A 56,050-nucleotide genomic window follows, 5' to 3' on the forward strand; every position below is an offset into this window, starting at 1 on the left:
CTGGTGGAAGTGCATGACGAACATGAAATGGAGCGTGCGCTCAAACTGTCCTCCCCGCTGCTCGGCGTCAATAATCGCAACCTGCATACCTTCGAAGTAGACCTCGGCACAAGCGAGCGACTGGCATCCATGGTGCCCGCAGGCAAACTGCTGGTCGGTGAAAGTGGCATCGGCAACCATGACGATTGCCTGCGACTCAAAAAATCCGGCATTACTACCTTTCTGGTCGGCGAAAGCCTGATGCGCAAAGAGGATGTTGTAGCGGCGACAAGAACACTGCTGACCGGCAGCGCTGACTGACGCGTAGGAAACTCCCGGCTCAGAGGGGCGGTTATGCGCTCCTCTGATGCAGCCTGCGGAGAGTGTCCAACTTGATCTGGATACTGTTAATTAGATGTCGACGCCTTGGAAAACTCTGGATGAGTCTATTGGCGGTGTTTAATTTAAAGATAAGCAGGACTCATGAACGATACCTGCTCATCGCAGCCACTTCCGCTTGAGGGCGGCTGAGCGTGTCGTCATCAAGGGTGATAAGCCCCATCGCGCCTCCAATCAAAGTGCTGTTCCGCACCGTCTATCCGGGTCGATTGCTCAGCTGTGGTCGAACTCTTGTTGAACTCCGGCCAGACTCGACCCACTCCGAAATGGCCCCTTTTCAGCTTTTCCGGAGGGGGGTAAAAAGACACCACGATATGCGATTTGCGCCTCAGGGCAGCCATCGGATACGGGCTTTTTATCGGCGCCAACCGATACATTGCGATCCACCCCAAACCCCGCCTCGGCGGGGTTTTTTATTGGGCGAAATACAAGGAGACCCGTGCAAATGTTGAAAGACTACCGATGCGGACAGTGCAAGAAGCTGCTGGCTCGCATGGGTGACTACACAGAACTCCAAATCAAGTGCTCCCGCTGCGGGACGCTGAATCATGTGAAGGCCGTGAGCCTTGAGTTATCGCCTTTGAGCGAAAGAGGTACAGCAGCGTCGCTGCTGCCTCCCAAAGCTATTTAAAGGTATCAATTATGTCCACTAGCAGCTCTGCTGTAAGCCAGCTCAAAAATAGTCCTCTAGCAGGTAACATCAACTACGCACCCACTGTCTGGTCCCGCGCTGATGCGCTGAAGGTCAATGAAAATGACCCGACCACCACGCAGCCACTGGTCAGTGCCGACTTCCCGGTCATGAGTGATACGGTATTCATCTGGGACACCATGCCGCTGCGCGAGCTGGATGGCACGGTGGTTTCGGTCAACGGCTGGTCGGTCATCCTGACCCTCACGGCTGACCGTCATCCCAATGATCCGCAATACCTCGACGCCAATGGCCGTTATGACATCAAGCGTGACTGGGAAGATCGTCATGGCCGCGCACGCATGTGCTACTGGTACTCGCGTACCGGCAAGGACTGGATCTTTGGTGGTCGTGTAATGGCCGAGGGGGTATCGCCCACCACGCGAGAGTGGGCGGGCACACCCATACTGTTGAATGACAAAGGCGATATTGATCTTTATTACACCTGCGTCACGCCCGGCGCAGCGATCGCCAAAGTACGTGGTCGTATTGTGACGTCCGATCAGGGCGTGGAGTTGAAAGACTTTACCCAGGTCAAAAAACTGTTCGAGGCCGACGGCACCTACTATCAAACCGAAGCGCAGAACTCGAGCTGGAACTTTCGCGACCCCAGCCCGTTCATTGACCCCCGTGACGGCAAGTTGTACATGGTGTTTGAAGGCAACGTCGCCGGTGAACGCGGCTCGCACACAGTAGGGAGTGTCGAGCTGGGTCCTGTGCCACCAGGTCATGAAGAGGTGGGCGGGGCCAGATTTCAGGTAGGTTGTATCGGTCTGGCGGTCGCAAAAGATCTCACTGGTGAAGAGTGGGAAATACTTCCACCCTTGGTGACAGCCGTCGGCGTGAACGATCAGACCGAGCGCCCGCACTATGTCTTTCAGGACGGCAAGTATTACTTGTTCACCATCAGTCACAAGTTTACGTATGCCGATGGTATTACAGGGCCAGACGGTGTCTACGGTTTTGTCGGCGAACATTTGTTCGGCCCGTACCGGCCAATGAACGCTTCCGGCCTGGTGCTCGGCAATCCGCCCGAGCAGCCTTTCCAGACGTATTCCCACTGCGTCATGCCGAACGGTCTGGTGACTTCATTCATCGACAGCGTACCCACCGAAGGTGAGGATTATCGTATCGGCGGCACCGAAGCGCCCACGGTGAGAATCCTGTTGAAGGGGGATCGCTCGTTCGTGCAGGAAGAATATGACTACGGTTACATTCCTGCGATGAAAGACGTGCAACTGAGCTGACACGCCGTCCGCGTACGATGCCTGAAGAACGCCTGTGCGAGCAGGCGTTCTTTTCAGACGTTCAGGCCAGCAGCTTGCTCATCGCGATGATCTGCTCGGCCATGGTTACCTGCCAGCGTCTTGGAAGGTGTCGTACTCGTTAATGAATAGGTATTTCAAAATGCCCATGCATGGACAGCGTATTTCGTTTCCTCAGAACCCTACACAAAGGAGAAACCGCAGTGGCGACCGCGAATAAAAATCTCAAGGCGACTTGGGTCGCAACCGTTACGAATCTTGACTGGCCGTCAGTCTCGTCTCTGGCCATCACTGATGAGGCCGCACGTGTCAGTGCACAGAAAGAAGAGTTGACCGGCATTCTTGATGACATTGCGGCAATGAAAATGAATGCGGTTATATTCCAGGTTGTTCCCTGCGCAGATGCATTCTACGCATCAGACCTGCTTCCATGGTCGAAATACCTGACGGGAACCCTCGGGAAAAATCCCGGCTTCGACCCACTGGCTTATGCTGTTGAGCAGGCGCACGCTCGTCATATTGAGCTGCACGCATGGGTGAACCCGTACCGCGTATCAATGAACACCAGTGATGCCACAATAGAAGAGCTGAATAACTCATCCTCTGACTCGCCGGCCAGTGTGTTTAAACGGCATCCTGAATGGACAGGCACTTCAGCGAAGCGCTTTGTTCTCGATCCCGGCATACCTGAAGTTCAGGCGTGGGTGAATAGCATTGTTGAAGAAATTGTCACTCAATACGATGTGGATGCCATTCAGTTCGACGATTACTTTTATTATGAATCCGCCGATTCCCTGCTCAATGATGATGCTACCTACCAGACCTACAATACGACCTTTACCACAAAGGCCGACTGGCGACGGAATAACACGTATTCGCTGGTTGATACATGCCATAAAAAAATAGCCGCCGTTAACTCGGATGTCTTGTTTGGTATCAGTCCGGCAGGCGTCTGGCGGAATAAATCTGACGACCCGCTGGGGTCTGATACGCAGGCCGGTGCGTCCAACTACGACTTCGCGTATGCAGACACGCGGAAATGGGTCATTGACGGCATCATTGATTATATTGCCCCGCAGGTCTACTGGCCGTTTGCCCGGGAGGTTGCCCGCTATGACGTCATCACACAGTGGTGGGCGGATACCGTGAGGGGTACCGGCACAGCGTTATATATTGGTATGGCTCTGTATAAAGTGGGAACGGCATCAGCAGCCGAGCCCGACTGGACGGTTGAGGGAGGCGTGCCTGAAATGACCCGTCAGCTTGACCTGAATGATTCTCTGACTGAGGTATCCGGGTGCATGTTTTTTCGACATATGTTTCTGCGGGCCTCACAGACTCAGCAGGTGGTTGACTACCTGAAGCGTCGCTGGGCCGACGTCTAATATATTTATTGTTTGGGGGGCACGTAACAGAAAGTGCACTTAAGCCCCGTGCAAGTCCGTAAACCCTCGTGCAGCCAGGCTACTTGCAGGAGCGACCTGGCGTGAAGCAACTGCTGATCTGCGCCCATTTCTCACCGGGCAGCGCTCCGGCCAACATCTGGGCATTAGGCTCTGTACGAAAAGTGGCTGCGCTCGGTGATGCTTCGTTAAAAACAGGCTCGGAATGCTCATTTACAACACGTAGACTCCGCTTCCTCGCCTGTTTTTGCCTCGCCTGACCTTCGCTCGCCGACTTTTCGTACAAAGCCTAGTCAGCGGCGGCAGCTTTTGGACGTCAGGCACCATGAAGTCAATGCTCATCGATTGCAGACCTGTTTTGAGGGAGTGACCGACACCCGTTCGATGTACTGGTATTTCTTGCGGGGCAGAATGGGCAACAGAAAATGCTGGTGTACTCGTTCTGGCTGACCACGATTTCTGTGGCGTGAAGATGTTGAGTTAATCGCGGTGAGATGGATCTTCAGGTAAGCGTGCCAAGAATGCTGTGGAATCAGTATCCACAGCATCACGACCCGAAGCAGTAGAAAACCCTTAGAGCGAAAACCTGGCCACCAGCTTGTTCATGTCTGCAGCAAGCACTGAGAGCTCGGAACTGGCCGCCGCTGTCTGATTGGCCCCCGTTGCGCTCTGGATGGAAAGATCGCGAATACTCATCAGGTTGCCGTCGACCGAACGTGCGACCTGCGCCTGCTGCTCCGATGCGGTCGCAATCATCAGGTTCATTTCGTTGATTTCATTGATTGCCTTCGCGATCAGCGTGAGCGCTGCTCCGGCTTCATGAGCGATGGTGAGTGTGCCATCGGCCTGGTCGCAACTTTCGCTCATGGCCTTGGTGGCCTGCGCAGTGCCCGTGAGGATGTCGCCAATCATTTTCTCGATTTCCTGGGTCGAGGTCTGGGTGCGATGTGCAAGCGCTCTGACTTCATCGGCCACCACCGCGAAACCGCGTCCCTGCTCACCTGCCCGGGCCGCTTCGATTGCCGCGTTCAGGGCCAGGAGATTGGTTTGCTCCGCAATCGTACGAATGACTTCCAATACCTTGCTGATGTCCTTGGACTGCACGGCCAGACGCTCTACATCGGCACTGGTGTTCTGCACGGTCTTGCTCAGTTTCTCGATGGCGTCGACCGTGCTGGTCACCCGTGCCGCGCCGGTGCGGGTTGACTGATCAGAGGCTTTGGCTGCATCCGATGCCGCGGCAGCATTACGCGCCACCTCATCGACTGCAGCGGTCATCTGGTTGACGGCGGTGGCTGCCTGATCGATTTCGTTATTCTGGCGCAGCAAACCTCTGCTCGACTCTTCGGTGACCGCATTCATTTCCTCGGCGGCGGACGCCAGTTGAGTGGATGAATCGCCGATCAGCTTGATCGTATCGCGCAGGTTGTTTTGCATCACCTGGGTAGCGCGCATCAGGTCGGAGAATTCGTCTTTGCCCGTGACGGTAATCACGCTGCGCAGATCACCCTTGGCGATGGTGTCGTTGACCCGCAGCATGTCGCGCAATGGTGCAACGATACTTTTGGTAAACAGCACGGCCAGCACAATCGTCGCCAGCGTCGCGGCTGCAATAATGAAGATCACAAACGTTAAGCCGCTTTGATACGAATCCTCGGATTCTTTTCCTGAGTTGGCGGCCTCGTCAATGTTCATTTGAACAAGTCCGTTTACAGCGTCGTCGAGAAGACGGGTAACAGGGGTGACATTGGAGCTCAGGTAGGCCAGCGCTTCGTTGGCTGCGTTTTTACGGATAAGTGCAGTCACCTGATCGAATGCAACCAGTGCTTTATCGGTGTTTTCAGACACGGCCTTGAACAGTTGTCCTTCTTTATCGCTGGCGACAAACGGGGCGTAAAGGGCTACCTGCTTTTTCAACTCTTCGCTCAGCGAAGCGATCATGCCGGTCGTAGTGGCCATGTCCTGCGGATTGGTCTGGGACAGCATTCTGCGGACTTCCAGGCGCAGGCGCAGCATCGTGGCGTTGATTCTGTCTGCAACCACCACGCTGGCCAGGGCGTCGTTTTCAAGGTCTCTGGCCGTCTCGCGAATTTCCCCCATTTTCCATACTGAAATACCGCCCAAGGCGACCAATAGGAGCGCAATAAACATAAAGCTGAGTGCTGCGCGCGCAGATACTTTCAGGTTTCTCATTGCCACTGACCTCCTTGTAGAATTGATTTTTCACGGTTGTAGAACTATCGGCTACTAATAGTATAACTTTAGGGTGTGAGAATTAGTTGCTGTATTAGTTGTGCACATTTTTGTGTTTCTTTAGTTTTTAGTGCGCTTTTTTGGGGCGGAAACTTATGTAGGCGAAGGGTGGTGCAGCTTGCTTAGTTGCAGCTATTCATCAGTAGGCGATTGAAACAGAAGGACAAAGCCAAGCTTTTAGGGGGGCATACGCCCAGCCGCTCTCACCCCTCTCAATCGTAACCATTCAATACGGTCAGCGTTTCAGGGGCGTCAATCAGAAACTCAAGAGCCGTCGTTTTTTGTCAGGATCGTCCCGCGTGACGACTCGATGCGTGGGCTATCCCACGCAAGGCTTCATAGCGATTCTCTGACCACCAGCGGGCAATCCACCGGCTGGGAGCCCGACACTTCAAGGCTTTCGATCAAGTGCCGGGCGGCGTTGCGACCGATCTCGTAATACGGCAGTTGCACCGTGGTCAGCGCAGGAATGAACAGCTCGGCGATGCCGATCATGTTGTCATAACCCAATACGGCGACATCGCCAGGGATTTTCAGACCCTGGCCCAGCAGCAGCTGGTAGGCACAAAAGGCAATGCGGTCATTGCCGCAGATCAGAATGTCGAACTGCGGACGGCCGTCCAGCATGTGCCGGGCCAGGATGGCGGCAGTTTCCCAATAGGCGTCATGCTCGGACAGGTTGTATTGCAAGAGCTCGTCGCGAGCCAGGCCGAATGCCTCGCAGGCACGCAACATACCCGCCTGGCGGATTTCCCAAGCCAGGCTCTGTTTTGGCAGGTTGATGAACAGCGGGCGTCGATAGCCCTTGCTGAACGCGTGGTGCAACGCACGGTACTGACCGGTTTCGTCGTCCGGCACATAACTGACCAGGCTGCTGTCATCGGCTACGCAGTTGGCGAGCACCAGCGGTTTGCTCTTCAAACGCTGGGGGATACTTACTTTGCGTAAGCCCATGGCGCTGAAGATCAACCCGTCGGGGCGGTGCGAGAGCATCAGGTCGATGTTCTGGTCGGTGGGCGGATTGCTCAGCAGGTTGAGGATAAATACGTTCCAGCCTGCCTGCTGCGCGGTCTGTTCGATGGACAGCAGCAGCTCGACCGCAAACGGCGTCGTTGCGGTGTCCAGGGCAAATACGCCGATGGTTCGGGTCTGCAGGTTGTCGCCGCGAATCCGGCGAGCCGACAGGCTGGGGACGAATTGAAGCTCATCGATCGCGTTGCGCACTCGCTGATAAGTCTCGGGGCTCAGCTTTCCCGGATCATTGAGCGCCCGAGACACCGTCATCAGAGACACACCGGCCAGTTTTGCAACGTCTTTAACTGAGGTCATGCGAGGCGGGGCCTGTCGGGTTGACTGATGATTATCATGCTACAGAGACCTGATTTTTTTCGCGACTTCAATGATTTACCGACAGGTATCCCGAGGAGAGTTGCCATGCGTCGGCAATGCAGACTCGGCCTCCGGTTCCATTGGCAATAAGCTTCACCCCCAGGCTGTCGGTCTGTGGATAAAGGCGGCTGCTGAAGCTGAAACTGCCGTTTTGCTCGAACACCTCAATGGATGAGCGATCAAGGAAGATCTGCAGTTCAAGCTGATTCTGTTGTGGATCTATCGCTACGCTGCGCTGACCGCTGACGTGGGTGCCCGACTGATCTCGGTCCAGTACCAAACGTTTTAGCGCCGCATCGTAGTAAAGCAGAGTCTGCTCCTGGCCATCCGGACTGCAACGCAATGCCACGCCCAGGTGACCTTCGGTACAGTCGAGCAGGTCCAGGTGCACGTGGATTTCGAGCATGTCGCCGTGTATGTCGGTCAGCCACTGGCTACCCGCTTCGCTCCACCAAGGGGTGCCAGGCAACGGTGTTTGGCGCAACGCTATCAGTTCGCGTGCGGGTTGTACGCAAAGGCGATTTGCGCGCACTTCAAGTTCACGCGGCAGGCCGAGCATGCCGCGCCAGTGATGCGCTTCGGTTGGGGTCGGGCTTTCCCACATGTCGACCCACGCCCACAGCAGACGCCTGCCATCGGCAGCCACCAGCGTCTGCGCCGCATAGAAATCGTGGCCGCTGTCCAGCTCGATAAAAGGCCCGCCGGTGAATTGCCATTGATTGTCGACCTGGCCCACTCGATAGCCGGTGTGGAACCGGTTCAGTCGCTCGTAGCGCTGTGCCGGCATGCCCTGGGGGGAGTAAAGCAGTACGTCGCGTCCATTGAGGCCAAACAGGTCCGGGCATTCCCACATATAGCCGTCGCCTTCGTCGCCTGTGGACACATAGCTGACGAATTCCCACGCGTGCAGCTCCTTGGATCGATAGATCGGCAGCAGCGGTTTGTCACCCAGGCGTGCGCCGGCAATCAGGTACCAGTGACCATCCTGTCGCCAGACCTTCGGGTCACGGAAATGAATCATTTCGTCTTGCGGCGGGGTGTCGATGACGGCGCCGTGTTTGCTGAAGCTGATGCCGTCGGTACTGGTAGCCAGGCACTGCACCTGACGGATAAAACGCTCGTCGCCCACTTCACCCAGCCATGTGTGCCCGGTGTAGATCAGCGCCAGTGTGTCGCCACACACCACTGCACTGCCGGAAAAACAGCCGTCCCGATCGAAGTCTTCACCGGGTGCCAAGGCAATGGGCAGGTGTTGCCAATGGACCAGATCGGCACTCTTTGCATGGCCCCAGTACATCGGGCCCCATTTCGCGTCGAACGGGTGGTGTTGATAGAACACATGATATTCGCCGCGAAAGAACACCACCCCGTTGGGGTCGTTCATCCAGCCTGCCGGCGGGGCCAGGTGATAACCGGGGCGATAATCGTGGACGAGCTGCGACAGGCCCTCTTCCAGCGCATGGTGCGCGCGCTCGAGGGCGGGAGACATCGGGTTGCTCATGGCATTTGCAGAAAAACTCATAGGGTGCCTGCTTGTACGAGGTGCGGTGTGGTGCCGGGTGTCAGGTGTTGACTGGCGTCTGTGTGGCGCTTCAGGGCCAGGCCATCGGCGTCGAACAGGTGCAGGTTGCTGTCGTCGAATTGCAGCGCGACCTGGTCGCCCACCTGCCAGCCGGCCTTGGCATCGCAGCGACAAATCAAGGGCTCGCTCGCCCCGGTAGCCAGGTGCACATAGACCTCGCTGCCCAGGTATTCGACATCGGATACCGTGACGCCAACGCCGTTGTTCGCAGCATTGAGGGTGATGTGCTCCGGGCGAACACCCAGGGTCAGTTGCGCGTCCTCGGTCAGATTCGAGCTGTCGAAGGGCAGGGATTTCATGCCCAGTGCCGGGATATCGATCAGGCTGCTGCGACCCGGTGCCTGCAAGCTCACGGGCAGAAAGTTCATTCTCGGCGAGCCCAGAAAACCGGCGACGAAAAGGCTGGCAGGGCGCTCGTAGAGTTCGCGTGGCGAGCCGACCTGTTCGACCTGACCGCCGTTGAGCACGACGATCTTGTCCGCCAGGGTCATCGCCTCGACCTGATCGTGGGTGACGTAGATCATCGTCGAGCCCAGCCGCTTGTGGAGCCGGGCGATTTCGTTGCGCATCTGAACCCGCAACGAGGCGTCCAGGTTGGAGAGCGGTTCATCGAACAACAGGATGTCCGGTTCCCGCGCCATGGCTCTGCCCATGGCCACACGCTGGCGCTGCCCGCCGGACAGTTCCCGGGGCTTGCGCTGCAGCAGTTTGTCCAGTTGCAGAATCTGCGCGGTTTTCAGCACGCGTTCGCGCAGGCTGCTTTTTTCCGTCTTGGCCAGCTTGAGGCCAAAACTGATGTTGTCGTAGACGCTCATGTGCGGGTACAGGGCGTAGGACTGAAAGACCATGCCGACACCACGCTCGCGCGGTTCCAGGTCATTGACCCGCCGTCCGTCGATCAGCAGGTCGCCAGCACAGATCGAATCCAGTCCGGCGATCAAGCGCAGCAGCGTTGACTTTCCGCAGCCCGACGGGCCGACGAACACAACGAACTCACCTGCAGCGATCTCCAGGCTGACGTCGCGCAGAATACGCGTACCGCCCAATTGCTTGTTGATGTTGGCTAGCTTCAATTTCATCACGATGCTGTTCCTTGTCAGTTGTGTGCATCAACCTTTCAACGCGCCGGCAGTGAGGCCGGAAACGATGCGGCGCTGGAAGATCAGCACCAGAATCACCAGTGGCACGGTCACCAGTACCGACGCCGCCATCAACAGACCCCAGGGCAATTCGTGGGAGCTGCCACCCGAGATCAGGGCGATGGCGACCGGGACCGTTCGTTGCGCGTCTGTCAGGGTGAAGGTCAGGGCAAACAGGAACTCGTTCCACGCGGCAATGAACGCCAGCAGGCCGGTCGTGACCAGTGCGGGCCACAGCAACGGCAGCAGCACGCGGGTCAGTGTGACCCAAGGCGATGCGCCGTCCATGATTGCCGCTTCTTCCAGTTCATGCGGCAGTTGCCCCATGAAGGTGGTCAGCACCCAGACGGTGAAGGGCAGGGTGAAAATCGTGTAGCTCAGGATCAGCGCCCACGAGGTGTTGTACAGACCCAGCGCGCGGATCACTTCAAACAGCCCTGACAGCACCGCCACCTGAGGAAACATCGAGACCCCGAGCACCATCATCAGCACCGTGCCGCGCCCTCGGAACTTGACCCTGCCCAGGGCATAGGACGCCGTCAGGCCGAGGAACAGCGCCAGCACCACCACACTCAGCGCAACCACCAGCGATTTGGCGATGGCCTGCAGGAATGACGCCTGACTGAGGACCGCTGCGTAATTGGAGAAGTCGGCTTCGGTGATCCAGTAGCTCACTTCAAACAAGGCGCTGGACGGTTTCAGCGAGGTCAGGACGGCGTAATAGAAAGGGAAGATCGCGTACAGCAGCACGACCCCGACCAGGCCCCAGAAGGCCAGACGCAGCAGGGCTTTCTTCAGTGGGCGCAGGTTCATGAGCGCACCTCCAGCTGGCGACGTCCGAGGTACAGGTAAAGCATGGCAATCACGGCCACGACCAGAAACAGCAGGGTGGAGGCGGCGCTGCCGTAGCCGACGTCCTGGAACTCCACCAGGTGCTGGCGGGCATAGACCGACATGCTCATGGTGCTCGAGGAGTTGGAGGTCAGTACGTAGATGACGTCGAAGACCCGCAACGAGTCGAGGATGCGAAAGATCGCGGTGACCAACAAGGCGGGCATCAGCAACGGCAAGGTGACACGCCAGAACACCCGCACCGGATGAATGCCGTCGACCCGGGCGGCTTCGTAGCAATCGCTTGGCAGCATCTGCAGTGCCGCGAGCATCAGCAGGGTGACAAAGGGCACGGTCTTCCAGACGTCGACGATGATCACTGCCCACATCGACAGGTCCGCATCTGCCGTCCAGGCCAGTGGCGCGTCGATCAGGCCCAGGCCCAGCATCATGTGGTTGATGATGCCGAACTGGTCGTTGAGCATCCATGACCAGATCTTCGCCGAGACGATGGTCGGAATCGCCCAAGGGATCAGAATCAACGCACGCACCAGCGCGCGGCCGGTGAACTTGACGTTCAACAGCAACGCCACTGCCAGTCCCAGAACCATTTCCAGCCCGACCGACACCACGGTGAAATGCAGGGTGTTGCGCACCGCGTTCCACCATTGCGGATCGACCAGCACGCCAGACCAGATAACGCCGTCGTAGAGCAGATAATTGCTCAGGCCCACGAATGAGCCACTGCCGGTATCCGACAGATCGGCGTCGGTCAGGCTGAACCAGAATGTGCGCAGCAATGGCCAGGCTGCCACCAGCACCAGGCACACCAGCATCGGCGTCAGAAACAGCCAGGCGGCGCGTAGCCTGCGACGTTGTACAGGCGTTTCTCGGGTGACGAGTTCGTCGTCTCCGGGGTAGTCGGTAGAAGAGACAGGCATGTTGATTTCCTTACGTGTGGCTTACCAGTTCCGGCGTTTGATGCGGGTCAGTTCGCGTTCCAGTTCGACCAGTGCCTGATCAACCGGTATATCGCCCGCCAGCACGCTATGCACCCGATCGAAGAATGCGTTGGAGACGCGTGGGTAGCCGTTGGCCGTGATGGCGGCGGGGCGCATGACCCCATTGCTGAGGATGCTGTGCAACTGGGGGTAGTAAGGCATCGCCGCGAGCAACTCGGGGTCGGCATACAGGGACTCGATGACCGGGTTGTAGGCACCTGCCAGAGCACGCTGTTTTTGCTGTTGGGCGCTGGTCAGGTAGGCAACCAGTTCTGCCGCCAGCTTGGGGTTGCGGCTGTAGCGCGAAACCGCCAGGCCCCAGCCTCCGAGCGTTGAAGCGTGGGTGCCGTTCGCGCCGCCACTGGGCAGGGGCGCTACGCCGACCTTGTCTTTTATCGCGCTGTCCTTGCTTTGCACCAAGGCCCAGACATAAGGCCAGTTGCGCATGAACAGTGCATTTCCCGACTGGAACACGCCACGGCCTTCTTCCTCGGTGTAATTGAGGACGCCGGGCGGGGAGATGTCGCCGACCCAGCTTTTGGCCAGGGTCAGCGCGACTCTTGAGGCCTGGCTGTTGACCACGATGTCTCCGCGCGGGTTGACCAGTCCGCCGTCCGGCTGGCTGCTGATCCATTCCAGGGCGTTGCACGTCAGGCCTTCATAGGCGCGCCCCTGGAACACATACCCCCACATAGTGGCGTTCCCCGCATCGCGCTCGGCTTTTTGCACTTTTTTGGCGGTAGCGGTCATGTCCTCCCAGGTCTGGGGGACCGGCTGTTGGTACTTGTCGAGCAGATCCTTGCGGTAGTACAGCAGCCCCGAATCAGTAAACCAGGGCATCGACACCAGCCGGCCGTCGACGGTGGCGTTGTCCACCTGGGCCTGGAAATAGCCTTGTGTCGCAGTCGCCGGAAGCAGTTCGCGCAGGTCCGTCAGGTGTTTGGCGAGCATCCCCGGCCACACCATGTCGATTTGAATGATGTCGATGTCGGTGGACTGGGCACTGAGGATCTGCTGGTAGAACGACAGGCGCTCGGTCGCAGAGTTAGGCGTGGATACCACCTGAACGTTGTTGCCGGTCTGTTTTGACCAGCTATCGACTGCCTCCTTGCACAGTTGCAATTCAGCGCCGACGGCCCCGCACGAGATCGTCAGATCGGCTGCGTTCGACAGCGCAGGAAACCCGGCAGACAGGGTGAGCAGCGCGGCGGGAAGAAGAGATTTCAGCTGTTTCATAGAGCCCTCTTTATTTTTGTTTTTATAAAAGTTAACGTTAACATCGTCAATTTAGCAGCGTATTTTCGATGTGGCACCCTTTTTTCTTCGATTTGCACAATTTTTCGCTGAAGAGAAAAGGCTCGGCCAACGTCACGAAAACAATAAAAACAAAACAGGAAGTCCACATGCAGAACGCATCAAGATGGCTACTCGCAGGGGTACTCGGTACGTCGACAAGCGTCGCTCAGGCCGCGACGCTGGAAGAGCGGATGGCCGCATTCGAAGCCCGTGCCAGCGCTGCGGAAAAACGTGCAGCCGCAGCCGAACAGCAAACCCAGGCGCTCGCCCGTGAGCTTCAGCAACTCAAACTCGCCACCCCCGCTGCGCAGCCTGCCGCGCCCACTTCCGCGTCGACTGTGGCAGCCAGTCCACAGCCCGCCCTGGATGATCGCGTGGCAAAACTCGAAGCCCGCCAGCAAAGCATGGAGAAGCCAGGCAGTGCCGGACACCTCACCGACGGGTTCAGCTTCAAGGGCTACGCTCGCTCCGGTCTGTTGATCAACGACGGTTTGGGCGGCGGTCGCGGTGGGCCTTATACAACCCCCGCAGGCTCAGTCGGTGGGGCGGTCGGGCGCCTGGGTAACGAAGACGACACCTACATGCGCTTCGATCTGTCGAAAGAGATCTACGCGCAGAACGGCACACGTTCCAAGTTCACTGTCTCCATCGCCGACGGCGTTGAAAGCTATAACGACTGGACACCTACCGAAAGCAGCCTGAACGTGCGTCAGGTATTTACCGAACTCGACCACATCGCCGCCTTCAAGGGTAATTCGGTGTTCGAGAACTCCACCCTGTGGGCCGGCAAGCGCTTCGACAGGGATAATTTCGATATCCACTGGCTGGACTCGGACGTGGTCTTTCTGGCCGGTACCGGTGGCGGTATTTACGATGTACAGATGACCAAGGACTGGCGCTCGAACTATTCCCTGATCGGACGTAACTACGGAGATTTCAGTGAGGGCGGCATCGATGCTGATGTGGAAAGCTACATCCTGACCTCCAACCAATTCTTCGACAATGGTCAGTGGCAGTGGATGTTCAACGCCATTGGCGCAAAGAAAAACGACGTCGGTACGCGCACCAATCAAGCCGGTTTTGCGCCCGCAGACTCAGGCCTGCACACCATGTTGGCCAATCACCAGAAGGACTTTTTCGGCCGCGAAGGCTTCTTCAAGACCGCGTTGCTTTATGGGCAGGGCCTGGGTGCACAGGTCAAGGACATTGGCTCGGATGGCGAACTGCTCGACGACGCCCGCGCGTTGCGTCTGGCCATGTATGGCGAGACGCCTATCGCGCCGGGATGGCGCATCGGCCCGAGCCTGCTGGCCGAGCAGAGCAAAGACCGCTATGTCAAAGGCGACGATTACCGCTGGCTCACGCTGAACATGCGCCTGGCCAACGAGATCAACAGCAACTTCGAGATGGCCTACGAGCTGAGTTGGCAAACCATGGACCTCGACCCGCAAGGCTACCTGCAACGCAATGCGGTTGACGGTAGCTTCTGGAAGTTTACGGTTGCGCCGACCTTCAAGCCGGACATGGGTGACCTGCTCACACGTCCCGAACTGCGAGTGTTCGCAAGCCTCATGAACTGGTCTTCGGACCTGGACCGCTACAGCACGACCGGCAACTTCGGCAAAAGTGATTTCAACTCCGGAGGTGTATGGCAATTCGGCATTCAGATGGAGACTTGGTTCTAGGCACGGTATTCAAAGCCCGGCGCAATGTGCCGGGCTTTGAATCTGTCTACTGCTACCCAACGGGCAACAAGACAGTCCTACTGACCAGCTACGCTCTTCATCACCTGCACCCTGAGCACCTTGTTGGCAGCGGTAATGTACGCCCAGCTTGCCTGCTCGCTGGAGCAGAACGTCAGGTTGCTGGTATCGGCAGCCGCGACCAGCAGTTTTCCGAGTGGCTTGCCTGCTGCGGAAAACACCTGAATACCTTCCTTGCTGCTGCTCCACAGGTTGCCAAGCGCGTCGACTTTGATCCCGTCAGGGATGCCGGGCTGGATGTCAGCGAACACCTTGCCGTTGATCAAGCGACCGTCGCGCACCTGATAGACCATGATGCGATGTGCCAGCTTCTTGTTGGTGAAGTCGTGGGCCATTTGTGAGTCGGCCACATAAAGCAGCTGTTGATCCGGCGAGAAGGCCAGGCCGTTGGGCGAGTGGACTTCGGGAGTGTCGAGACGGGTGATCTGCCCGGTGTCGGGTACGTAGCGATAGATGAACTCGCCGCCTTGCTCGGGCTTGCCGCCATAGCCCTCGCTTTTGCTCAGCACCCCGAAGGTGGGATCGGAAAACCAGAGAGCGCCGCTTTTATCCGCCACGACATCGTTCGGGCTGTTCAGCCGTTTGCCCTGGTAGGTGTCGACCAACGTATGCCACTCACCATTGGGCTCCTGCCGCACGATGCCGCGCTTGCCATGCGAGGCCGCCACCACACGGCCCTGGCCGTCGAGCGTATGCCCATTTTGAAAGTCGGCCTTTTCCAGCCAGGTGGACACGCCATCCTTTGCCTGCCAGCTGCTGACCTTGTTGGCCTTGATGTCACTCCAGATCAAACGACCATCGGCCAGGCACAGCGGGCCTTCTGCCCACTTCGCCTGATCGGTCAGCAGCTCGACGCGAGCCTGGGGGGCAACCAGTTGGCTGAAGGCCGGATCGATAACCACTTGCCGAACAGGGGCGACGGCGTCGGTTGCGCCTGCTGAACCTGCGGCCAGGAGCGCACCGCCCAATAACCATGAGGAGGGGCGCAGAAAGTGTTTTTTACGGGTCGGTTTCATAGGTTCAGGTCCGTGGGCGATCAGTAGGCACAGCTGCCATTGGTACGTTTGTCAGCCGCACCCGGTTTAAGTTTGATGATCAGTTGAACATTGGGTTGATCACCCACGGTGCGCGTCAGGTGGCCTACACGCTCGTCATCCGGACGCGGCCGGGACCGGGTGTCGGCATTGAACTGCATCTCTCCCGGTCCTTGCACCAGCACACTGCCATCGGTGGTCTCCACTGACCATTGCCCCTGCAGGGTGATGACCCATTGTGGACCCGGCGCGTGGTGCCAGTTGCCGACGTATCCCACCGGCAGCACCGCATAAGCGATGCTTTCAATATCGTCAGGGGAGACGCCAACCCATTGCGGCGCGGCTGGCGGGGCATAGCTTTTGAACTCCAGGCCTTCCAGGCGGCAGTGGCCCACATGCGTGGCACCTTTTTCGTCAGCCCACAGCGTGGCATACGAAACAGGCGGTTGCAGTTGACCGTTGCTGTGAGTCATTTGCGTAGACTCTTTCGGCACCGATTGCACGTCGGCATTGGCACTCGCCATGCCCGCGCAGGCGGCGCAGGCCAGAGCCAGTGTGTATAGAGATTTCATCGGGTCACTCCGTTTACAGGGAAATTCCATGTGTCTGTCGCAAGGCAACGTACTGCTCAGGCCGATCGGGTGTGAGGCAGCCAGCGCTGCTGCAAGTCCCGCCGTATGACTTCGATCACCCACATCCACAGCAAGTGCCCGAACGTTTCAGACAGCAACTCCGACGCGGGCAGCTCCCACAGCGGCGGTGCCCAATGAAACGCTGGCAGGATGACGCCGTGAAACCCCAGGGTCATCAACAGGCCGAAACCCAGACCCTGCCAAAGAGCGGCGCGCGGATACCTGAGTACCAGCAGGCAATAGAACATGGCGAAGAAGATGGAAAAGCCATGGTGGACCAGAGCACTGCCGTAATTCACCACATGCTCTGAATACACATAAGTCAACTGCTGAGCGTTGATGCCCAGCGAATCAAGCATCTCCACGGGCGGAACCGGGCGGTCCGGCGTGCGAGGCGGGAAGGGTATTTCCGTGCCCCATTTGATGAAACTGGAAACATTGCCCCCAACAAAGCCGGCCAGTGCGGCGACACCGTACGCTCGCGTGTTCAAATCAGCGCCCCTTCTTCGATAGACCAGGCTGTGAGCGATCTCGCCCCTAGCCGTTGAACCATGAAGTATGTGCAACGCTCATTTATTTGTAACATACTAATTTGATAGCTCATTGATACTAAAAAAATATCAGATGATTGATTTGAAATTGATGCGTCAGTACGTGGTGGTCGCTGAAACCTTGAATTTTCGCAAGGCCGCGCAGCGCTTGAACATGTCACAGCCGCCCCTGAGCGTTGCGATTCGTCGTCTGGAAGAATGCCTGGGCGTGCAGTTGTTGCTGCGCAGTACGCGCTCCACGCAATTGACCACTGCGGGCGTCGTGTTTCTGGCCGAGGCGCGGCAGACGCTGCTGCAGGCCGAACGGGCCTGTGAAATGGCACGTCGCTCAGCGGCAGGCATGATCGGCACGATTCGCCTGGGCTTTGTCGACAGCGTGGTCGATGGTTTACTGCCGGCGCTGCTGCGTCGCTATCAGGCCGCGAACCCGAACGTCGATATTCAACTGCAGGAGGCCACCCCACCCGAGCAGCTTGAAGGCCTGCGCAATGACCGGCTGGACGTCGGCATTCTGGTGTTGCCGGTCATCGACCCCGGCAATATTCAGATCGAGCCGCTGTTCGAGGACCGCATGGTTGCGGTGCTGCCGCAGGATCATCCCTTGGCCGAGCAGACATCCATCGTTCTTGCGGCGTTGGCAGACCAACCCTGGATTCTGTTCGCCCCGCATCATGGCCCGGGTATGCACTCGCATATTCTGCTGGCCTGCGCCAGTGCAGGCTTTACCCCTCGAGTCGTGCAACAGCCTCGCCAGATGCAGACCACGGCTGCGCTGGTGGCTGGGGGAATGGGCGTGGCGCTCATGCCGCAGCGCTATGCCCGACGACAGCCGGGGCGGTTGGCCTGTCGGGAGCTGACGGGCCCAGGCACACCTGTCGCCTATGTGCTGGCGCTGGCGTATCGCGAGCTGTCTCCGTGTGCGCAGTCCTTGCGCGAAGTGATCATGGAGCTGGTTCAGTCGCCGGCGTTCAAGCTGGCGTCCGCCGAGTCATGACACCGTCGCCTGGGCTCAGGCCCAAACCCGCTATTCGCATGCCGGTTCAAATGCACTGAACGCCTTGCTACGGCCTGACTCCAAATCTTGCCCCGGCGCTCAAACCCATGCATCACGTCGATGGGTGTTCGAATCCTCTGCCAATCAAGGAATTCCCATGACCGATCCACGTAACGTTGCCCACGACAAAAAAGTCCAGCAAGAGAAAAAGAACCACGGCGAAGAAATCGCGCCGAATGCCGAGCACGCGCCTCAGCCAGGCATGAAGCCGGCACTCAAGCACGATGATGACGAGCAGGAAGAGCAGGCGTAAGCCAGTGATCTGATCGTGACCTTTGGCGGTGCTGGCGGATGTCAGCATCCGCTGGGCGCCTCCTTCGAGGTCATTACTTCAGGCAGGCAACAGGGGCTCATAGCATGCTCAAACACATCATTTTTGACGTAAACGAGACGCTGCTGGATCTGGCCGCGCTCGACGCTTTCTTCGCGGGACTGTTCGGCGACAGCCGTTTGCGCACCGAATGGTTTCTGACGCTGCAAGAGTGCTGGATGACCAACACCATAACCGGCCAGTACCAGGCGTTTGGTGATCTGGCGCAGGGCGCTTTGAGAATGGTTGCCGCACGGCACCAGGTGGAAGTGGGCAACGATCAGTGCCAGGCCCTGGCCGCTGGCATCAAGTCTCTTCCTGCGCACAAGGACGTTCATCAGGCACTGCAGTTATTGAAGGACAACGGATTTGTGCTCATTGCCCTGAGCAATGGCGCGCTGGAGGCGCTGCAGCAACAGCTCGAATTTGCAGGATTGACCGACTGCTTCGAGCACATCATGGCAGGCAGCGAAATCAGTCAATTCAAGCCAGCCGCGGCAACCTACCAAATGGTCGCACAGCGCCTGGGCATCGCCACGGATCAGATGATCATGGTCGCTGCGCACGCTTGGGACATCGCCGGCGCCGCCCAGGCTGGGTGTCGCACTGCGTTTGTCGAGCGTCCTGGAAAGGTGCTCAACCCGATCGGCACCCAGCCTGATGTGATCGGTAAAGATGTTCAGGATGTCGCCATGAAGCTCTGCGCAGGTAAGCTTTAGCGCTGATTCCTCACTTGAACGGTATGACCGATATCTCGCCGTTCCTTTCAATGATCGCGTACCTGATGTCCTTCATCTCCACGATCCCTTGCGTGGTTCGTGCTGCCTCCATCACATCTGATTCACTGATGCGCGCCTCTCTCATTCGTTTGGTCAGAGGCTTGCCGTCTTCCACGATGATCGTAGGGCCGCCATCCAGAAATTTGGCCAGCCGCTTCGATCGACGTTTGGCCAGGGAAAAGCCGACGTCTATGGCGATAAGCGTGGAGATGATCAGTATCGCGTTAGTCACCGAAAAATCATCGCCCAGCAGCGCTTGCTGAGTGGCCTCGCCAATGATCAGCAACAGGACGAAATCGAAGGTGGTGAGGTCGGTAAGGGAGCGGCGTCCGGCAACACGAAACAAGACCATCAAGACAAAATAAATCGCTGCTGCTCTGAGCACGGCATCCATAAATCGCTTTCTCTCTAAGGGTAGATAAACCTGGGCATCGGCAGCGTTTCGCCACCCAGCATATGCATTTGCCCTCGGTACAGTCCCACCCCGTTACTGCGAACAGTCAGGTACAAAGTGGCTAAACCGTCCCTGTCAGCCTGCATCGGAATGACCAGATCACGGCCTTCGCTGTGAAGGGGCGCAGGCTGGGGATTAAGTTTCTCGATCGACACGCCTTCGAGCAGCCCACTGCCGACGACCAGATAACGCATTTCGGAGGGGGCGCCTTTGGACGTGACAATCATATCGTCCTGACTGCCGTTGCGGCTGAAACGCTCGTAGCTCACCTGCAGTTTGCCATCTGCTGTTCGAGGCTCGACCTGGCTCAATGGCCCTTTGGAAAACAAGCCGGCGAGGGTCAGCACTATCAGCACAATCAGGCCTGCCCAGCCGATGCGCTCAAAGCGCCAGACTCGACGCTGCTGCGCCATATCTTCCTGGACGGGATATGACCGGCTGCGGAACTCATGGTCGTCCGCCTCATCACCGCGTAGTGCCATTAATGTGCTGTCCATTAGGGAAATTTTGTAGGCACCTTATTACGCGTTCAACCCGTCCGCTGTCCAGAACGGTTTACATCCTTGTCATGGCTATGCACATTCCAGGTGAGTGGCCGCCTGGAGCAGCCGGTTTGAATGTGAGCCGAGCGAATGCCGACGAGGAAGGCTATGAAGGGCTGGTGAGAGTCTTGCGTCAGTCGTTCATCGGCGCGTGCATGACTGTCCAGTCTTCGATCAATCCGGCATACAGCGCGACGCATTGCTGAAGTTTGTCGACTTCACAATACTCATCGACCTTGTGCGCCATGCTAGGCTCTCCCGGGCCGAGGATAAGGGTGGGCGGATAGCCGATTGCGGGGAGCAGCACCGCAGCATCGGTAAAGTAGGGCACCGCCTTTTCCTCCAGGGGGGCGTCATGCAAGGCCTGACAGCGTGCAAAAACCTGCTGCACCCACGGCTCGTCGGGGCTGGCACAGATACCAGGCAGATCAATCAGGGTGCTCAGCTCCGCGCTGCTGCCCAGATGGGCCGCCAGTCGTCCGCGAATCTCGTCGTGGTCCAGATTCGGTGCAGTGCGCAGGTCCAGGGTGAACGCTGCGTAGTCCGGCACCGAGTTGATGTTCAGGCCGCCGCTGATAGTGCCGACGTTCAGCGTCGGCTTGCGCATGAGCGGATGCGCAGGGCCTACTTCAAAGGTCTGCGCGCGGCCAATGTGTTCGGCGGCCAGATAGATAGCGTTCACGCCTTCTTCCGGCATGGCGCCGTGGGCCGTCAGGCCATGGCTGGCGCAGCGCAGCCATAGCGCGCCTTTGTGTCCGAGTATCGGGTAGTTGGCTGTCGGCTCTCCGATCAGAAGTGCGCCCAGCTCACCAAGCAAATGGGGCGCGTCACTGCACAGGGCCTTGGCGCCGTCACAGCCGGTTTCCTCTCCGCCGGTGAGTATCAGACGAACGCCGGGCCCGCGCCGAATGGAATCACGGCTGCGCTGGCAGGCCACGATGAAGGCGGCAATGCCCGCTTTCATGTCGCTGGACCCTCGCCCGTACAGCCGGCCGTCGACGATCTCACCGGCAAACGGCGAGTGACTCCAGGTGGCATTGCCGAGCGGTACGGTATCCAGGTGGCCGGTGAACCCCAGCGGTTTGCCGGGTCCGTCGCCCTCAAGCCAGGCGACCAGATTGAAACGGCGCTCACCGAAACGCTGCAGCTCGCAGACAAACCCGTGGCGGGTCAGCTGTTCGGCAAGAAAAGCCGCACATGCTTCTTCATCGCCCGGCGGGTTGAGGGTCTGGAACGCCAGCAGGGCTCGGGTCAGGGCTATCGGGTCATCGAGCATTGGAGCCTCCGGTCAGGTACGGCGGGTCAGCCAGTCGAGGCTGTTGATCCAGAAGCGGCGATAGCCTTCCCAGTCGAGAAACGCTTCCGGCAGCCAGTGTTCGGAAAGGTCGCTGGTCCACGCCAGCGTGCGTCCGGCACCGACCTCACGCGCGGCGAGCAGCGGGTGCTGAGAGCCTTCGACGGTGGCCAGCAATTGAGCTTCGGGATGCAATTCAACTTCGTTGTAGCCAAGCAGGTACGGCCATTCGCCGCCCAGGCCTTGCAGTATCGGGTGACCACTGTTGATCTGCGGCAGAAAGCCTTCCGGCACTTCGACACGATCGTCGTAAGGCAGGCAGCGCACGGGCAAGACTTCCTCGACAGGCGTTCCGCGGTAGCGCGCGCCGCCGTTGATGCCTTGAAAGCTGAAGTAGCCGCCGACCATCATCAATGCACCGCCCTGCAAGACGTATTCGCGAAGGGCTTTGAGCCGGTTGGGCGTACGCTTGCCACGCAGCCAGGTGTCCGGGTGCAGCAGCAGCGTATTGGCACCGATGTCGGAGAGGATCACCGCCTGATACTGACTGAGTGCTTCAACCGTGGCCGGAAAGTCGGTCTGGGCCTGATCGGCGCACATTTGAGTGATCTGATAGTCGCTGTCTGCCATCTCCGCGAGCAAGCGCCGTGCGCCATTGTGCGCGGTGACGCTGTCGAACTGATCGAAGCCTTTGATGTGGGTTGACGTGCTGACCCATGATTCGCCAGCCAGCAATACGGACTGTTTCATGACGTTGCATTCCTCTGCGATGAAAAAGGAGCCTGGAAGCCGCGCTGGAAGACCCGGCGCGGGTTGTCGATCAAAAGGTTTTCGAGCTGTTCACCGGTAACGCCATGACGGCGCAGGCGCGGGACAAAGTGTTTCAGCAGGTAGCCATAACCATGGCCGCCGTAACGGGTCAGCATGGTTTTCAGAAAGACGTCCTGAGACAACAGCACTTGCGAGCCGAAACCGTGCTCGATCAGGGCGACGATGGCCCGCGCGTTTTCTTCATCGCTGGGCGACTGCGCGTGCTCGTCGGCGAAGTAGTAACCCATGCCGATCATGTCGTATTCCAGAAACGCGCCGCGTGCCGCCAGTGCATGCTGATACGCAGGGTCGCTGTGGCTCGGGTTCATGTGGCACAGCACCGTGTGGCGCAGGTCGGCGCCTTCTGCCTCAACGATGTCCAGTACCCGGTGGCCGAGGCGTTCCCAGCCGGGCAGATGCACCGAGAGCGGCACGCCGGTCGCGGCACTTGCACGGGCTGCAGCGCGCAGTGATTTCTCTTCGTCAGCCGTGAACGCGGCAGAAACACCAATCTCACCGATCAGGCCGGCAATCACCTCGGGCTTCTCTGCACCGCCGCCCACGTCATGAATGATCTGCTCCGCCAGTTGTTCCACCGAGCGTTCGTGCACGTAATGCGGGTGCGAGGGTTCCAGATAGAAACCGGCACCCATGATGATATTCAGGCCGGTGAGACGGGAAATCCGCTGCAAGGCCTGCGGGTCGCGGCCGATGCCCAGATTGGTCGGATCGACCACCGTTTCCCCGCCCAGCGCCCGGTACTTCAGCAGTTCTTCGCAGGCCAGGTCGACATCGAACAACTGACAATTGTCGCGGCTGACCAGCGGGTTCATGTGCAGCTCGCCGAGCAGTTCGATGCTCACCGGGCGCTCGGCCAGGTGTCGCTCGCCGCAGCAACTGGGTGCGACCCATTTGCCCGAAGCGTCGAGCAGAATGTGTTCGTGCATCAGGGTGACGCCAAGACGCTCGACCGGCACTGGCCCCAGCACCGTCATGGCATGGCCGCTGTCGACCCCGAGGGGCAGGGGTGAAGGATGACGAAACAGGCTCATGCTCCAGCCCTCCCGAGTGGGCGGCCGGTACGTAGAATGCGCGTGTTCAGCCAGATCGCCAGCAGTACGATCAGGCCCGTGGCGATTTGCGTGTAAAACGGTGAGACGTGGGCCAGAATCAGCCCGTTCTTGATTGCAGCCATGGTCAGTACCCCTAACAGTGTGCCGACAATCGTGCCGAAGCCACCGAACAGGCTGGTGCTGCCGAGGACCACGGCAGCAATCACTTCCAGTTCGAAACCTTCGCCCTGATTCGAGGAGCCACTGCCCAGCCTGGCCGTGACGATCATGCCGGCCAGGGCGGCCGCCATGCCACTGAGCATGTAGACCCGCAGCAGCACACCGCGATGATTCACCCCGGCGCGGCGCACGCTTTCAGCGTTGGCACCGATACCCGTGAGGTAGCGGCCAAAGCGCATTTTGCCGAGCACCAGCACCCCGCCCAGTGTGACCAGCAAGGCCAGCCAGGCGGTCAGCGGCACGCCGAGAAACCAGCCGCGACCCAAGGCCAGAAACGCTGCTTCCTCGCGTGGAACGGGGATCGAATAACCTTGCGTCAGCAGCATCGCCAGGCCACGAATAATGGTCAGGGTGGCCAGGGTGACGATAAAGGCCGGGATGCCCGCGTAGGCGATGAAGTAGCCGTTCAGCGCCCCGATCATCGCGCCCACGGCAAGCCCGCCGAGCAGAACCAGCGGCCAGGGCAAATGCCAGGCATTGAGCGCCATGGCCGCCAGCGCACCGACCAGCGCCAGGGTCGAGCCGACCGACAGGTCGATGCCGCCGGTGGTGACCACCAGCGTCATCGCCACCGCGACAATCAATAACGGCGCGTTCTGCCGGATAACGTTGAGCAGGTTGGCGCCGCTTAAAAAGTTATCGGTCACCAGCGCGAACAGCACGAAGCACAGGGCGAAAAACAGGCCGATGCTGACCACGCCGGGAAAATCGTGCAGCAGGCGCTTGAACAGCGATTGCGGCAGAATGCGTTGGCGCGTGAGATCGAGCGTTTTCATGGCGTCATATCCTTTCTGGCGCTAGCGGAGCGGGCAGTGAATTTATGCCCGACGATGAGTTCGACGACCTCGTTGAGATCGGTGTCGGCGATCCTTCGCTCGGCCAGATTGGCACCGTCATACATCACCATGAGGCGGTCGCAGACCAGAAACAGGTCCTGCAACCTGTGGGTGATCAGAATCACGCTGACGCCCTGGCGGCTGATGGTACGAATCAACTCCAGCACCGCTTCGACTTCGGCTACCGCGAGGGCCGCGGTGGGCTCGTCCATGATCAGAACCTTAGGGCCGAAGGCGGCCGCGCGGGCAATCGCAACGGCCTGGCGCTGGCCGCCGGAAAGGTGTCGTACCTGCGCGCGGGTATCAGGAATGGTGATGCCCAATGCTTCGAGAATCTGCCGAGCTTCGTGGTGCATGCGCGTCTCATCGAGCAACGGCACGCCGAGCACACGGCGCATCGGTTCGCGGCCCATGAAGAGGTTTCCGGCGACATCGACGGTGTCACACAGCGACAGGTCCTGATACACCATCTGGATATGGCAGCGCTGCGCATCTGCCGGGCCGCTGAAACTGACTTCCTCGCCATCGATGGCGATTCGTCCGCTGGTCGGTAACTCCGCACCTGACAGAATCTTGGTCAGCGTGGATTTGCCTGCGCCGTTGTCGCCCACCAGCCCCAGCACTTCACCGGGCTGCAACAGCAGATCGACACCGCGTAACGAGGCTATCGAGCCGTAGTGTTTGGTGATGGCACTCATCTGTACCCGAGGCACTTCGCCAGGCGTCTGCATGCTGAGCCCCTTATTTGAATTCGGCGCGATAGGCTGCCAGGTTGGCTTTGGTCACCAGCGTGACGGGAATACTCTGTTCGCGAGCCACGGTCTTTCCGGACAGCAGCGCCAGTGCCGACTCCACCGCCGTCTTGCCCATGGCCTGGGTGTTCTGTTGCACCACCACCGCGACAGAGCCGTCATCCAGACCCTGCACTGCCTGAGAGGACAGGTCCCACCCGAAAATCCTGACCCGCTCGCCGGCACCTTGCGACACGCTCGCGGCAACCGAGCCAATCAGGGCGGGTTCGCCAGTGGCATAAATGATCTGCAGATCAGGGTTGGCGGTCAGCAGGTTTTCCGCCGCCGCCTGGGCGGTGTCCTGCACATTGTTACCGTCGACGGTATTGACGATCTTCGCCTGGCTGGCGGTCTTTGCCAGACCCTCGCGGAAGCCGTCCAGACGCAGATTCTGCACATAAGAGCCGAGGGCTCCGACCACGCCGATGCTGGCCTTGCCCGCCAGTTCGCGGTTGATGTATTCGCCGGTGTACTGGCCGATCTGCCGGGCTGCCTCACGGTTATCCACGCCGACCTGCACGGCATTGTCGCCATTGATCACAGCATCGATTGCCACCACCGGGATTCCCGCCTGCGCGGCTGCGGTGACCGCCGGCTTGATACCGTTGACGTCGATGGCGCAGACCAGAATGGCGTCGACCTTGTCCTGAATATAGGCCTCGATGGCGTCGTTCTGGGCTGACGGGTTGTCATTGGCGTTGAACACCACCAGCTCTGCGCCGGCAGCTTTCGCCGCAGCCTGTGCGCCTTGGGTAATCTGGGTGAAATACAGCGCCTGCTGGTTGACCTGTACCAGAGCCAGACGTTTGCCGGTCTGGGCCTGAATGATGGGTGACAACGCCAAGGCCAAAACAACGCCGAGGGTCAGGGTGAAACGCTTGCTCAAACGCAGCATTGCCATCCTCCTAGCCTGATTGCCGGTGTGGCAAATCAGATCGGTAAACCGGTTTACCAGTCGTCTCAAAAAAAAGACAAATGAGCTTTGTCTTCAGGTTTGAAAACTAGAGGAAGCAGATTGTGTGCCATTTTTTTCGTGACGCCTGCCAGTGACCGTACATCCTTGATGCGCCACAGTTTTCCGCAATCATCGGCCTTTCAGGAGGCAAACGGCAGTGCACTGATTTAATGCCGGGTGTTACTGGTTGCCCCGCAATCAGTCACTGCGCGTTGCTACCGTGCCCCGGCAGACCAGCTCTACGGGTACGCGCACGACGTCCTGCGCACAGTCGCCGCCCGTCATTCGCTGCAGCAGTTGCGCTACCCCGAGACGGCCAAGCTCTCTGGAGGATTGGCGGATGGTACACAGCGGCGGGGTCAGCAGGCTGGCGTAGACGGCGTCGTCGAAACCCACCAGCGACATGGCACCGGGCACGCTGATGTTGCGCTCACGCAGGACATCGAGCACGCCCAGAGCGATGAAGTCACTGGCGGCGAAAATCGCCTCCGGAGGGTGGGGCAGGGCGAGTAGCTGAGCGGTTGCGATACGCCCGAACTCACGGCTGTAATCCCCGAAGCACAGGTATTCCGGCACTTCTGCGATGCCCGCCAGCGTCAGCGCCTCCCGGTAGCCTGCATAACGTTCGCGGGCACTCATCAAGGCCGACGGCCCGGACACATGAGCGATGCGTCGATGGCCATGGCGGAGCAGATAGTCCGTTGCCAGGCGACCGCCCTGATGGTTGTCGGCGAACACTTTGGGCTGCGACGTGCCGGGGACGTCTTCGTCGAGCAGAATGATATTGCGGTAGCTCATCAGCTGGCTGGCCAGCGTGCCGTCATCCGGGCGGTTGCTGACCAGTAGCAAGCCATCGACGTTACGTGAATCCAGCCAGCGCACAAACGTGCTTTCGCGCTCAAGCAGGTTGCGGGTGACACACAGCACCAGGTTGTAACCATGTGCGGACGCCTCTTCCTCGGCCGCGTCTGCCAGCTCGGCAAAAAACGGGTTGGCGATGTCCGGCAGCACCAGACCGATGGTTTCACTGCCGCCTTTGCTCAGGCGCCGGGCCAGACTGTTGCCCCGGTAGTCCAGCGCCTTGATCGCCGTATCGATACGCTTCGCGGTCTCCGGCGGCAGGCTGATGCTTCGATTCAGATAGCGCGACACCGCAGCCTTGGAAAGACCTGCATGGTTGGCAACATCCTTGAGCGTTACGGGTCTGGTCATGGCGGTCGGCTTTGATGCCTGAAAAACGAAGCATTGAAGTGATGTGCCGGTATCTTCTCATGCGTGCCCGAACAGCCCGACGATTTTCTCTGCGGGTTGCGTCGAAAAAATCCATGTGGGGCGTTGGTCCGCCAGCTACCGTTGGCCTTTTGCACGGTTGCGACACGCTCTGCTGGAGCGAATGTGTGCCGTCTTGAGCTGTTGGTACGTAACTAAATATGGCGCATTATTTATATGTTGTCATATGACTTATGTCTGATCACTTCATACACTACGGTCACGCAAGTAGCCAAGGTATTCCTTGCATTGGCTTTAAGACATTCGCCACGAATGTAGATCACTTACAGTGATAGCTCTCCATTAAAGAAGCCCCTCTTGTGTGCTTAATGGAACCGCATAGCACACTGCGACACTCATTTACTCAATTTTCCAGTAAATGCGGGCGATGAGTGTTTGCGATGAATGCCATTCAGCCAATTATAAGCGCTGCTTATTTTCAATATTCTGTCGGTGATAGCAACTGGCTGCTTTCTCGAGCTTCTTCATTATCAACAGGCGTCATCCATGATTGGATCAACCCGAAAAGTGGCTATTTGCCTTGTGAGTATCGGCTGATGGCGTTCGAGTCTGATAACAGTCCTGATGCTTGTAACTCCAGGGACGAATGTTCATCGCGTGCCGCAAGACGAACGTTCAGGAGGGCTTAATGATAAATCCCGTAAAACACAATTTTATTCACCATGGGTTTTCAAACGCTCAAAGTACCTCGGCACTGGGGCCTGCCAGTAATAAAGTGCCCAACTTTGTTTCGCGAGGGCGAGGCAAGGGAGTTCCAGTGGAGGAATTCAATACTGCCGAAGAGTGTCGTTTGGCGGGGCGGCAGGACAGCGTACTGGATTCGATAGACGGCAAAGAGTTCATGCGACTGCTGCAGAAGTACACGGCCTCTGAAACAACCGAGGAGGAATTTGCGGACCTGAGAGCCTCCATACCGCGCTACTCCATCGAGTTGGCCAAGTCGGATCATCCTAAAGTGCTTTATCGGGGGATATCTCTGGATGATGAGGCGGCGTCGCTGTTGCTGAATACCTCCAAGGGTTACCGCAGTCGCGAAATAGCCCATGGTCTTATTCACGGCCTGCGCGTGGTTAAAGGCGTTTACACCGCGACTGGGGTGGCCAGCGCCTCGACAGTGTCAGCCGTTTCGCAAGGCTTTGCGCTGGTGAACGCGAACAGGAAAAAAGAAACACCGGTTCTTTTTGTATTGAAAGCGATGCCTGCCGTTCCCGCGCTCAACCACAGTGGTGCAAAGGGTGTGACACTCAGTGAGAGCCGGTTGCCGTTATCGGTGGCCAGCAAGAGTGAACATGAAGTCATTCTGGATATCACCAACCGGTACGAAATTACGCAGGCTCGCCGGAGCGGTGAGTTCATTGTCGTCGACATTACGGTTTTAGGGCGGTCCAAGAGGGGAAGTGAATTCGCCCTCGTCGAGACTGACAAATGGAAACAACTCTCTGGCGCCAAGGGCTCTAATCCAGGTGGATTGTTTCAAGCGCCCAATGGCGTTAAGTGGTACGTAAAAACCAACCCGTCTGCCAATAGACTTCGAAACGAGGTGCTTGCCTCCAGGCTGTACCGCGCCGCAGGAATCGATGTTCCTGACATAGAACTGGCGTCCCGCAAAGGCAAGCCCGCACTGATTTCAAAACTGATAGTAGGGAACCCCAAAGACCTCGATACGCTGGCAAAAAATAGCCAGTTGAAGTGCGGCTTCGCGGTGGATGCCTGGCTGGCGAACTGGGATGTCATCGGTCTGACGGGGGACAATGTCATCTTCAATCACCGTAACAAAGCTGTGCGCATCGACCTTGGCGGTGCGCTGGTCTTCCGCGCCCAAGGGGAGCACAAGGGTCATCAGTTCGGTACCACGCCCATGGAGCTGGTCACGATGCTGTCTCGTGAAGACAATTCGTCCAGTCGTGCCTTCCGGAAAATCGAGCGTAATGACATCCGCGAGGGTATTGCAGCGATAGAAAAAATACCGGACGCGCGTATTGCCGCACTGTGCGCAGAACACGGCCCTGGCAATCACAGCGAACGCGTTGAGCTCGGCAAGAGACTGATCAGTCGGAAGAAGTGGCTTGTCGATATGAAGCAGACGCTTCCTTATATTCATCGCCAAAAGAACGAGCGCGGCGATGTTGTCACTGTTAAAAAACCCACGTCACCCAGCGCGGTGGATACGTGGCGTGATCGATACGCAACAGCCGTTTTTGTACCTCACAGCGCTGTCCGTGGCAGCATGAACAACCTGCCGTTCAGATCATTCACACCCCCGAACACGATGGATGGCTGGCGCCGATTTACAACCCGGGCGGTCAACTTCACAGAGCCGGAATTTAAGCGTTCTCCGCACCTTGCTCCCGCCAGTGGAGCGATCATTTTTGAGCCCGACGGCAGGGTATGGATCACCGAGCCGACCAATCACCCGTTCGGCGCAACGCACGCTTTTCCCAAGGGAAAGCAGGAAGCCGGTCTGAACTTGAGGACCAATGCGCTCAAGGAAGTCTACGAAGAGACGGGGCTTCTGGTGGAATTCCACGGCTTTATCGGTGACTACGACCGAACGACATCCCGTACTCGTTATTACCTTGCCAAACGCATAGATGGCACACCGTCCGACATGGGCTTTGAATCTCAAAGCGTCAAGCTGGCAAACATTACCGAGGCCAAAAGACTGCTACCCAACGCCGTGGATATTGCCATCTTGCGAGACGCAGAACGGGCTTATCTAAAGGGCCCCTTTTAATGAATTTCCATCTGCTTGAGCGCTGACAGACGATAAAGAGGATTTCTGAAACCCTGCACAAAACCCCGTTCACCCAAACGCGTTACCTCCACAAAAAAGGAGTAATGAAATGAGCATGAATACCTCTGTAAGCAACAACAGCCCGGGGTGGTCGCCTGTCTCACCGGGCGACCAGGCTCCGAGTCCGGACTATTCAGGTAAATCGTCGAGCAATGCCGTGCACTTTCTTCCTCCGGAAAGTACCCAGCGCTCGCCGAACACGGTGAGTTGGGGGAATGGCGCGCCGACAACCGCCACCACCGGGAATGGACAAGCAGGAGGGGGCGATCAAAGTGACTTGATCGAGGCGTTGACGACGCTGATTCAGGCGCTGCTGAAACGCTTGCTCGGTGATTCTTTCGCAAGTAACTCTTCTGCAAATAACCCTTCCGAGAACCCGTCCCCTGCTTCGTCCGGTCCAGGTCGGGCTTCTGCTTCTCCCGGCGGTGCTGCCAGTTCGACGCCAGACTCAGGACTGTCTGAGCAGCCAAATCAAGCCGAACCGTTCAATAACACTGGCTTGGGTTCTCATGGCGGCGCGAATACGGTTCCTGACCGGATTGCGTCTCCTGAGGCAGCGCAAAAAATGGTCGAAGACGTGAAAAATGCCGGAGGGGAAACACTTCGCATCCAGATGACCCATGACCAGATCAATGACCCGGCGCAAATGGCCAAACTCAAGGCGATGGTCGATGCCGGCGACAAACAAGGGGTCAAGATTCAGTTTACGTTTCGTGACAACGCCAATGGCGGTGGTGGCAATGTCTTGTCCGGCGACAAGCTCAAACAAGCCGCCGACGATGTCAAAAACGTGGTTTCTGCCCTTGGAAACCATCCGAGTTTTGTACTCGATACGTTCAATGAGGGCGGCAAGAGTGCCACTCAAGGTTGGGCCGATATGCAGAGCACGTTGATCAAGTCAGCCCGCGACGCAGGTTACAAAGGCGACATCGTGGTGGAGGACAGCAATTGGGGTGGTGGTCTGACAGCCGGCGGGGAAAGCGGACTGGTCAAATACGCTGATCAGTTGAAAGCCGCCAACGGCAGCAACAACCCTGGCCTGATTGGCAGCATCCATGAGTACGCCAGCGGTGCCGATGCCTCCTCGCGTTTGTCATCGGAGATCAAGGCGCTTACGAGCGCGGGCTTCAAGCCGCAAATCGGTGAAGTCGGTAACGCCAACTGGACCGGAGGCGGTAACTTCGAACAGCGCGACGGCGCCAACCAGGCCGTGAAAGACAACATGGGCGCCCTGAAAGCGGCCGGCGCCGATGTGCTGCCTTGGATGGACCAGTTCGAGAACGGCAAGATCAAACACGATGTCGGTTTCTCGAAAGGCGATCAGTTTTCCTGATCCTGTTTCATGGAACCTGATTTGCCTGTTGACCACTCAGCGGGCAGCTATCTGTGAGGTCGTCAACGACCAGTGCAGAGCGGCGAGTTGGAGAGGTTGCACAGATGCTGCGCTGTCTGCGCAACCCCCTTTTTTCATGACCGATAAGTAGCAGGTATAAAAGCTATGCCTATCAACAGACCCGCCTTCAATTTAAAACTCAATACGGCCATTGCCCAGCCGACTGTGAAGAAGGATGCAGGTGCGGAATTGCGCCGTTTGAATCAGAGCGAAGTGCGTGCCAACACACAGACACGTTTTGCCGTTAATCACCGTGCCCCCACTTATGACGTCGCGCAAAGCGCGCTGGGTGAAAATCACGGTGGCTGGACTGCCGCCAATCATTTCAAGATGACGGGGTCTGAGGTCTTCATCCATATGGATCGCTTGGAGCCGAACTGCAAGGGGGAGTTTGCCGGAGACAAGATCCACCTCAGCGTTGCACCTGAGGATGTACCGGATGCATTCAATGCGATAGGCAAAATACTGCAGGCGAGCGACAGCCCGGTTGACTCGTGGAAAGTGACTGACATGAAATGCCTGCAAGCAGAGATGCCGGCGGCAAAGCAGCGCGTGGCGCTGGGCGCTCAGTTCACGATCTACGCCAAGCCCGACCGTGCAGACAACACCTACAGCCCAGAGTACATGGGCAAAATGAGGGGGATGATCAGCAGTATCGAACAGGAGCTGAGCGCCGCCGGTGTAAGGCAGAGCAGCCATCGCCCGGACTCCGATGTCTCCCCGGGGCACTGGAGCTATGCGTCTTACCGCAATGAGCATAAAAGCAACAGATCAGGCACCTCCAATCAGCACAGGAACCTGGAGGCAGAGCCTTTTTTCCAGTTGGTCTCATTCTCTGACGGGGCTTCAGGGTCATCCAGGTCCAGCGCTGGCCATCAGGCTTTGCTGACACCATCGTGGGCCCGATAAAGCTGTTTTTCTGAGCATTGCCGTGCGACCGGGGTTTCTGTCGTGAAACGTGGGTGTCGAAAGAAACGCTGGCTGCACGGCGACAGCTTCGGGTTCACCGGTGCAGGATCGCCTGATGAATCTCCTGCAACGGGATGATCCGCTGCGCCGCGTTCAGTTTGATCGCTTCCTTGGGCATGCCGAACACCACGCAGCTGGCTTCGTCCTGAGCCACTGTCGCGCTGCCGGCGTCGAGCATTTCCTTGAGCCCGCGTGCGCCGTCGTCGCCCATGCCGGTCATGATGATGCCGGTGGCGTTCTTGCCGGCGAATTTGGCCACCGAACGGAACAGCACGTCCACCGAAGGACGATGGCGGTTGACCAGCGGGCCGTCGATGACCTGGACGTGGTAGTAGGCGCCGCTGCGCGTGACCATCATGTGTTTACCGCCGGGGGCGATCAACGCGAGGCCGGGCAGGATGCGGTCGTTGTTTCTGGCCTCGCGCACCTCGATCTGACTCAGGCTGTTCAGGCGTTCGGCGAACGATGCGGTGAATTTCTCCGGCATGTGCTGGACGATGACCATGCCGGGACAGACGCGGGGCAGGGCCGTAAGCACCGCTTCGAGTGCCTGTGTACCGCCTGTCGAGGTGCCGATGGCGACGATGCGTTCAGTGGTCTGCGCCATGGCATGGCCGCTGGCAGCTGGCAGAATGGCATCGGCGGTCAGTTTGCTGGCCGGGGTCAGTACCGGGGCGGCGGTACGTTTGCCGAGGTTTCTGACGTTGGAGTTGGCTGCTGCGCGTACTGCGGCAACCAGCTCGGCAGCCGAATCGATGAGGAAGTTCTTCAGGCCGGTGGTGGGTTTGGTGATGATTTCCACCGCCCCGGCAGACAGCGCCTGCAATGAGGTTTCCGCGCCTTTCTGGGTCAGCGACGAGCAGATCACCACCGGTGTCGGCCGCTCGCTCATGATCTTCTTGAGGAAGGTGATGCCGTCCATGCGCGGCATTTCCACGTCCAGCACGATGACGTCCGGCCATTCCTGCGCGAGCTTGCTCATGGCGAATATCGGGTCTGACGCCGCACCCATGACATGAATATCGGGGGTGTCGTTGAGAATGGCCACCAGTACCTGACGAACTACAGCCGAATCATCGACCAGCAGTACGCTGATTTTTTTGTTTGGCATCTTTTTCCATTGCTTCCATTGGTTGGTGCCTGACCCATACGTTTCCGTCCCACAGGTCGAAGATGATGCTGCGATGGCCGGTGCTGCCCAGGTCCTGAGCCATCAGTTTCAGACGGTTTTGTTCGGCCAGCGCAAGCGCCGCGTGAACGTTGCTGTCAGCGACGTTCTGCATGTGCGGGTCATGACGATGAGCAGGAAACATTTCGCCGCCACCGAACAGCTTGACCTGATATTCCTCGGGCAGAGTGCCATTGGCCAGCGCATGACGGATGAGTATTTCCATCGCTTCGTCAGCGTACTTGCCGTCCAGTGGCTGATGCCTGCGTATGCGCCCGGGCAACATGAAGTGGCACATGCCGCCAATACGCCGCCACGGGTGCCAGAAGGTAATCGCCACGCATGAACCCAGCAATGTGCGCAGGCGAGTCGGCCGGGTCTGAAAGACCACTTCGCCAGGCCCGAGTACTATTTCGGCGACACCCACAGGCGTGTTCATGGTTTGCGGTAAATCGAAGGGGAGACCATTTTCAACATGTCATTTATACCGTTCAGGCTTTCTGAGTGGCTGATGATGAAATAGCCTCCTGGCTTGAGACGCGGAATCAACCGCGCGACCACTTTGCTTTTGGTTTCCTGATCGAAATAGATCATCACGTTGCGCAGGAAAATGACGTCGAACTCGCCCAGATCCGGCAGGGTGTCATTGAGATTGACCTGCACGAAGCTGACCCGGCTGCGCAACGACTTGTCGATCAGAAAGGTCCCTTCCTGGCGACCTATGCCTTTCAGACAGTATTTGAACAGCAAAGGTTGCGGCAACGTTTCGGTGCGCTCCAGAGGGTAGTGACCGCTGCGCGCTTTGCTCAGCACGCGAGTGCTGATGTCCGAACCGACCACTTCCCAAGGCGTGGTGCCCAGTTGTTCGGCCAGTGTCATCGCCAGGCTGTAGGGCTCTTCGCCAGACGAACTGGCGGCGCTCCAGATACGGAACATTTTGCCGTGTGTCACCTTGGGCAGCACCTGCTGACGCAGAAAATCGAAGTGCTTGGGTTCGCGGAAGAAGTACGTTTCGTTGGTGGTCAGCAGGTCCAGCGCCACTTGCAGCTCGCCGTTGCGCTGATCGTTCATGATCAGCTTGAAATACTCGCCATAGTTGTCCAGCTCGTAATGCTTGAGACGCTTGAACAGGCGGCCGGCGACCAGCGCTTTTTTGGCCAGCGTCAGTTTGATGCCCGCAGCGTTGTACAGCCAGTTCTGGAACTGGCCGAATTCGCGATCGGTGAGCGACGCTGTATCAGGCATGTGCAGGCCTCACGTCGCGTCGACGTCGGTCGGCAGCGACTGACTTGCCTCGGCTAGGCTGGACATTTCATCGATGGACAACACGCGGTCGACCTCAAGAACGATCACGAACTTGCCGTCGACCTTGGCCATGCCGCTGATGAAGTCGGCGCGAATTCGCGCACCGAAGTTCGGCGGCGGCTCGATCTGCGACGCCGGAATCTCCAGCACCGCTGAGACATTGTCGACCAGCAGACCGATGTCCTGCGGCTGGCCGTCCTCGCTGTTGGCCTCGATGATGATCACGCACGAGCGCCGGGTGATGGCCGAGTTCTGCCGCCCGAAGCGCGCCGACAGATCGACCACCGGCACCACCGCGCCGCGCAGATTGATCACCCCGCGCACGAAGGCGGGCATCATCGGCACCACTGTCAGGCTGCCGTACTCGATGATTTCCTTGATGCCCAGAATGCCGATGGCGAACATCTCGCCACCGAGCATGAAAGTCAGGTACTGCGCCTCTTCTTCGACCGTCGCTGCGGTCTGCCGAGTCGTGACCAATGAGCCCATGTCGTTCTCCCCTGGAGTCTCTATCGAAGCCGGCAGTCAGAAACGGGTAAATTCCGATTCGTCCGGGGCGCCCGCCATGCTTTGCGCAAATGCCTTGCGCGGAGCCTGCTGCGGTGGGCGCGGAGGCTGACGGTTCGGGCTGTTGCGGCTGTCGAAAGTAGCGCTCTGTGCGACGGCCCTTGGCGATGCGTCGAGGGTAAAGAAACTCATGGCCTGTTGCAGTTGTTCGGCCTGGCTGCTCATTTCTTCAGCCGTGGCCGCCAGTTCTTCGCTGCTCGATGCGTTTTGCTGGGTGACCTGGTTGAGCTGGGTCATGGCAGTGTTGATCTGCGCCACACCGGCTGCCTGCTCTTCCGACGCGGCACTGATTTCCTGCACAAGGTCGGAGGTCTTGTTGATCGAAGGCACCATCTCGTCCAGCAACTTGCCGGCCTTCTCGGCCATGTCCACGCTGCTCGACGACAGCTCGCCGATTTCCTGCGCGGCCACCTGGCTGCGTTCGGCCAGCTTGCGCACCTCGGCGGCCACTACCGCGAAACCCTTGCCATGTTCGCCGGCGCGCGCGGCTTCGATGGCGGCGTTGAGGGCGAGCAGGTTGGTCTGGTAAGCGATGTCGTCGATGATGCTGATGCGCTGGGCGATTTTCTTCATCGCCACAACGGTCTGCTGCACCGATTCGCCACCATCGGTGGCTTCCTTGGCGGCCTTGCTGGCCATGCCATCGGTAACCTTGGCGTTCTCGGTGTTCTGGTTGATGCTGGCGCTCATCTGCTCGACCGACGCGCTGGTCTCTTCGACACTGGCGGCCTGCTCGCTGGTGGCCTGGCTCATCGACTGCGCGGTGGCGCTAACTTCTTCCGACGCGCTGGCCAGGTTGTCGGCGGCGTTACGCACTTCGCCGATGATGTGCGACAGCTTGCCGACCATATTGCGCATGGCATTGAGCACCATGCCGGTTTCGTCCTTGGAACCGTGGCCGATATGGGCGTTGAGGTTGCCCTCTGCCAGCTGCTCGGCGGCCGTTGCGGCCTCTTTCAGCGGGCGGGAGATGATCCGGGCAATGAACAGCGCCAGACCCAGGCCTATCAGCAAGGCGGCAATCAGCACAACGACGATCGAGATGCGTGCGTTTTCGTACAGCTTCGTGCCCTTGTCACCCGCGACAGTCGCACCGGCGTCGTTGAGCTCGACCATTTTTTGCAACTGGCCGGTCAATTCGTCGAAATGCGTTTTGGACTCGCCCTTCAGCATCGCTCGTGCCTGGGCTTCGAGGCCCTGACGGGACATGTCGAACAACTCGCCGCTGCTCTTGAGGTACGCAGCCCATGTGGCCGTAGCGCTGTTGAGTAGCTGGCGATCCTCATCACTGACCACCAGCTTTTCATAGGTGGCCAGGCGGGTTTCGAACTGTTTGCGAGCGTCCGCTGCTTCAAGCTCCATCTGCGCCTTTTCCTGGGCGGTGTCGGCTGCAATGTGGCGGTTTTCCTTCAAGCGATAGTTGGCGGCGAAGAAGCGCATGCCCGCGGCCGCACGCATCGACGGCATCCAGTTTTCCTTGATGTCCTGAGCGGCCTGGTTGACCTGGCCGAGCTGGAGGATGGCAAAGACTCCCATGGCCGCGGTCAACGCCAGAACCACCAGAAACGAGGTAATCAGCTTGGTGGAAATCTTCAGATCGTAGAACCATTTCATGAAGTAACTCCTTGGGAATTGCGAATCCGTCAGCGAGAAGTGGGCAACAGGGATTGAGGCGCCTGGGTCGAGCGGGCCTCCATGTGTACGATCTGGTTGAGCAGGGCGGGGATGTCGAGAATCAACGCCACCGCGCCACTGCCCAGGATCGTCGAGCCGCTGATGCCGCGCAGCGCGCCGAACAGCTTGCCCAGAGGTTTGATAACGGTTTGGAACTCGCCAAGCAGCTCGTCGACCACCAGCCCGGCCTTGTGCTCGGCGTAACGCACCACCACCACGTTCTGGCGCCTGGCGGCCGGGCCTTCATGATTGAAGTGGTCGCGCAGGTAGACCAGCGGCAGCACTTCGCCACGCAGGTCCAGGTAGCCGCTGTCGCGGGTCAACTGCCGGTTGTGTTCGTCCAGCTCGATGCATTCCTGCACCATGTCCAGCGGGATCACGTAAGTCGACTGATCGATACCGACCAGAAAGCCGTTGATGATCGCCAGCGTCAGCGGCAGGCGGATGCGCACGATGGTGCCCTGACCGGGCTGACTGTCCAGATCCACCGTGCCGCGCAGCAAGGTGATGTTGCGCTTGACCACGTCCATGCCGACACCGCGCCCCGAAAGGTTGGTGACGGCCTCGGCAGTGGAAAAGCCGGGTTCGAAAATCAGGTTGTAGATCTCCTGATCGGTGAGGCTTGCGCCGACCGCCACCAGCCCGCGTTGCTGGGCCTTGTCGAGGATGCGCTCGCGGTTGAGTCCGGCCCCGTCGTCGGCGATTTCAATGACGATGCTGCCCGAGTCGTGGTACGCATTGAGGCTCAAATGACCTTTGGCCGGCTTGCCTGCGGCGCGACGTGCTTCGGCGCTCTCGATGCCGTGATCCATGGAGTTGCGCAGCAGGTGCATGAGCGGGTCGCCGATCTTTTCGACGACGGTCTTGTCCAGTTCGGTCTCCGCGCCATTGATGATCAGGTCGATGTCCTTGCCCAGTTCCTGGCTGACATCGCGCACCACACGGCGGAAGCGATTGAAGGTGTCGCCGATGGGGATCATGCGCAGGTGCAGCGCGCCATCCAGGATCTGCTCGACCAGCCCCGATACGGTGGAACTGGCTTCCTGAAGCGGGTCGTTGTCGCACGACTTGGCCAGCAGGCTGGCGCCGGCGCTGGCAATGACCAGCTCGCCGACCAGATTGATCAGCTCGTCGAGCTTGTCGGCGTTGACGCGCACATAGCGGCCATCCTTGTTTTTCTGCTCGCCGGCCGAAGAAGGGCGCTCTACAGCGGTTGCCGTTGCCGTTGCGGGCGTTCGTGGCACTGCGCGCTGATCGCCCAGCAGTTCGCCGCTGGCCACCATAGGGCTGTGCTCGGGCTGCGAGACCAGTTCGGTGCCGGTGGGCTCGACGTGGTCTGGCGTCTCGTTCACCGGGGTGATTTCCACGGCGCAGTCTTCACGCACGAAATCGAAGACTTCGTTGATCGCGGCGTGCCCGGCAGCAGAGCGGAAGTCGATCTCGAAACCCAAGTGGCAGGATTCCGGGTCCCACGCCTCAACTGCTGGAATACTGTCGGTTACCGTCGTGACCTGGACCATCCGCCCCAGGGTATTGAGATAGCGCAGGAACGACAGTGGGTCCATGCCGTTGCGAAACACATCCACGCCAAAACGTAGCGAGATATGCCAGAGCACTTCGGCTGACGGTTCATCATCGCTGACGACCGACGCGCTCGCGCTGTCAGCGGCCCCGGCGCTGGCCGGTGCCTGGAATACCTGCAACGCCTGACGCAGCGCTGCCTCGCGCTCCAGTGCAGGTTGCTGCATCTGCTCGCCACGGCTGGCGACCACGTCGATCAACTCAAGCATGTGATCGCCGGATTTGAGCAGCACGGCGATCAGCTCGGCGTTTACCGAAACGCTGCCTTCACGCAGACGATCCAGCACGTCTTCGACGATGTGAGTAAAACTGACGATAGGCGTCAGCCCGAACAGTCCGGCCGAGCCTTTGATGGTGTGCGCTGCGCGGAAAACCGCGCCGATCGCGTCCTGGTCGCCGGGCTCGCTTTCGAGTTGCAGGAGGGATTCCTCCATGGCCTGCAAAAGCTCACGCGCTTCAACGATGAACGTCTGCTGTGCCTGATCGAGATTAATACTCACGATGACTTCCTTGATCGATCACTGGGCAGTACTGCAAATGGACGCGCTACAGCACCATACCCGGATTACATAACTCGAAGGTTTCGCTGACCGCCTTGCTTTGCCCGGTCAAATGCAGCGAAGTCCCGGTCTTGCCGGCTTCGCGCTGAATCACAGCCAGCAGTTGCAGACCGGCGCCGTCCATCTCGGTGACCTGTGAAAGATCAACCTCCAGGCGTGCCGCAGTTCCGATCTGTGGCAATAGCCTGGCGGCCAGTTCGGTCACGGTGTAGATCGTCAACTCGCCGTCTATCTGCACGCGTGCAGTGTCGTTGGCGCTCTCGTCTGGCGTGGGCATGCTGGCCTCCATGGGCCTGGGTCTCAGGGCAGGATGAGCTTGGAAACCGCTGCGAGCATTTGTGCCGGCTGAAACGGTTTGACGACCCACGCCTTGGCGCCTGCGGCCTGACCTTCAGCCTTTTTCGATTCCTGGGATTCGGTGGTCAGCATGATGATGGGCGTGAACTTGTAGCTGGCCAGCTTCTTCACTTCCTTGACGAAAGTGATGCCGTCCATGTTCGGCATGTTCACGTCGCTGATGATCAGGTGCACCTTCTGCCCGGTGAGCTTGCCCAGTGCATCCTTCCCGTCACAGGCTTCGATAACGTCGTATCCGGCACTCTTCAGCGCGATACCGACGACTTGCCGGACGCTGCTTGAATCGTCGACCACCAATACACTCTTAGCCATGATTTACTCCTAGAAAAACGTGATTTCCTGCGAATCCTGCTGTGCTGCCGATTCACCTCGGTGAGTGCGACGTTGCTCGTCGGTCGCGTAGGTGGACTCCATGCGCGCCAGCCATTGCCGGGCGTCGATGGCGACCGCCTCATCAGGGGATTGGCTAGCCTGCAGAAGGTGCGCGTGCAGCGAGTCGATGTTGTCGCGTACGTGGGCGAGAATCTGGCTGACCCGGTCCTGAAACTGCAGGTTCACCAGAACCTCGGTCATTTCGTCGCGAATCCCGTAGCTCTCCTGCTTGAGCAGGTCGGCGGACTCGGCCAGGCGACCGGTGATGCTCTGGAAGCGCTCCAGTACGTTCTGAATGCTTTGTTCGGAAGCGGCCACCGAATGGCTGTCCTGATCGGCGCCGCTCGATGCGGCCTGCACCAGCTGGGTAATCGCGTTGTTGATGATGTCGACCTTGGCGGACATCTGCTGACCGGTTTCGCTGGACTTGCTCGACAGGCTGCGCACCGCATCGGCCACCACGGCAAAGCCACGGCCTGCCTCACCGGCGCGCGCCGCCTCAATGGCCGCGTTGAGGGCCAGCAGGTTGGTCTGTGCGGCAATCGCTGCAACGTCGGCGGCCATGGTGCGCAATTCGCCGGTGTAGGCGGTGAGGCTGCGGACCTGGGAGAGCGTCTGGTCGCGGCTGGCCTGAGTGGATTTGAGCGAGTCGATTACCTGGCTCAGCTCGCTGTCACTCTGCGACAACACTTTCAGCGCACCATCGGCGTTCTGACCGTCCAGTTCACCGGCAGCGTGTTGCGACGCCTGTACGGTTTCCTGCAGGCGTTCGGAAATGCCCATGAAGCGCGTGCTCAGCTCGACAATCGCGGTTTCGGTCTGCTGGCGCGAGCTTTCGACCTGCTTGGCCCAGATCGGCATGGCACCAAGGAGGATCTCATTAAACTGGGCGTTGGACGCCATGGCGCTGCTTTGTGCGCTATGCGCCTGGTGATGATCCAGCGCCTGAGCCACGGCGCGGCGCACTTCGATCTGCTGTGAACGGGCAGCCCAGGCACACGCGCCTAGACCGATCGCCAGCAGTACAGCGCACGCCACCAGATTGGCCGTACCCGTGCCGAACTGCGTGAGAATCCAGGCAATGGCGGGTATGACGGGAATGAGTGAGAACCAGATGAAACGCGGATGATTTTGTGCAGGAGTACTACTGTATTGATTCGACATCATGGGTTCGATCCCTGAACAGTGCAGCGTTGTACACGACTCAATGGTTATCTGCGCGCCGCAGACAAACTTGATAACAGTACGAGAGCCTTCCGTCCGATTGCTTGGCGCACAACCCGATCCTGTTAAAAATAGCGGGTATTCGGGGCACCGCAAGTCGGCGCAGCAAACGCGTTGGCAGAACAGCCGAATTCACTTGGGAGAGGACGCAGAGCGTCCGGAACGGCATGCGACGCAGAGCGCCGCACGATAGAGGGGGGATCGTTCCTCACGCTCCAGCGTGGGAATGCGTTTCACGACGCTCTGCGTCGCAAGAGGACGCGGAGCGTCCGGAACGGCATGCGACGCAGAGCGCCGCACGATAGTGAGATGATCGTTCCTCACGCTCCAGTGGGGAATGCATTTCACGACGCTCTGCGTCGCAAGGTCTGCGCTGCCCCGCACAGTCAAGATAAGACGCAGAGCGTCCAGAAAGGCATGCCCACTTCAGAGCATGGGCACGAGAGTGCTCTCCCGTGCACTTCTCGTCTGGCGTGTCTTAGTGCAGCTTCATCCGCGGCTCGGTGCCTTTGCCGATCTTGCTGCCCAGCATCAGCATCAGGGTACGGAAGGTGCCGTACAGCGCCATCTGGTGCATGCGGTACAGCGACACGTAGAACATCCGCGCCAGCCAGCCTTCGAGCATCACGCTGCCCATCAGGTTACCCATCAGATTGCCGACGGCCGAGAAGCTCGACAGCGAGATCAGCGAGCCGTAGTCCTTGTAGGTGTACTCCGGCAACGTCTTGCCTTCGATCCGCAAGCGCAGCGACTTAACCAGCAACGACGCCTGCTGATGGGCGGCCTGAGCGCGCGGCGGGACGTTGCGGTCGGTGCCTTTTTGAGGGCAGGCCGCGCAGTCACCGAAGGCGAAGATATTTTCGTCACGTGTGGTTTGCAGCGTCGGCAGCACTTGCAACTGATTGATCCGGTTGCTTTCCAGGCCATCCAGTTCATGCAGGAAGGCCGGGGCACGGATACCTGCCGCCCAGACCTTCAAGCTCGCCGGAATGACCTGCCCGGTAGCAGTGATCAAGCCATCAGCCGTCACTTCACTGACTGCCGCATTGGTCAGCACAGTCACGCCGAGCTTTTCCAGCGTCTTGTGCACTGGCGCGCCGATGCGCTCAGGCAGCGCGGGCAACACCCGTGGGCCGGCTTCGATCACCGTGATGCGCAGGTTTTCCGGCTTGATCTGACCCAGCCCGTAAGCCGCCAGCTCATGCGCTGCGTTGTGCAGCTCTGCCGCCAGCTCGACACCGGTTGCACCAGCACCCACGATGGCCACGGTGATTTCCTGCGCGCTGTCGGCCTGACCGGCGTGGGCGCGCAGGTAGTGGTTGAGCAGTTGCTGGTGAAAGCGCTCGGCCTGCTTGCGGCTGTCGAGAAACAGGCAGTGCTCTGCCGCGCCCTTGGTGCCGAAGTCGTTGGTGGTGCTGCCCACCGCGATGACCAGCGAGTCGTAACCCAGGCTGCGTGCCGGAACCAGTTCTGCGCCGTTTTCATCCAGCGTCTCGGCCAGATGAATCTGGCGGCTGGCGCGGTCAAGACCGGTCATGCGCCCGAGTTGAAACTGAAAGTTGTTCCACTTGGCCTGAGCCACGTAGTTCAGCTCGTCCTCATACGAGTTGAGCGAACCGGCAGCCACTTCGTGCAACAGCGGCTTCCAGATATGCGTCAGGTTGGCATCAACCAGCGTGACACTGGCCGTGCCTTTCTTGCCCAGGGTCTTGCCCAGACTGGTCGCCAGCTCCAGACCGCCAGCGCCTCCGCCAACGATAACAATACGATGCGTCATAAGGATTACTCGGAAGGTTTAAGGAATTCGGGGGGAGCTCGATCTTCGCGAGCGCAAGGCAGCTCATAGCGTCAGAAGGCTCAATAAAGGGTTCATCACCACACTGTCCGGGTCAGGAGCGGCCTGCGCTCGACTGGATGCCGGTGTGCCTGAAGGTACTCTTCGACACACCTTTGCGGTTCCGGGTTCAGGTGGCTGCTCAATTTATGCGTTGTCTCAAGCGTGCTGACGGGCAGGGGGCCAGGGATCAGTGATTTCCAGCGGCTCGACCTGCAACACATCGTCCAGGCGGATGATGCCGCTTTGTAACACTCGCGCAGTGATTCCGCCATGCCCACGCACCGCCTGGAACGTCCCGTGACCAAGGCGCTGCTCAAGTCGCGCACACGGCTGACACCAGCCGGTGGTTTCGAAAATCGCCTGACCGATCCGGAAGCGTCGATTCTTCAGGCTGAACAGGTTGATGCCACTGATCACCAGATTGCGCCGCAAATCCTGCGGCACGATGGGGTTATCCGCCGCGCGGTTCAGCAACGAGCCAACCACCGCCAGATGCTCCCACTGGATCAACGTCACCTGCCGCGCATTGCGCGGGCCGGGCCGCGAGTGATCGCCGGTCAGACCCGCTTCGCGCCGCGCTTCCACGGCGTCCAGCTCGATCATCTCGACCCGCGATTGCGGACGCACGCCTATCCAGCGCACACGACCTTGTTGCGGCACATCGGCCAGCAGTTCCTGCAAGGGGCTCATAAACTGATTCCAACATCGAAAACGACACTGCGCCCCAGATTGGTACGCAGAAAATCCGGAGCGCCGGGATGCGCGAACAATACCCGAGCGAAGGTCGGCCCCACCAGCGACAACGAGCGCCAGCCCTGACGCAGGTACTCGGTCGGTGGTGGAAAGTGACTGTTGAGGTCCAGCACCTCGCGCTTGAGGCTGGCGAAGGCAATGATATCCAGCCCGCCCAGATCAATGCCGCGTTCGCGATAGTTGGTGGATTTCTTGCGCAGGGTAGGGGCGAGTCGGTGCAGCAGTTCAGAGGCCGGAATCCGCTTGGGCTTGGCCTCCCGACGTACCAGTTGGCTCAACGAGAACGCGCTTCGTCGTCGCGCCAGCTCCTCGCGCCACTCGTCATTGAGACGCCGCCCCTCATCCAGCACGAAAAACACCTCGAAGCGCCCGTCACGAAACAGCACATCCGGCGGCTCCTGACTGGCAGGCATGAAGTCCTCATTACGATGCGTAATGTTCAGCCCCTGCAACAGGCGCTGACAAACCCAGCGCTCACGCTCCCACTTCCGCGCATTGGAAAGAAAGGCGTTGGCTTGTTCGGCCTGGATCGTCAACAGGCGCAGGTAGTCTGAGTCATCCATAGGGCCAAGCTTAGCGTTCAAGTTGCCATGACTGGAAGAGTGAATGCAGGGGTGTAGACTGGCAATTCATTTTTTGATCGCTTGCGATAAATGTCGCAGGCGCCTTTTTTATCGAGGATCGACCTGTGAAGCTTCTGCCCATCCTGCTGCTGGCCTTGCTGCCCCTCACCGCTAACGCCCTGCAAGTCGGCGAGCGTCTGTCCTCCTGGACACTGCTCGATCAATACGATCAGCCCTACACTTTGAACAACCAGACGCAAACCCTGCTGGTCGCACGCAGCATGGACGCCGCCAAGCTGGTGAATGCCGCCCTTCAGGACAAGCCAAAAGGCTTTCTGGAATCACGCCATACGGTGTTTGTCGCTGACATCCAGAAAATGCCAACCATCATCGCCAAAATGTTCGCCATCCCCAAAATGCGTGACTACAGCTATCGCGTGATGCTTGATCGAGAGGCGCGCATCGTGCCGCAGTACGCAGGCGATGACGATAAGGTGCTGTGGTTACAGTTGCGCGACGGGCAGTTGGTCAGTCAGCAGCAGTTTGGCAGTGCTGATGCGTTGAGGGCTGCGTTGGACGGTAAATGATCGCGAGACATGAGCGTCGTGGGAGCGAGCTTGCTCGCGAAAGGGCCATCACAGACGTCCTGAGATGCGGCTGAAAGATAGCCCTCGTAGTTGCGTCTAAGCGAGTTGCTTCACATCGACTTTGTTATCAATGCCCCCTGTGCGGTGCCTCCAGATCACCCGAGAACAACTCGTCCTCAGCATCCGGGCTCACCGGAATCGCATGCTCTTCAGAAGCCCAGGCTCCCAGGTCGATCAGTTTGCAGCGCTCGGAGCAGAACGGGCGGCTCGGACTGGCTGCGCTCCATTCCACCGGGGCGTCGCAGGTTGGGCATTGAACGGTCATTGGTTGGCTCATGATTGGCCTCCACGCAAAGTAAGGTAAAAGTGGTGCAGCCGCTCGACTTCGCTGCTGAGCCAGGCGTGATCGCGGTCGTTGACCAGCACATCATTGGCATGACGCAGGCGGTCTTCACGCTGGATCTGCACCTTGAGAATGGCTTCGACCTGCTCCTGGCTGGAGCTGTCGCGCAGCATGGTGCGTTCTATCTGCAGGTGCGCCGGAGCATCGATCACCAGCAGCCGCTGAACCATGCGGAATTGCCCGGACTCGACCAGCAGTGGCGAGACCAGAATGGCATACGGCGATTTGGCCTTGGCCAGATGGCTGACGATTTCCTGATTGATCAGCGGATGCAGCAGCGCTTCCAGCCAGCGTCGCTGCTCGGGGTTTTCGAAGATCAGCTTGCGCAGCGCGCCTCGATCCAGCTCGCCGCTGGTCTGCAACACGCCTGTACCGAAGTGCGCCGCTATCTGCTCCAGCGCCGGGCGCCCGGGCTCGACTACCCAGCGGGCGGCATGATCGGCATCCACAGTGTCGACGCCAAGGTCGCTAAAACACTTCGCCGCTGCACTTTTACCGCTACCGATGCCGCCAGTCAGGCCAAGAATCCAGGGTTTTTCATCAGGGTGAGTCATCTGAAACCGGCAAACTGCATGTAAGAGTCGGTTATTTGACCACCCCAGAGCAAAGCGATCCACCCCGCAATGGCCAGATAAGGACCAAAGGGGATCGGCGTACCGCTTTCGACCCTGCGCACACGCATCATGATCACCCCAAGCACCGCGCCCACCAGCGACGATAACAGGATGGTCAACGGCAAAATCTGCCAGCCGCCCCACGCGCCCAGCATGGCCAGCAACTTGAAGTCGCCATAACCCATGCCTTCCTTGCCGGTCACCAGCTTGAACAGCCAGAACACCGACCACAGCGCCAGATAGCCGGCCACTGCACCCCACAGCGCTTCGTTCAGCGAGGTGAACAGCCCGAAAGCGTTGACGATCAGGCCCAGCCACAGCAGTGGCAGCACCAGAGAATCAGGCAACAGTTGGTGATCGGCATCGATCAGACTCATCGCCAGCAGCCCCCAGCCCAGTACCAGCATCGCCGCCGCCTGCCAGCCGAAACCGAAATGCCAGGCTACGTAGGCCGACAACACTGCGCAGGTCAGCTCGACCAGCGGGTAGCGTTTGCTGATCGGCGCTTTGCACTGCGAGCATTTGCCGCGCAGCAGCAGATAGCTGATCACCGGCAGGTTCTCCCATGGGCGGATTTTGTGTGCGCAATGCGGGCAGCTGGAGCGGGGACGATTCAGATTGAAGACGGGTTGATCGGGTTCGGCGGGCAGGCCGAGCAGTTCTCGGGATTGGGCTTTCCAGTCGCGCTCCATCATTATCGGGAGGCGGTAGACGACCACGTTGAGGAAACTTCCGATGATCAGGCCGAGGATGCAGCAGGTGGTGACGAAGGCCAGCGGTGAGCTGGCCAGGAGGTCGAGGAGGGGCATGTCAGACGACGTTTCCGAGTTGGAAGATAGGTAGATACATCGCAATTACCAGCCCGCCAACTATCACGCCCAAAAAGGCCATGATCATCGGTTCCATGAGGCTGGTCAGATTGTCTACCATGTTATCGACTTCGTCCTCATAGTAGGTAGCAACTTTATCGAGCATATTGTCCAGCGCACCGGACTCTTCGCCTATGGCCGTCATTTGGATTGCCAAGCTTGGAAAAACACCAGTCGATCGCATCGAGAAATTCAGTTGCATGCCTGTGGAGACGTCCTGTTTTATCTTGATGACTGCATTTTTAAATACTACATTGCCAGTCGCTCCGGCGACTGAGTCCAAAGCCTCCACAAGCGGGACGCCAGCGGCAAACGTTGTTGCAAGCGTGCGCGCGTAGCGTGCCACCGAAGATTTGAAAATTAACGGCCCAATGATGGGCACTTTCAGCAGAAGTCGGTCGAGGCTATCACGAAACTTTTGAGACTGTTTGTAAGCACGTTTGAACATAAAAAAGCTGACGAAAAATAGCCCAACAATGGCCAGCCACCATTTTTGTACGACGTCCGATAGACCAATAACCATCAGGGTAAACGTCGGCAACTGAGCGCCAAAGCTAGCGAAGACTGACTGGAACTGCGGCACCACTTTGATCAGCAAAATGCCGGATACAATCAATGCGACAATCAATACGGCAATCGGGTATGTCATGGCTTTCTTGATTTTAGCTTTTAGCTTTTCCGTCTTCTCTTTGTAGCTGGCTACACGGTCCAGCAGGCTTTCAAGTGCGCCAGCTTGCTCGCCGGCATCTACAAGATTGCAAAACAGGTCATCGAAATACTCCGGTTTCTGTCGCAGAGCCGTCGCAAAACTATTACCTGCCGAAACTTCCTGCTTTAGCGAGCCTACCAATGCGCGCATGTTAGGGTTCTCAGCGCCTTCGCTAATGATGTCAAACGATTGCAGCAATGGCACACCGGCCTTCATCATCGTAGCCATCTGGCGAGAAAAGAACGCGATGTCCAGCGGCTTGATCTTCTTGCCCTTGCCAAAGATCGAAACTGATTTTTTGCGTACCTTGGTTGGGTTGATGCCTTGCTTGCGCAGCTGGGCTTTTACAAGAGCCAGGTTATGGCCACTCAGTTCGCCACTGGTTTTGGTACCTTTCTTGTCAACACCTTCCCAAGTGTAAACGATGACTTTTACTGCCTTGCTGGCCATGTTCAATCCTTGGTTACGCGGTTGACTTCTTCAAGGCTGGTGATGCCTTGCATGGCTTTCGAAAGCCCTGATGTGCGAAGGTCATTGAAACCGTCCTTGCGCATCTGTCTGGAGATCTCCAGCGAGTTGCCTTCTTCCATGATGATGCGTTCCAGCTCCGGTGTTTTCTTGACCACTTCGTAAATACCCACCCTGCCTCGGTAACCCCCGTTGCAGTGCTCACAGCCCACCGGGCCGTATATCCTGAAAGTGCCGATTTTCGCTTCTGGAAAACCTTCCTGAATCAGTGTGTCACGAGGGATATCCAGTTCTTTCTTGCAATGGCTACACAACTTCCGCGCAAGTCGCTGCGCAATAATCAGGTTGATTGCTGTAGCAATGTTGAACGCTGCAACGCCCATATGATGCAGTCTAGTCAACGTTTCCGCTGCGCTGTTGGTGTGCAGTGTGGAAAGCACCATATGGCCGGTCTGCGAGGCTTTGATGGCAATTTCTGCCGTTTCCAGGTCTCGTATCTCGCCGACCATAATCACGTCGGGATCTTGACGCAAAAAAGCGCGCAAGGCTTGGGAAAAGTCCAGTCCTTGGCGAGGGTTGACGTTGACCTGATTGATGCCTTCCAGGTTGATCTCCACTGGGTCTTCAGCTGTGGAAATGTTGATATCCACGGTATTAAGAATATTCAGGCCGGTATACAGGGACACTGTCTTGCCGGAGCCTGTCGGGCCGGTCACAAGAATCATACCTTGCGGCTGTTTCAACGCTTCCAGATACAACGCCTTTTGTTCTGGCTCGTAGCCCAAAGCATCGATGCCCATCTGTGCGCTTGTCGGGTCGAGTATCCGCATTACGATCTTCTCGCCCCACAACGTGGGTAAGGTATTCATACGAAAATCTATGGCTTTTGTTTTGGACACCCGTAACTTGACGCGTCCATCCTGTGGCTTCCGCCGTTCCGAAATATCCAAACTTGCCATGACTTTCAAACGCGCGGCAATACGATTGGCCAAGTGAATGGGAGGTCTGGCTACTTCATGCAGGATGCCGTCAGTACGCAAGCGCACACGAAAAATCTTTTCATAGGGTTCGAAGTGCAAGTCGGATGATCCTAATCGGATGGCATCCATAAGCATCTTGTTGACGAAGCGCACCACCGGGGCATCGTCAGCGTCATTCTGTGTAGCTAGCGTGGTTTCTTTGCCATCCGCCGGTTCGATATCCAGGCCTAGATCGACATCCTCCAGATTGCCCAAACCGCTATCGCTGTCAAAAAATCGATCTATCGCTATGGTCAGCTTGTCATCTTCGACCAGAATCGCTTCGGTGTTCAGGCCTGTGCTGAACTGAATATCTGTCACCGCCTGATGGTTGGTCGGGTCTGATATCGCTATGAACAGCTTGTTGCCGCGCCGCCAGAGGGGCAGCGCGTGATGCTGGCGAACCAGCTTTTCACTGACCAAACCTTTAGGCTGGCTTTCCTTGTCGAGGCTGGCGAGATCCATGAACGGCACGCCGAACTGATCGGAAGCCATTTCTGCCAGAGTCAGGCTTTTGACTAGCTTGTTTTGAACCAGATAGCTGACCAACGAAATCTTGTCACGACGCGCCTGTTGGTACGCTTGCTGCGCGACAGGTTCAGTAAGTAGTTCGGCAAGGACCAATTGCTTGGCCAGGCCAGTGAGGACAGCATCAGTCATAAAACCACCAGACACAGACAATGAGTGGGTTATAGCGCAGTCGGGCGATGCTGCCAAATGGGAGCGAGGGATGTGACGAAAATTGTCAGTTTCTGCTGGTTTCAGCGTGTTCTAAGTACATGAAAGCTTGCTTCAACCACGAATTACGATCGAGTCACATTGGCATGGTGTGTGCTTGGGTCTAGGCAAGGCACCTAAAATTGACGCCTCGGAGAAGTACGCGATGAAATCACAAAAAGGCTTTACACTTATTGAACTTATGATCGTTGTTGCGATTGTAGGTATCTTGGCTGCCGTTGCGTTGCCAGCATATCAGAACTACACGATGCGTGCTCGATTTACAGAAGTCACATCTGTTGCAGATACCTATAAAACGGCTGTTGCTCTTTGCATACAGCAACTGGGGACGCCTCAAGGCTGCAACTTAGGTACCAATGACATTCCCGGTACCACGGCAACTACTTACGTGGCTAGCGTAGCAGTCGCCAACGGCGCTATTACGGTTGTCCCTCAGGGTGGTATCCCTGCTGCCTCTACTTATGTGCTCACACCTACACTCAACGCGGGTTCTACCACATGGGCTTTGGGTGGTGGATGCTTGGCTGTTCAGGGTAATGCGCCAGTTCTGTGTAGGGCAAACTAAGTAAAAGCAACTTTTAAAAAAACAGGCTGGCTTGGAGTAAGTGTAATTCGATGCAAGAAAACCCTGGTGTTTTATCAGGGTTTTCATTATATTGCTATTTTTTAGTTCTGTTTATGCTCTAGCTTCGGCTGATACAGAATCTTGTCAATCGCGTCAATCTGCGGCAATAACTCCACCCCAATTCAGACCAGATGTTCCCTGAAAAAGGTGGCAACGTCTCCAGAACCGTTCGAACAACGATACCTCTCTCTTCAATCTCCTTAAGCGTAAGAGGCATCTCTACCGAAATGCCTAGAATGTCGGCGTGCAACTCGCCAAATCGTCTAGGACCGCCGCTCACGCTCCAAATCAGGCTTGGGGAACAGGCCCCGCCCAGCAGTAAACAATCCTGGCGGATGATCAGCAACTACCTGTTGAGGAATGACTTAGGTGTTGCCGAAACTTACTTGTTCGCGGTAGAGCGCTGGTCTTTCAATTGCGGCATTTCGCTGGAAAAGAGGCCCGGTTTAAAAGGTTTCGATGCTCGAGTCGAAGCACGTCCGCCCACCAAGGCTGTACTGAAAGCAGGAGGTTTGCTCGAGCTGTTCAACAAGAGCTGAATCCACTACAAACCCAGATCAGACTCACCTGTTGAAACGATAACGCCCCCGGCGGATGTGCTTCGTTGGGGGCGCTTTGATTCGATTGCTTGGTGTTATGCAATGGCATCGTAGGACATTTCAGCTTTTGCATTAGGTCACTTCCTGATCCGCTTCGGTTATCAAAACGTCCGTTGATAGATATCCGAATCAAGCCCAGAATTACCCACCTGATTACTCCACACATAAGAAGAGAGGGGCTATGAACACCACCGCATTACCCAGTCGCCTCCTCGGTGTGGGCCTATACACACCAGCAGAAGCGTCCTCATACACTGGCATTCCGGCAAAGGACATTCGCAGATGAATGTTTGGCTATAGCGCGGCAGGCGTCGATCACCCCGGCCTCTGGACGCCAGAGGTCGCATTTCTGGACGACAAGCTGCTCGGCTTCCACGACCTGCTGGAAATTCGTTTTGTTCACGCATTTCGCCAGCACGGCGTCAGCTTGCAAGCGATCCGCAGCGCCTCGTTACAAGCCAGAGAAATGTTCGGTCAGCTCTACCCGTTTACGTGCAGGCGCTTTCAAACCGACGGTCGGGATATTTTCGCGACCGTCCTGGATGAAACGGGTGATGAGGCTCTGCTGGATCTGGTGAAGCGGCAATATGCGTTCAAGCAGGTCATTACGCCCTCTCTGTACGAGGGCATTGATTACGCAGGTGAAGAGTCGGCAAAGCGCTGGTATCCGGTAACGCGAAGCAAGGCAGTTGTTTTGGACCCGGCAAGGAATTTTGGCAAACCGATGTTGGCAACAACGGGAATCGACACAGCAACGATCTATCATTATTATCTAGCTGAAGGCCAGAACGCGAAGCGTGTGGCTTTAATCTATGAGATTGCGCCTGTCGCAGTGAAAGCAGCCGTTAACTATGAGCTTAGCCACGCAGCTCAAGACACGTGGCCAGGCAGTAACTGACTGCTCAGGTCAGGGATTGGCTTCTACCTAACCACCCCATCAACCCGCGCCCGCCCCTTAAACCTCCTCCTCACCCCAACCACAACCATCACCACCAGCAATCCCACCACCACAAAAAAGATCGTGTTAAAAATCGGAAACGGCTGATCGCGACTCGTCACCGCCTCAACCTCTGTCACGTTGGGAAACATCGACAGGATGGTTATCCTCCAGCCGTAATAACGAATCAGCGCCAGTTGCTGGGAATCACGCGAGTAGCCTTGGGCTTTGGCCTGGATGTCGGCGGAGTCGAATTTGAAGTACCACGGGAAGCTCCAGCCGGTGTCTTCGTTGCGGTAGACCACGACTTTCTTGCTGTCCGGGTCTTCGGTATTGATGAAGTACACGTCGCGGGTCGGGCCGTCTGCCGGGTTTTCGGCGTTGATGACGCCGTCGGCGTCCATTCTTTTGACTTCCACGCCGGTGATCATCACGACATCATGGCGCGGCAGGACGTAGTAGAGGCTTAATGCGCCGATCCCCAGTGCAACGAATACCACAAGCCAAATCGACCTTCTCAGCCACTTCATACCAGCGTCCTCTGTTTAAAATTGCGTGACTTTGCCCTAATCCGAACATTTCGAAGCAAAACAGTTATTACAAAATTCGACAAGGCCGTTGCTGACGGCGTTGTCTCCCGGAGATTGACATGATTTGGTTCCTTGAAGGGCAATCCAGCCAGCGTGAAGTGATCATGGGCGCGCGCGATGCGCTGCCTGCGTCGGTGCAGATCATCGCTTCGCATCGCCAGCAGCGCTCCGAAATCACCGGGCAGGCCGATGTGGCGCTGCAAGAGCCGGTCGATAACGACGAGCGTGTCGACTGGGTGCTGCACACCGCTCGCTCGCTGGGCGTCAAGATTATTGTCGCCGGGCGTATAGGCAGCTTTTACGAAGCGCAGCGTGCGCGTTTTGTCGCTGAAGGGTTGGACCTCGTTACCGGCGGAACGTCCCAGCAGACCTTCATGGACGTCGATGACAAGAGTCGTTTCACGGCGGCGGCCGAGGCGGCGGGGCTGGCGTGTATTCCGGGGGTTGCCGTCAGCAATGCCGAGGAGTTGCAGGCGGCTTACGATGCGCTGGCGGTGTCTGGCGAGGTGTGCATCAAGCCGGTGGTCGGGATTTACGGGCGCGGCTTTTGGCGCTTCAAGACCGACGTTGACGATTTTCGTTGTTTCGCCAACCCCGATGCGCGTGAGACGACCTTTCAGGCGTACCTTAATGCTTATCGTCAGGCCGATGACGTGCCGGCCATGCTGCTCATGCCGTATATGCCGGGCAGTGAGTGTTCGGTGGACATGGTCTGCGAGCACGGTAAGGCGGTTGCCTTCGTCGGGCGGCGCAAGGTGGGGCTCAATCAGACCTTCGAGCGTGACAGCGAAGCGGTAAAACTGGCAATCCGCGCGGCGGAGCATTTTGCCTGCGACGGGCTGATCAATGTACAGACCCGCGACGACGCGGATGGCAAGCCGCGCTTGCTGGAGATCAACCCGCGTTATTCAGGCGGCATTGGCTACACCCGTGAAACCGGCATCAACCTGCCGGGTATTTTCGCGGCACGGCGTCTCGGCTTGAAAGAACCGGAAACACATTGGCTCGAAGATATCCGTGTCAAGGCCATCACGGTCGCTGTACGGGCCTCGGTTTCATCGTGATAATAGATTTTTGCTATCACTAATCGCTCTTATCAGGGAGGATCGGGCATGAAGCTTCTTGCGCCAGGTGCAAACACTGCTTTAGCTAACGCCCACTGCACCTGGAACCTGGAGAGCGGTAAGTCTTCGGTTTTTGGTGAGTACGCAGCGGTCGCCTTGCTGGCGGTCAACGACAAACGCCAGCCGATGGGCGATCCGGCGCTGCTGCATCAGGAGCAGGGCTGGATGGAGTGGAGCGGCGGCCCTCAGGATGTTGGCTGCACGTTAAGGCTGGACAGGCTCCCGACGGGCAGTGATCGCGTGCTGCTGATGGTTTACGTCTACGCAGCCATGGGGCCGATCCGCGATATTGCCAGCCTGCACCTCAAAGTGGATGGTGATATCGAGCACCGCCTGGACCTGCGCGATAACGGCGAAGCGGCGATCATCATCGGCGAGTTCTACCAGCGCAATGAGCAATGGAAATTCCGCGCGCTGAGCGAAGGCTCGGCGTATGGACTGTCGGCGTTCGGGCGCAAGATCGGTCTGGACGTGGACGACCGTCATCCGCGCCGCCCGTCTGCGGGTTCGGGTGGCGGGCCACGGCATGAGTCGGCGACCGGCACGGCGTTCGTGGTCGGCCCGGCGCACGTCATGACCTGTGCGCATGTCATCGAAGACATGGGCGTGTTCTATATCACTTCACTGGAAGGCCGTTACAAGGCCGAGCCGGTGGTCATCGACCGTCGCAACGACATCGCGCTGCTGCGCGTGCAGGGCGCACCGCTGTTGTCTCCGGTTACATTCCGGGACGGGCAGGGCTGTGAGCCGGGTGATACCGTAGCGGTTTTGGGCTATCCACTGGCGTCCATTTCAGGTGGCGGGTTGCAGGTGACTCAGGGCGGGATCTCCGGTCTGTTCGGCCTGCACAACGATGCCAGCCTGTTTCAGTTCACGGCACCGATACAGCCGGGGTCCAGTGGCAGCCCGTTATTCGACAACGGGGGCGCGGTGATTGGCATGGTGACCTCAACCGTACCGGACGGGCAAAACATGAACTTCGCCGTGAAGTCCTCACTGTTACTGGCCTTTCTGCAGGCGTGCCGCATCGACGCTGCGCATGCCCGCCCGGAAAGGTCGTACACCACCACAGAAATCTCACGCACCGCTCAGTCGTCGTTATGGCTCGTTGAAGCCTCTCGCCAATGAAGCCGGTGTTGCCTGCCTGATCCGCAGGCGTCAGGGGCTGCGGCCCCGCTAATCAGGAATTTATCGATGGACAGCAGCGCAGCTTTTTCCAACCCTACAAAGCTTCGTGCTGATCTGCTTCGTGGTCGTCTCGATGTCAGCGTCGATTCGTCGACCATCGCTCCGGATTCACTGTTCGGCTTTGCCGAGCGGCGTAACCCCAAGCGCGCGTTTCTCTTCGTGTCCCGAGTGTTGGGACGCCACATCCCTGCGCGCCCGAGCGTGATGCTGAAAAGCTTTCAGGACCTGGCGCACAAGATCCCCGCAGACCTGCCCGGCCCGGTGCTGGTCATCGGCATGGCCGAAACGGCTGTCGGCCTTGGTGCCGGGGTACACCGTGCCTACAGCGCAACGCGCCCGGATGCCCTGTACATGGTCAGTACGCGCCATCCGACCGGCAGCGCGCTGTTCGCCCGCTTTGAAGAAGAGCACAGCCACGCCAGCGCCCATCTGATCCACCTGCCCGTTGATCCGGCGTTACGCGAGATGATGCTCGGTGCCCGTTCGCTGGTGCTGGTCGATGACGAGGCGTCGACGGGCAAGACCTTCATCAACCTGCATCAGGCGTTGGTCGACGCCGGCTTGAGCAAGATCGAGCGGGTGGTGACCTGCGTGCTCACCGACTGGTCGGCGGGCGCGGTCAGTACCTCGATGGGCGCAGTGGCAGAACAGGTCTCGCTGCTGCAAGGCTCGTACTCCTTTGATGAAGACGTAAGTGCGCCGCTGCCGGAGATGCCGGAAGTCGGCACCGTTGCCATGGGGGACTGGCCGCTGGTCACTGCCAATGACTGGGGGCGCATGGGTGTGCTGTCGGTAGCCGATACGCTGGCACCGGGTATTACCGTCAAAAAGGGCGAACGCATTCTGGT

The 56,050-nt window shown here is 58.3% G+C and carries 57 protein-coding genes (2 of these 57 only partly in view); 18 read left to right on the forward strand and 39 right to left on the reverse strand.

All coding sequences use genetic code 11. From position 1 onward, the window contains the following. The 4 genes from trpC to P406_RS04375 all read left to right on the forward strand — a co-directional run. Nucleotides 1-300, forward strand: partial view of an indole-3-glycerol phosphate synthase TrpC gene (trpC, locus tag P406_RS04360; protein WP_046235446.1) — the end only. 501 nt of this gene lie to the left of the window's left edge; the window shows 300 of its 801 coding nt (coding positions 502-801); its start codon lies beyond the left edge, outside the window; the stop codon is at nt 298-300. A 523-nt stretch (nt 301-823) separates the two neighbouring features. Further along, nucleotides 824-1,009 carry a Com family DNA-binding transcriptional regulator gene (locus P406_RS04365; RefSeq protein ID WP_010207371.1) on the forward strand — a complete coding sequence of 62 codons (186 nt, stop codon included), beginning with the start codon at nt 824-826 and terminating at the stop codon, nt 1,007-1,009. Between the two features lie 11 nt (nt 1,010-1,020). Further along, entirely contained in the window at nt 1,021-2,316 is a 1,296-nt protein-coding gene (locus tag P406_RS04370) for a glycoside hydrolase family 68 protein (RefSeq protein WP_046235447.1), read from the forward strand. 221 nt (nt 2,317-2,537) lie between these two features. After that, nucleotides 2,538-3,719, forward strand: a complete 1,182-nt coding sequence (locus tag P406_RS04375) for a glycoside hydrolase family 10-like protein (protein WP_046235448.1) — start codon at nt 2,538-2,540, stop codon at nt 3,717-3,719. 591 nt (nt 3,720-4,310) lie between these two features. Here P406_RS04375 and P406_RS04380 read toward each other — a convergent pair. The 7 genes from P406_RS04380 to P406_RS04410 form a co-directional block, all read right to left on the reverse strand. Beyond that, a complete protein-coding gene (locus P406_RS04380; protein WP_046235449.1) occupies nt 4,311-5,930 on the reverse strand; it encodes a methyl-accepting chemotaxis protein in 1,620 nt (539 codons plus the stop codon). Between the two features lie 396 nt (nt 5,931-6,326). Next, the gene (locus tag P406_RS04385) at nt 6,327-7,319 is read right to left on the reverse strand and encodes a LacI family DNA-binding transcriptional regulator (protein ID WP_046235450.1); all 993 of its coding nucleotides are present in this window, start codon (nt 7,317-7,319) and stop codon (nt 6,327-6,329) included. A 67-nt stretch (nt 7,320-7,386) separates the two neighbouring features. Next, nucleotides 7,387-8,901 (reverse strand): glycoside hydrolase family 32 protein, encoded by a 1,515-nt coding sequence (locus P406_RS04390; protein WP_046235451.1) that lies wholly within the window; start codon nt 8,899-8,901, stop codon nt 7,387-7,389. Continuing rightward, nucleotides 8,898-10,043: an ABC transporter ATP-binding protein gene (locus P406_RS04395; protein WP_280136210.1), complete on the reverse strand. Its 1,146-nt coding sequence runs from the start codon at nt 10,041-10,043 to the stop codon at nt 8,898-8,900. The genes P406_RS04390 and P406_RS04395 overlap by 4 nt, the downstream gene beginning before the upstream one ends. Nucleotides 10,044-10,070: 27 nt before the next feature. Then, nucleotides 10,071-10,913 (reverse strand): carbohydrate ABC transporter permease, encoded by an 843-nt coding sequence (locus tag P406_RS04400; protein WP_046235453.1) that lies wholly within the window; start codon nt 10,911-10,913, stop codon nt 10,071-10,073. Then, entirely contained in the window at nt 10,910-11,872 is a 963-nt protein-coding gene (locus tag P406_RS04405; RefSeq protein WP_046235454.1) for a carbohydrate ABC transporter permease, read from the reverse strand. The genes P406_RS04400 and P406_RS04405 overlap by 4 nt, the downstream gene beginning before the upstream one ends. Nucleotides 11,873-11,893: 21 nt before the next feature. Beyond that, the gene (locus P406_RS04410) at nt 11,894-13,168 is read right to left on the reverse strand and encodes an ABC transporter substrate-binding protein (RefSeq protein ID WP_004409861.1); all 1,275 of its coding nucleotides are present in this window, start codon (nt 13,166-13,168) and stop codon (nt 11,894-11,896) included. 167 nt (nt 13,169-13,335) lie between these two features. Here P406_RS04410 and P406_RS04415 point away from each other — a divergent pair, with 167 nt between their 5' ends. Next, the gene (locus P406_RS04415) at nt 13,336-14,913 is read left to right on the forward strand and encodes a carbohydrate porin (protein ID WP_046235455.1); all 1,578 of its coding nucleotides are present in this window, start codon (nt 13,336-13,338) and stop codon (nt 14,911-14,913) included. 77 nt (nt 14,914-14,990) lie between these two features. On the opposite strand, the gene P406_RS04420 is transcribed toward P406_RS04415, so the two are convergent. Genes P406_RS04420 through P406_RS04430 form a run of 3 tightly spaced genes read right to left on the reverse strand, consistent with a single transcriptional unit; the run spans nt 14,991 to nt 17,148 of the window. Next, nucleotides 14,991-16,007 carry an SMP-30/gluconolactonase/LRE family protein gene (locus P406_RS04420; protein WP_046235456.1) on the reverse strand — a complete coding sequence of 339 codons (1,017 nt, stop codon included), beginning with the start codon at nt 16,005-16,007 and terminating at the stop codon, nt 14,991-14,993. Between the two features lie 20 nt (nt 16,008-16,027). After that, a complete protein-coding gene (locus tag P406_RS04425; protein WP_003403348.1) occupies nt 16,028-16,597 on the reverse strand; it encodes a cupin domain-containing protein in 570 nt (189 codons plus the stop codon). Between the two features lie 56 nt (nt 16,598-16,653). Continuing rightward, nucleotides 16,654-17,148 (reverse strand): YagU family protein, encoded by a 495-nt coding sequence (locus P406_RS04430; protein WP_046235457.1) that lies wholly within the window; start codon nt 17,146-17,148, stop codon nt 16,654-16,656. Between the two features lie 133 nt (nt 17,149-17,281). On the opposite strand from P406_RS04430, the gene P406_RS04435 reads away from it, so the two are divergent. From P406_RS04435 to P406_RS04440, 3 genes are all read left to right on the forward strand, one after another. After that, complete coding sequence (locus tag P406_RS04435) at nt 17,282-18,202, forward strand: LysR family transcriptional regulator (protein ID WP_046235458.1); 921 nt, start codon at nt 17,282-17,284, stop codon at nt 18,200-18,202. A 157-nt stretch (nt 18,203-18,359) separates the two neighbouring features. Then, entirely contained in the window at nt 18,360-18,515 is a 156-nt protein-coding gene (locus P406_RS27110) for a hypothetical protein (RefSeq protein WP_003317799.1), read from the forward strand. Nucleotides 18,516-18,619: 104 nt separating this feature from the next. Then, nucleotides 18,620-19,291, forward strand: a complete 672-nt coding sequence (locus P406_RS04440; protein ID WP_046235459.1) for a haloacid dehalogenase type II — start codon at nt 18,620-18,622, stop codon at nt 19,289-19,291. Between the two features lie 10 nt (nt 19,292-19,301). Here the strand turns inward: P406_RS04440 and P406_RS04445 are convergent, their stop codons facing one another. From P406_RS04445 to P406_RS04485, 9 genes are all read right to left on the reverse strand, one after another. Continuing rightward, nucleotides 19,302-19,745: a DUF421 domain-containing protein gene (locus P406_RS04445; protein ID WP_017278666.1), complete on the reverse strand. Its 444-nt coding sequence runs from the start codon at nt 19,743-19,745 to the stop codon at nt 19,302-19,304. A gap of 14 nt (nt 19,746-19,759) precedes the next feature. After that, complete coding sequence (locus P406_RS04450) at nt 19,760-20,302, reverse strand: hypothetical protein (protein WP_244467793.1); 543 nt, start codon at nt 20,300-20,302, stop codon at nt 19,760-19,762. Between the two features lie 178 nt (nt 20,303-20,480). Then, nucleotides 20,481-21,623, reverse strand: coding sequence for a M20 family metallopeptidase (locus tag P406_RS04455; protein ID WP_046235461.1), 1,143 nt, complete (start codon nt 21,621-21,623; stop codon nt 20,481-20,483). Nucleotides 21,624-21,635: 12 nt separating this feature from the next. Then, nucleotides 21,636-22,391, reverse strand: coding sequence for a glutamine amidotransferase (locus P406_RS04460; RefSeq protein ID WP_046235462.1), 756 nt, complete (start codon nt 22,389-22,391; stop codon nt 21,636-21,638). Next, entirely contained in the window at nt 22,388-23,503 is a 1,116-nt protein-coding gene (locus P406_RS04465; protein ID WP_046235463.1) for a phosphotriesterase family protein, read from the reverse strand. The genes P406_RS04460 and P406_RS04465 overlap by 4 nt, the downstream gene beginning before the upstream one ends. After that, nucleotides 23,500-24,519, reverse strand: coding sequence for an ABC transporter permease (locus P406_RS04470; protein ID WP_003371220.1), 1,020 nt, complete (start codon nt 24,517-24,519; stop codon nt 23,500-23,502). Before P406_RS04470 ends, P406_RS04465 begins: the two co-directional genes overlap by 4 nt. Then, a complete protein-coding gene (locus P406_RS04475; protein ID WP_046235464.1) occupies nt 24,516-25,310 on the reverse strand; it encodes an ATP-binding cassette domain-containing protein in 795 nt (264 codons plus the stop codon). Before P406_RS04475 ends, P406_RS04470 begins: the two co-directional genes overlap by 4 nt. A 10-nt stretch (nt 25,311-25,320) precedes the next feature. Then, nucleotides 25,321-26,265 carry a substrate-binding domain-containing protein gene (locus tag P406_RS04480; protein ID WP_003347042.1) on the reverse strand — a complete coding sequence of 315 codons (945 nt, stop codon included), beginning with the start codon at nt 26,263-26,265 and terminating at the stop codon, nt 25,321-25,323. Between the two features lie 258 nt (nt 26,266-26,523). Then, nucleotides 26,524-27,537, reverse strand: coding sequence for a LacI family DNA-binding transcriptional regulator (locus P406_RS04485; protein WP_046235465.1), 1,014 nt, complete (start codon nt 27,535-27,537; stop codon nt 26,524-26,526). Nucleotides 27,538-28,243: 706 nt separating this feature from the next. Here P406_RS04485 and P406_RS04490 point away from each other — a divergent pair. From P406_RS04490 to ospF, 3 genes are all read left to right on the forward strand, one after another. Beyond that, nucleotides 28,244-30,349: an NUDIX hydrolase gene (locus P406_RS04490; protein ID WP_162234469.1), complete on the forward strand. Its 2,106-nt coding sequence runs from the start codon at nt 28,244-28,246 to the stop codon at nt 30,347-30,349. 598 nt (nt 30,350-30,947) lie between these two features. Then, entirely contained in the window at nt 30,948-31,742 is a 795-nt protein-coding gene (locus P406_RS30085) for a cellulase family glycosylhydrolase (RefSeq protein ID WP_256216468.1), read from the forward strand. A 165-nt stretch (nt 31,743-31,907) separates the two neighbouring features. Next, nucleotides 31,908-32,711: a type III secretion system effector phosphothreonine lyase gene (gene ospF, locus P406_RS04500; protein WP_003414793.1), complete on the forward strand. Its 804-nt coding sequence runs from the start codon at nt 31,908-31,910 to the stop codon at nt 32,709-32,711. Nucleotides 32,712-32,805: 94 nt separating this feature from the next. On the opposite strand, the gene P406_RS04505 is transcribed toward ospF, so the two are convergent. The 13 genes from P406_RS04505 to P406_RS04560 all read right to left on the reverse strand — a co-directional run bounded on the left by P406_RS04505 (nt 32,806) and on the right by P406_RS04560 (nt 44,732). Beyond that, the gene (locus P406_RS04505) at nt 32,806-33,882 is read right to left on the reverse strand and encodes a protein-glutamate methylesterase/protein-glutamine glutaminase (protein WP_003423093.1); all 1,077 of its coding nucleotides are present in this window, start codon (nt 33,880-33,882) and stop codon (nt 32,806-32,808) included. After that, nucleotides 33,845-34,378, reverse strand: a complete 534-nt coding sequence (gene cheD, locus P406_RS04510; protein ID WP_046235466.1) for a chemoreceptor glutamine deamidase CheD — start codon at nt 34,376-34,378, stop codon at nt 33,845-33,847. The genes P406_RS04505 and cheD overlap by 38 nt, the downstream gene beginning before the upstream one ends. After that, the gene (locus P406_RS04515; RefSeq protein ID WP_003414795.1) at nt 34,375-35,184 is read right to left on the reverse strand and encodes a CheR family methyltransferase; all 810 of its coding nucleotides are present in this window, start codon (nt 35,182-35,184) and stop codon (nt 34,375-34,377) included. The genes cheD and P406_RS04515 overlap by 4 nt, the downstream gene beginning before the upstream one ends. 9 nt (nt 35,185-35,193) lie before the next feature. Continuing rightward, on the reverse strand, nt 35,194-35,733 hold the full coding sequence (locus tag P406_RS04520; RefSeq protein ID WP_003347066.1) for a chemotaxis protein CheW: 540 nt from the start codon (nt 35,731-35,733) through the stop codon (nt 35,194-35,196). Between the two features lie 36 nt (nt 35,734-35,769). Beyond that, entirely contained in the window at nt 35,770-37,425 is a 1,656-nt protein-coding gene (locus P406_RS04525) for a methyl-accepting chemotaxis protein (protein ID WP_046235467.1), read from the reverse strand. Between the two features lie 29 nt (nt 37,426-37,454). Further along, a complete protein-coding gene (locus tag P406_RS04530) occupies nt 37,455-39,566 on the reverse strand; it encodes a chemotaxis protein CheA (RefSeq protein WP_046235468.1) in 2,112 nt (703 codons plus the stop codon). Nucleotides 39,567-39,612: 46 nt separating this feature from the next. Beyond that, nucleotides 39,613-39,903, reverse strand: coding sequence for an STAS domain-containing protein (locus P406_RS04535; protein WP_046235469.1), 291 nt, complete (start codon nt 39,901-39,903; stop codon nt 39,613-39,615). Nucleotides 39,904-39,926: 23 nt separating this feature from the next. Beyond that, nucleotides 39,927-40,295: a response regulator gene (locus P406_RS04540; protein WP_002553206.1), complete on the reverse strand. Its 369-nt coding sequence runs from the start codon at nt 40,293-40,295 to the stop codon at nt 39,927-39,929. A gap of 9 nt (nt 40,296-40,304) precedes the next feature. Further along, on the reverse strand, nt 40,305-41,522 hold the full coding sequence (locus P406_RS04545) for a methyl-accepting chemotaxis protein (RefSeq protein ID WP_082100700.1): 1,218 nt from the start codon (nt 41,520-41,522) through the stop codon (nt 40,305-40,307). Nucleotides 41,523-42,057: 535 nt separating this feature from the next. Next, the gene (locus P406_RS04550; protein WP_003392712.1) at nt 42,058-43,356 is read right to left on the reverse strand and encodes an NAD(P)/FAD-dependent oxidoreductase; all 1,299 of its coding nucleotides are present in this window, start codon (nt 43,354-43,356) and stop codon (nt 42,058-42,060) included. A 95-nt stretch (nt 43,357-43,451) separates the two neighbouring features. After that, entirely contained in the window at nt 43,452-43,688 is a 237-nt protein-coding gene (locus tag P406_RS29680; protein WP_306345877.1) for a DUF3094 family protein, read from the reverse strand. Beyond that, nucleotides 43,573-44,106 (reverse strand): MOSC domain-containing protein, encoded by a 534-nt coding sequence (locus P406_RS04555; protein ID WP_003430737.1) that lies wholly within the window; start codon nt 44,104-44,106, stop codon nt 43,573-43,575. Before P406_RS04555 ends, P406_RS29680 begins: the two co-directional genes overlap by 116 nt. After that, a complete protein-coding gene (locus P406_RS04560) occupies nt 44,103-44,732 on the reverse strand; it encodes a DUF1780 domain-containing protein (RefSeq protein ID WP_003392710.1) in 630 nt (209 codons plus the stop codon). The genes P406_RS04555 and P406_RS04560 overlap by 4 nt, the downstream gene beginning before the upstream one ends. Before the next feature lie 125 nt (nt 44,733-44,857). Between P406_RS04560 and P406_RS04565 the strand changes: the two genes are divergently transcribed. Beyond that, the gene (locus P406_RS04565) at nt 44,858-45,319 is read left to right on the forward strand and encodes a hypothetical protein (protein WP_004409917.1); all 462 of its coding nucleotides are present in this window, start codon (nt 44,858-44,860) and stop codon (nt 45,317-45,319) included. A 127-nt stretch (nt 45,320-45,446) separates the two neighbouring features. Here the strand turns inward: P406_RS04565 and yacG are convergent, their stop codons facing one another. The 5 genes from yacG to pilB are packed head-to-tail and all read right to left on the reverse strand — an operon-like array spanning nt 45,447 to nt 50,061. Beyond that, nucleotides 45,447-45,656 carry a DNA gyrase inhibitor YacG gene (gene yacG, locus P406_RS04570; protein ID WP_002552020.1) on the reverse strand — a complete coding sequence of 70 codons (210 nt, stop codon included), beginning with the start codon at nt 45,654-45,656 and terminating at the stop codon, nt 45,447-45,449. Continuing rightward, complete coding sequence (gene coaE / locus P406_RS04575) at nt 45,653-46,276, reverse strand: dephospho-CoA kinase (protein ID WP_046235470.1); 624 nt, start codon at nt 46,274-46,276, stop codon at nt 45,653-45,655. The genes yacG and coaE overlap by 4 nt, the downstream gene beginning before the upstream one ends. Beyond that, the gene (locus tag P406_RS04580) at nt 46,273-47,145 is read right to left on the reverse strand and encodes a prepilin peptidase (RefSeq protein ID WP_046235471.1); all 873 of its coding nucleotides are present in this window, start codon (nt 47,143-47,145) and stop codon (nt 46,273-46,275) included. The genes coaE and P406_RS04580 overlap by 4 nt, the downstream gene beginning before the upstream one ends. Nucleotide 47,146: 1 nt before the next feature. Further along, nucleotides 47,147-48,364: a type II secretion system F family protein gene (locus P406_RS04585; RefSeq protein WP_046235472.1), complete on the reverse strand. Its 1,218-nt coding sequence runs from the start codon at nt 48,362-48,364 to the stop codon at nt 47,147-47,149. Between the two features lie 2 nt (nt 48,365-48,366). Next, complete coding sequence (gene pilB / locus P406_RS04590) at nt 48,367-50,061, reverse strand: type IV-A pilus assembly ATPase PilB (RefSeq protein ID WP_046235473.1); 1,695 nt, start codon at nt 50,059-50,061, stop codon at nt 48,367-48,369. Nucleotides 50,062-50,284: 223 nt separating this feature from the next. Here pilB and P406_RS27135 point away from each other — a divergent pair, with 223 nt between their 5' ends. Then, a complete protein-coding gene (locus tag P406_RS27135; protein WP_046235493.1) occupies nt 50,285-50,704 on the forward strand; it encodes a pilin in 420 nt (139 codons plus the stop codon). Between the two features lie 118 nt (nt 50,705-50,822). Here P406_RS27135 and P406_RS27140 read toward each other — a convergent pair whose 3' ends face one another. Further along, nucleotides 50,823-51,044, reverse strand: coding sequence for a winged helix-turn-helix transcriptional regulator (locus P406_RS27140; protein WP_235810440.1), 222 nt, complete (start codon nt 51,042-51,044; stop codon nt 50,823-50,825). Nucleotides 51,045-51,099: 55 nt separating this feature from the next. Here P406_RS27140 and P406_RS29685 point away from each other — a divergent pair, with 55 nt between their 5' ends. After that, nucleotides 51,100-51,303: a glutathione S-transferase family protein gene (locus P406_RS29685; protein ID WP_082100703.1), complete on the forward strand. Its 204-nt coding sequence runs from the start codon at nt 51,100-51,102 to the stop codon at nt 51,301-51,303. 346 nt (nt 51,304-51,649) lie between these two features. After that, on the forward strand, nt 51,650-52,261 hold the full coding sequence (locus tag P406_RS04605; protein ID WP_046235474.1) for a hypothetical protein: 612 nt from the start codon (nt 51,650-51,652) through the stop codon (nt 52,259-52,261). A 23-nt stretch (nt 52,262-52,284) separates the two neighbouring features. Here the strand turns inward: P406_RS04605 and P406_RS04610 are convergent, their stop codons facing one another. Then, nucleotides 52,285-52,830 carry a DUF1523 family protein gene (locus P406_RS04610; RefSeq protein WP_003317774.1) on the reverse strand — a complete coding sequence of 182 codons (546 nt, stop codon included), beginning with the start codon at nt 52,828-52,830 and terminating at the stop codon, nt 52,285-52,287. 119 nt (nt 52,831-52,949) lie between these two features. Here P406_RS04610 and P406_RS04615 point away from each other — a divergent pair, with 119 nt between their 5' ends. The 3 genes from P406_RS04615 to P406_RS04625 all read left to right on the forward strand — a co-directional run. After that, nucleotides 52,950-53,954 (forward strand): ATP-grasp domain-containing protein, encoded by a 1,005-nt coding sequence (locus P406_RS04615; RefSeq protein ID WP_046235475.1) that lies wholly within the window; start codon nt 52,950-52,952, stop codon nt 53,952-53,954. A gap of 48 nt (nt 53,955-54,002) precedes the next feature. Continuing rightward, nucleotides 54,003-55,142, forward strand: coding sequence for a trypsin-like peptidase domain-containing protein (locus tag P406_RS04620; RefSeq protein ID WP_046235476.1), 1,140 nt, complete (start codon nt 54,003-54,005; stop codon nt 55,140-55,142). A gap of 66 nt (nt 55,143-55,208) precedes the next feature. Continuing rightward, nucleotides 55,209-56,050, forward strand: the 5' portion of a protein-coding gene (locus P406_RS04625) for a phosphoribosyltransferase domain-containing protein (protein ID WP_046235477.1). The gene runs 292 nt beyond the window's last position; only the first 842 of its 1,134 coding nucleotides appear in the window; it begins with the start codon at nt 55,209-55,211; its stop codon lies beyond the right edge, outside the window.

This window comes from Pseudomonas syringae pv. coryli str. NCPPB 4273, from assembly GCF_000972175.1.
GTDB lineage: Bacteria > Pseudomonadota > Gammaproteobacteria > Pseudomonadales > Pseudomonadaceae > Aquipseudomonas > Aquipseudomonas syringae.

What these genes read in the sequence shown, in the direction of transcription:
- P406_RS04365 (WP_010207371.1), top strand. Translation starts at nt 824, where the DNA reads ATGTTGAAAGACTACCGATGCGGACAGTGCAAGAAGCTGCTGGCTCGC.
- P406_RS04370 (WP_046235447.1), top strand. Translation starts at nt 1,021, where the DNA reads ATGTCCACTAGCAGCTCTGCTGTAAGCCAGCTCAAAAATAGTCCTCTA.
- P406_RS04380 (WP_046235449.1), bottom strand. Translation starts at nt 5,930, where the DNA reads ATGAGAAACCTGAAAGTATCTGCGCGCGCAGCACTCAGCTTTATGTTT.
- P406_RS04385 (WP_046235450.1), bottom strand. Translation starts at nt 7,319, where the DNA reads ATGACCTCAGTTAAAGACGTTGCAAAACTGGCCGGTGTGTCTCTGATG.
- P406_RS04390 (WP_046235451.1), bottom strand. Translation starts at nt 8,901, where the DNA reads ATGAGTTTTTCTGCAAATGCCATGAGCAACCCGATGTCTCCCGCCCTC.
- P406_RS04400 (WP_046235453.1), bottom strand. Translation starts at nt 10,913, where the DNA reads ATGAACCTGCGCCCACTGAAGAAAGCCCTGCTGCGTCTGGCCTTCTGG.
- P406_RS04405 (WP_046235454.1), bottom strand. Translation starts at nt 11,872, where the DNA reads ATGCCTGTCTCTTCTACCGACTACCCCGGAGACGACGAACTCGTCACC.
- P406_RS04410 (WP_004409861.1), bottom strand. Translation starts at nt 13,168, where the DNA reads ATGAAACAGCTGAAATCTCTTCTTCCCGCCGCGCTGCTCACCCTGTCT.
- P406_RS04415 (WP_046235455.1), top strand. Translation starts at nt 13,336, where the DNA reads ATGCAGAACGCATCAAGATGGCTACTCGCAGGGGTACTCGGTACGTCG.
- P406_RS04420 (WP_046235456.1), bottom strand. Translation starts at nt 16,007, where the DNA reads ATGAAACCGACCCGTAAAAAACACTTTCTGCGCCCCTCCTCATGGTTA.
- P406_RS04425 (WP_003403348.1), bottom strand. Translation starts at nt 16,597, where the DNA reads ATGAAATCTCTATACACACTGGCTCTGGCCTGCGCCGCCTGCGCGGGC.
- P406_RS04435 (WP_046235458.1), top strand. Translation starts at nt 17,282, where the DNA reads ATGATTGATTTGAAATTGATGCGTCAGTACGTGGTGGTCGCTGAAACC.
- P406_RS27110 (WP_003317799.1), top strand. Translation starts at nt 18,360, where the DNA reads ATGACCGATCCACGTAACGTTGCCCACGACAAAAAAGTCCAGCAAGAG.
- P406_RS04440 (WP_046235459.1), top strand. Translation starts at nt 18,620, where the DNA reads ATGCTCAAACACATCATTTTTGACGTAAACGAGACGCTGCTGGATCTG.
- P406_RS04445 (WP_017278666.1), bottom strand. Translation starts at nt 19,745, where the DNA reads ATGGATGCCGTGCTCAGAGCAGCAGCGATTTATTTTGTCTTGATGGTC.
- P406_RS04450 (WP_244467793.1), bottom strand. Translation starts at nt 20,302, where the DNA reads ATGGACAGCACATTAATGGCACTACGCGGTGATGAGGCGGACGACCAT.
- P406_RS04455 (WP_046235461.1), bottom strand. Translation starts at nt 21,623, where the DNA reads ATGCTCGATGACCCGATAGCCCTGACCCGAGCCCTGCTGGCGTTCCAG.
- P406_RS04460 (WP_046235462.1), bottom strand. Translation starts at nt 22,391, where the DNA reads ATGAAACAGTCCGTATTGCTGGCTGGCGAATCATGGGTCAGCACGTCA.
- P406_RS04465 (WP_046235463.1), bottom strand. Translation starts at nt 23,503, where the DNA reads ATGAGCCTGTTTCGTCATCCTTCACCCCTGCCCCTCGGGGTCGACAGC.
- P406_RS04470 (WP_003371220.1), bottom strand. Translation starts at nt 24,519, where the DNA reads ATGAAAACGCTCGATCTCACGCGCCAACGCATTCTGCCGCAATCGCTG.
- P406_RS04475 (WP_046235464.1), bottom strand. Translation starts at nt 25,310, where the DNA reads ATGCAGACGCCTGGCGAAGTGCCTCGGGTACAGATGAGTGCCATCACC.
- P406_RS04480 (WP_003347042.1), bottom strand. Translation starts at nt 26,265, where the DNA reads ATGCTGCGTTTGAGCAAGCGTTTCACCCTGACCCTCGGCGTTGTTTTG.
- P406_RS04485 (WP_046235465.1), bottom strand. Translation starts at nt 27,537, where the DNA reads ATGACCAGACCCGTAACGCTCAAGGATGTTGCCAACCATGCAGGTCTT.
- P406_RS04490 (WP_162234469.1), top strand. Translation starts at nt 28,244, where the DNA reads ATGATAAATCCCGTAAAACACAATTTTATTCACCATGGGTTTTCAAAC.
- ospF (WP_003414793.1), top strand. Translation starts at nt 31,908, where the DNA reads ATGCCTATCAACAGACCCGCCTTCAATTTAAAACTCAATACGGCCATT.
- P406_RS04505 (WP_003423093.1), bottom strand. Translation starts at nt 33,882, where the DNA reads ATGCCAAACAAAAAAATCAGCGTACTGCTGGTCGATGATTCGGCTGTA.
- cheD (WP_046235466.1), bottom strand. Translation starts at nt 34,378, where the DNA reads ATGAACACGCCTGTGGGTGTCGCCGAAATAGTACTCGGGCCTGGCGAA.
- P406_RS04515 (WP_003414795.1), bottom strand. Translation starts at nt 35,184, where the DNA reads ATGCCTGATACAGCGTCGCTCACCGATCGCGAATTCGGCCAGTTCCAG.
- P406_RS04520 (WP_003347066.1), bottom strand. Translation starts at nt 35,733, where the DNA reads ATGGGCTCATTGGTCACGACTCGGCAGACCGCAGCGACGGTCGAAGAA.
- P406_RS04525 (WP_046235467.1), bottom strand. Translation starts at nt 37,425, where the DNA reads ATGAAATGGTTCTACGATCTGAAGATTTCCACCAAGCTGATTACCTCG.
- P406_RS04535 (WP_046235469.1), bottom strand. Translation starts at nt 39,903, where the DNA reads ATGCCCACGCCAGACGAGAGCGCCAACGACACTGCACGCGTGCAGATA.
- P406_RS04540 (WP_002553206.1), bottom strand. Translation starts at nt 40,295, where the DNA reads ATGGCTAAGAGTGTATTGGTGGTCGACGATTCAAGCAGCGTCCGGCAA.
- P406_RS04545 (WP_082100700.1), bottom strand. Translation starts at nt 41,522, where the DNA reads ATGATGTCGAATCAATACAGTAGTACTCCTGCACAAAATCATCCGCGT.
- P406_RS04550 (WP_003392712.1), bottom strand. Translation starts at nt 43,356, where the DNA reads ATGACGCATCGTATTGTTATCGTTGGCGGAGGCGCTGGCGGTCTGGAG.
- P406_RS29680 (WP_306345877.1), bottom strand. Translation starts at nt 43,688, where the DNA reads ATGGCGGAATCACTGCGCGAGTGTTACAAAGCGGCATCATCCGCCTGG.
- P406_RS04555 (WP_003430737.1), bottom strand. Translation starts at nt 44,106, where the DNA reads ATGAGCCCCTTGCAGGAACTGCTGGCCGATGTGCCGCAACAAGGTCGT.
- P406_RS04560 (WP_003392710.1), bottom strand. Translation starts at nt 44,732, where the DNA reads ATGGATGACTCAGACTACCTGCGCCTGTTGACGATCCAGGCCGAACAA.
- yacG (WP_002552020.1), bottom strand. Translation starts at nt 45,656, where the DNA reads ATGAGCCAACCAATGACCGTTCAATGCCCAACCTGCGACGCCCCGGTG.
- coaE (WP_046235470.1), bottom strand. Translation starts at nt 46,276, where the DNA reads ATGACTCACCCTGATGAAAAACCCTGGATTCTTGGCCTGACTGGCGGC.
- P406_RS04580 (WP_046235471.1), bottom strand. Translation starts at nt 47,145, where the DNA reads ATGCCCCTCCTCGACCTCCTGGCCAGCTCACCGCTGGCCTTCGTCACC.
- P406_RS04585 (WP_046235472.1), bottom strand. Translation starts at nt 48,364, where the DNA reads ATGGCCAGCAAGGCAGTAAAAGTCATCGTTTACACTTGGGAAGGTGTT.
- pilB (WP_046235473.1), bottom strand. Translation starts at nt 50,061, where the DNA reads ATGACTGATGCTGTCCTCACTGGCCTGGCCAAGCAATTGGTCCTTGCC.
- P406_RS27135 (WP_046235493.1), top strand. Translation starts at nt 50,285, where the DNA reads ATGAAATCACAAAAAGGCTTTACACTTATTGAACTTATGATCGTTGTT.
- P406_RS29685 (WP_082100703.1), top strand. Translation starts at nt 51,100, where the DNA reads ATGATCAGCAACTACCTGTTGAGGAATGACTTAGGTGTTGCCGAAACT.
- P406_RS04605 (WP_046235474.1), top strand. Translation starts at nt 51,650, where the DNA reads ATGTTTGGCTATAGCGCGGCAGGCGTCGATCACCCCGGCCTCTGGACG.
- P406_RS04610 (WP_003317774.1), bottom strand. Translation starts at nt 52,830, where the DNA reads ATGAAGTGGCTGAGAAGGTCGATTTGGCTTGTGGTATTCGTTGCACTG.
- P406_RS04615 (WP_046235475.1), top strand. Translation starts at nt 52,950, where the DNA reads ATGATTTGGTTCCTTGAAGGGCAATCCAGCCAGCGTGAAGTGATCATG.
- P406_RS04620 (WP_046235476.1), top strand. Translation starts at nt 54,003, where the DNA reads ATGAAGCTTCTTGCGCCAGGTGCAAACACTGCTTTAGCTAACGCCCAC.